Origin of the sequence: Campylobacter sp. CNRCH_2007_0968H, from assembly GCF_025773245.1 — a bacterium.
GTDB classification, from domain to species: Bacteria; Campylobacterota; Campylobacteria; order Campylobacterales; family Campylobacteraceae; genus Campylobacter_D; species Campylobacter_D lari_D.
Genome location: NZ_JAKMTQ010000005.1, coordinates 1 through 57,671, shown reverse-complemented (window position 1 = coordinate 57,671; position 57,671 = coordinate 1). Strand labels below are relative to the sequence as shown.

59 protein-coding genes and 1 tRNA gene (1 of these 60 running past the window's edge) are annotated in these 57,671 nt (G+C 30.0%); 36 read left to right on the top strand and 24 right to left on the bottom strand.

The window, feature by feature from the left end; translation table 11 throughout:
* The 4 genes from L8Y18_RS03985 to mnmA form a co-directional block, all read left to right on the top strand.
* Positions 1–409 carry the 3' portion of a hypothetical protein gene (locus tag L8Y18_RS03985; RefSeq protein ID WP_263676306.1) on the top strand. Its footprint begins 227 nt before the window's first position, so 409 of the gene's 636 nt are visible here — the last part of the coding sequence; its start codon lies beyond the left edge, outside the window; it ends in the stop codon at positions 407–409.
* Positions 410–422: 13 nt separating this feature from the next.
* Complete coding sequence (locus L8Y18_RS03980) at positions 423–1,130, top strand: hypothetical protein (protein ID WP_263676305.1); 708 nt, start codon at positions 423–425, stop codon at positions 1,128–1,130.
* A gap of 192 nt (positions 1,131–1,322) precedes the next feature.
* A complete protein-coding gene (locus tag L8Y18_RS03975; RefSeq protein WP_263664779.1) occupies positions 1,323–1,958 on the top strand; it encodes a TIGR00730 family Rossman fold protein in 636 nt (211 codons plus the stop codon).
* Positions 1,921–2,937: a tRNA 2-thiouridine(34) synthase MnmA gene (mnmA, locus tag L8Y18_RS03970; protein WP_133319621.1), complete on the top strand. Its 1,017-nt coding sequence runs from the start codon at positions 1,921–1,923 to the stop codon at positions 2,935–2,937. The genes L8Y18_RS03975 and mnmA overlap by 38 nt, the downstream gene beginning before the upstream one ends.
* 273 nt (positions 2,938–3,210) lie before the next feature.
* Here mnmA and L8Y18_RS03965 read toward each other — a convergent pair whose 3' ends face one another.
* Genes L8Y18_RS03965 through L8Y18_RS03950 form a run of 4 tightly spaced genes read right to left on the bottom strand, consistent with a single transcriptional unit; the run spans position 3,211 to position 6,836 of the window.
* On the bottom strand, positions 3,211–3,702 hold the full coding sequence (locus L8Y18_RS03965) for a phosphatidylglycerophosphatase A (protein WP_133319620.1): 492 nt from the start codon (positions 3,700–3,702) through the stop codon (positions 3,211–3,213).
* Positions 3,703–3,704: 2 nt separating this feature from the next.
* The gene (locus tag L8Y18_RS03960; RefSeq protein WP_263665789.1) at positions 3,705–4,871 is read right to left on the bottom strand and encodes a sulfate adenylyltransferase; all 1,167 of its coding nucleotides are present in this window, start codon (positions 4,869–4,871) and stop codon (positions 3,705–3,707) included.
* Positions 4,849–5,724: a hypothetical protein gene (locus L8Y18_RS03955; RefSeq protein ID WP_220566787.1), complete on the bottom strand. Its 876-nt coding sequence runs from the start codon at positions 5,722–5,724 to the stop codon at positions 4,849–4,851. The genes L8Y18_RS03960 and L8Y18_RS03955 overlap by 23 nt, the downstream gene beginning before the upstream one ends.
* Positions 5,721–6,836: a bifunctional 2-C-methyl-D-erythritol 4-phosphate cytidylyltransferase/2-C-methyl-D-erythritol 2,4-cyclodiphosphate synthase gene (locus L8Y18_RS03950; RefSeq protein WP_263676304.1), complete on the bottom strand. Its 1,116-nt coding sequence runs from the start codon at positions 6,834–6,836 to the stop codon at positions 5,721–5,723. The genes L8Y18_RS03955 and L8Y18_RS03950 overlap by 4 nt, the downstream gene beginning before the upstream one ends.
* 107 nt (positions 6,837–6,943) lie before the next feature.
* On the opposite strand from L8Y18_RS03950, the gene L8Y18_RS03945 reads away from it, so the two are divergent.
* Both L8Y18_RS03945 and L8Y18_RS03940 read left to right on the top strand, forming a co-directional pair.
* Positions 6,944–8,047, top strand: coding sequence for an Mrp/NBP35 family ATP-binding protein (locus L8Y18_RS03945; protein WP_133319616.1), 1,104 nt, complete (start codon positions 6,944–6,946; stop codon positions 8,045–8,047).
* 10 nt (positions 8,048–8,057) lie between these two features.
* A complete protein-coding gene (locus L8Y18_RS03940) occupies positions 8,058–9,221 on the top strand; it encodes a 2,3,4,5-tetrahydropyridine-2,6-carboxylate N-succinyltransferase (RefSeq protein WP_263662886.1) in 1,164 nt (387 codons plus the stop codon).
* Between the two features lie 337 nt (positions 9,222–9,558).
* Here L8Y18_RS03940 and L8Y18_RS03935 read toward each other — a convergent pair whose 3' ends face one another.
* From L8Y18_RS03935 to galU, 3 genes are all read right to left on the bottom strand, one after another.
* Complete coding sequence (locus L8Y18_RS03935; protein WP_133319614.1) at positions 9,559–10,014, bottom strand: Dps family protein; 456 nt, start codon at positions 10,012–10,014, stop codon at positions 9,559–9,561.
* Between the two features lie 129 nt (positions 10,015–10,143).
* Entirely contained in the window at positions 10,144–11,367 is a 1,224-nt protein-coding gene (locus L8Y18_RS03930; RefSeq protein ID WP_263676340.1) for a glucose-6-phosphate isomerase, read from the bottom strand.
* Positions 11,357–12,187, bottom strand: a complete 831-nt coding sequence (galU, locus tag L8Y18_RS03925; protein ID WP_220566791.1) for a UTP--glucose-1-phosphate uridylyltransferase GalU — start codon at positions 12,185–12,187, stop codon at positions 11,357–11,359. Before galU ends, L8Y18_RS03930 begins: the two co-directional genes overlap by 11 nt.
* A gap of 74 nt (positions 12,188–12,261) precedes the next feature.
* Between galU and L8Y18_RS03920 the strand changes: the two genes are divergently transcribed.
* Positions 12,262–12,843 carry an IMPACT family protein gene (locus tag L8Y18_RS03920; RefSeq protein WP_263664781.1) on the top strand — a complete coding sequence of 194 codons (582 nt, stop codon included), beginning with the start codon at positions 12,262–12,264 and terminating at the stop codon, positions 12,841–12,843.
* 18 nt (positions 12,844–12,861) lie between these two features.
* On the opposite strand, the gene L8Y18_RS03915 is transcribed toward L8Y18_RS03920, so the two are convergent.
* The 6 genes from L8Y18_RS03915 to L8Y18_RS03890 all read right to left on the bottom strand — a co-directional run bounded on the left by L8Y18_RS03915 (position 12,862) and on the right by L8Y18_RS03890 (position 16,605).
* Positions 12,862–13,194, bottom strand: a complete 333-nt coding sequence (locus L8Y18_RS03915) for a hypothetical protein (RefSeq protein ID WP_039627883.1) — start codon at positions 13,192–13,194, stop codon at positions 12,862–12,864.
* A gap of 50 nt (positions 13,195–13,244) precedes the next feature.
* A complete protein-coding gene (locus L8Y18_RS03910; RefSeq protein ID WP_039617462.1) occupies positions 13,245–13,577 on the bottom strand; it encodes a hypothetical protein in 333 nt (110 codons plus the stop codon).
* A complete protein-coding gene (locus L8Y18_RS03905) occupies positions 13,574–15,148 on the bottom strand; it encodes an ABC-F family ATP-binding cassette domain-containing protein (protein WP_263676302.1) in 1,575 nt (524 codons plus the stop codon). Before L8Y18_RS03905 ends, L8Y18_RS03910 begins: the two co-directional genes overlap by 4 nt.
* A gap of 137 nt (positions 15,149–15,285) precedes the next feature.
* Complete coding sequence (locus L8Y18_RS03900) at positions 15,286–15,801, bottom strand: hypothetical protein (protein ID WP_263676300.1); 516 nt, start codon at positions 15,799–15,801, stop codon at positions 15,286–15,288.
* 3 nt (positions 15,802–15,804) lie between these two features.
* The gene (locus L8Y18_RS03895; protein WP_263665781.1) at positions 15,805–16,062 is read right to left on the bottom strand and encodes a hypothetical protein; all 258 of its coding nucleotides are present in this window, start codon (positions 16,060–16,062) and stop codon (positions 15,805–15,807) included.
* 51 nt (positions 16,063–16,113) lie between these two features.
* Positions 16,114–16,605: a TM2 domain-containing protein gene (locus L8Y18_RS03890; RefSeq protein WP_263665780.1), complete on the bottom strand. Its 492-nt coding sequence runs from the start codon at positions 16,603–16,605 to the stop codon at positions 16,114–16,116.
* Between the two features lie 168 nt (positions 16,606–16,773).
* Here L8Y18_RS03890 and L8Y18_RS03885 point away from each other — a divergent pair, with 168 nt between their 5' ends.
* From L8Y18_RS03885 to L8Y18_RS03875, 3 genes are all read left to right on the top strand, one after another.
* Positions 16,774–16,983: a hypothetical protein gene (locus tag L8Y18_RS03885; protein ID WP_039662706.1), complete on the top strand. Its 210-nt coding sequence runs from the start codon at positions 16,774–16,776 to the stop codon at positions 16,981–16,983.
* Between the two features lie 253 nt (positions 16,984–17,236).
* Positions 17,237–18,235, top strand: a complete 999-nt coding sequence (locus tag L8Y18_RS03880) for a GGDEF domain-containing protein (protein ID WP_263676298.1) — start codon at positions 17,237–17,239, stop codon at positions 18,233–18,235.
* Between the two features lies 1 nt (position 18,236).
* Positions 18,237–19,604: a phosphomannomutase/phosphoglucomutase gene (locus tag L8Y18_RS03875; RefSeq protein ID WP_263676297.1), complete on the top strand. Its 1,368-nt coding sequence runs from the start codon at positions 18,237–18,239 to the stop codon at positions 19,602–19,604.
* Here the strand turns inward: L8Y18_RS03875 and tilS are convergent.
* Together tilS and rimO are read right to left on the bottom strand one after the other, a co-directional pair.
* Positions 19,585–20,547 carry a tRNA lysidine(34) synthetase TilS gene (gene tilS, locus L8Y18_RS03870; RefSeq protein ID WP_263676295.1) on the bottom strand — a complete coding sequence of 321 codons (963 nt, stop codon included), beginning with the start codon at positions 20,545–20,547 and terminating at the stop codon, positions 19,585–19,587. The genes L8Y18_RS03875 and tilS overlap by 20 nt on opposite strands.
* Entirely contained in the window at positions 20,537–21,853 is a 1,317-nt protein-coding gene (rimO, locus tag L8Y18_RS03865; protein ID WP_263676293.1) for a 30S ribosomal protein S12 methylthiotransferase RimO, read from the bottom strand. Before rimO ends, tilS begins: the two co-directional genes overlap by 11 nt.
* Before the next feature lie 76 nt (positions 21,854–21,929).
* Here rimO and prfB point away from each other — a divergent pair, with 76 nt between their 5' ends.
* The gene (prfB, locus tag L8Y18_RS03860) at positions 21,930–23,030 is read left to right on the top strand and encodes a peptide chain release factor 2 (RefSeq protein ID WP_039642502.1); all 1,101 of its coding nucleotides are present in this window, start codon (positions 21,930–21,932) and stop codon (positions 23,028–23,030) included.
* Between the two features lie 19 nt (positions 23,031–23,049).
* A complete protein-coding gene (locus L8Y18_RS03855; protein WP_263673038.1) occupies positions 23,050–23,886 on the top strand; it encodes a universal stress protein in 837 nt (278 codons plus the stop codon).
* 57 nt (positions 23,887–23,943) lie between these two features.
* Here the strand turns inward: L8Y18_RS03855 and L8Y18_RS03850 are convergent, their stop codons facing one another.
* Positions 23,944–24,981: a YeiH family protein gene (locus tag L8Y18_RS03850; RefSeq protein ID WP_263676292.1), complete on the bottom strand. Its 1,038-nt coding sequence runs from the start codon at positions 24,979–24,981 to the stop codon at positions 23,944–23,946.
* Positions 24,982–25,087: 106 nt separating this feature from the next.
* Here L8Y18_RS03850 and L8Y18_RS03845 point away from each other — a divergent pair, with 106 nt between their 5' ends.
* Positions 25,088–25,951 carry a LysR family transcriptional regulator gene (locus L8Y18_RS03845; RefSeq protein ID WP_263669732.1) on the top strand — a complete coding sequence of 288 codons (864 nt, stop codon included), beginning with the start codon at positions 25,088–25,090 and terminating at the stop codon, positions 25,949–25,951.
* Here the strand turns inward: L8Y18_RS03845 and murD are convergent.
* Both murD and mraY read right to left on the bottom strand, forming a co-directional pair.
* Complete coding sequence (gene murD, locus L8Y18_RS03840) at positions 25,943–27,142, bottom strand: UDP-N-acetylmuramoyl-L-alanine--D-glutamate ligase (protein WP_263676291.1); 1,200 nt, start codon at positions 27,140–27,142, stop codon at positions 25,943–25,945. The genes L8Y18_RS03845 and murD overlap by 9 nt on opposite strands.
* Positions 27,142–28,200, bottom strand: coding sequence for a phospho-N-acetylmuramoyl-pentapeptide-transferase (gene mraY / locus L8Y18_RS03835; RefSeq protein ID WP_263676290.1), 1,059 nt, complete (start codon positions 28,198–28,200; stop codon positions 27,142–27,144). Before mraY ends, murD begins: the two co-directional genes overlap by 1 nt.
* Before the next feature lie 78 nt (positions 28,201–28,278).
* Here mraY and gpmI point away from each other — a divergent pair, with 78 nt between their 5' ends.
* A complete protein-coding gene (gpmI, locus tag L8Y18_RS03830; RefSeq protein WP_263669730.1) occupies positions 28,279–29,757 on the top strand; it encodes a 2,3-bisphosphoglycerate-independent phosphoglycerate mutase in 1,479 nt (492 codons plus the stop codon).
* A gap of 14 nt (positions 29,758–29,771) precedes the next feature.
* Positions 29,772–30,515 (top strand): 3-oxoacyl-ACP reductase FabG, encoded by a 744-nt coding sequence (gene fabG / locus L8Y18_RS03825; RefSeq protein ID WP_220566803.1) that lies wholly within the window; start codon positions 29,772–29,774, stop codon positions 30,513–30,515.
* Positions 30,516–30,523: 8 nt separating this feature from the next.
* On the opposite strand, the gene acpS is transcribed toward fabG, so the two are convergent.
* The 3 genes from acpS to L8Y18_RS03810 all read right to left on the bottom strand — a co-directional run bounded on the left by acpS (position 30,524) and on the right by L8Y18_RS03810 (position 32,129).
* Positions 30,524–30,880, bottom strand: a complete 357-nt coding sequence (gene acpS, locus L8Y18_RS03820; RefSeq protein WP_133319595.1) for a holo-ACP synthase — start codon at positions 30,878–30,880, stop codon at positions 30,524–30,526.
* A complete protein-coding gene (gene fliL, locus L8Y18_RS03815) occupies positions 30,880–31,425 on the bottom strand; it encodes a flagellar basal body-associated protein FliL (protein WP_133319594.1) in 546 nt (181 codons plus the stop codon). Before fliL ends, acpS begins: the two co-directional genes overlap by 1 nt.
* Positions 31,426–31,490: 65 nt before the next feature.
* Positions 31,491–32,129, bottom strand: a complete 639-nt coding sequence (locus L8Y18_RS03810; protein WP_220566805.1) for a transcriptional regulator — start codon at positions 32,127–32,129, stop codon at positions 31,491–31,493.
* Positions 32,130–32,347: 218 nt separating this feature from the next.
* Here L8Y18_RS03810 and L8Y18_RS03805 point away from each other — a divergent pair, with 218 nt between their 5' ends.
* From L8Y18_RS03805 to L8Y18_RS03790, 4 genes are all read left to right on the top strand, one after another.
* Positions 32,348–33,772, top strand: a complete 1,425-nt coding sequence (locus L8Y18_RS03805; protein ID WP_263676288.1) for a catalase — start codon at positions 32,348–32,350, stop codon at positions 33,770–33,772.
* Between the two features lie 51 nt (positions 33,773–33,823).
* The gene (locus tag L8Y18_RS03800) at positions 33,824–34,285 is read left to right on the top strand and encodes an ankyrin repeat domain-containing protein (RefSeq protein ID WP_263676286.1); all 462 of its coding nucleotides are present in this window, start codon (positions 33,824–33,826) and stop codon (positions 34,283–34,285) included.
* Positions 34,286–34,457: 172 nt separating this feature from the next.
* The gene (gene argH / locus L8Y18_RS03795) at positions 34,458–35,855 is read left to right on the top strand and encodes an argininosuccinate lyase (RefSeq protein WP_263676285.1); all 1,398 of its coding nucleotides are present in this window, start codon (positions 34,458–34,460) and stop codon (positions 35,853–35,855) included.
* Positions 35,856–35,875: 20 nt separating this feature from the next.
* Entirely contained in the window at positions 35,876–37,207 is a 1,332-nt protein-coding gene (locus L8Y18_RS03790; RefSeq protein WP_263676284.1) for an anaerobic C4-dicarboxylate transporter family protein, read from the top strand.
* A 3-nt stretch (positions 37,208–37,210) separates the two neighbouring features.
* Here the strand turns inward: L8Y18_RS03790 and L8Y18_RS03785 are convergent, their stop codons facing one another.
* Complete coding sequence (locus L8Y18_RS03785; RefSeq protein ID WP_133319588.1) at positions 37,211–37,885, bottom strand: transcriptional regulator; 675 nt, start codon at positions 37,883–37,885, stop codon at positions 37,211–37,213.
* 167 nt (positions 37,886–38,052) lie between these two features.
* Between L8Y18_RS03785 and L8Y18_RS03780 the strand changes: the two genes are divergently transcribed.
* From L8Y18_RS03780 to feoB, 7 genes are all read left to right on the top strand, one after another.
* The gene (locus tag L8Y18_RS03780; protein ID WP_044598311.1) at positions 38,053–38,415 is read left to right on the top strand and encodes a Rid family detoxifying hydrolase; all 363 of its coding nucleotides are present in this window, start codon (positions 38,053–38,055) and stop codon (positions 38,413–38,415) included.
* 3 nt (positions 38,416–38,418) lie between these two features.
* A complete protein-coding gene (gene dcuC / locus L8Y18_RS03775) occupies positions 38,419–39,858 on the top strand; it encodes a C4-dicarboxylate transporter DcuC (RefSeq protein WP_220566810.1) in 1,440 nt (479 codons plus the stop codon).
* Between the two features lie 13 nt (positions 39,859–39,871).
* Positions 39,872–41,041, top strand: a complete 1,170-nt coding sequence (locus L8Y18_RS03770) for a trans-sulfuration enzyme family protein (protein ID WP_263676283.1) — start codon at positions 39,872–39,874, stop codon at positions 41,039–41,041.
* Positions 41,042–41,044: 3 nt separating this feature from the next.
* Complete coding sequence (gene purB / locus L8Y18_RS03765) at positions 41,045–42,409, top strand: adenylosuccinate lyase (protein ID WP_263676282.1); 1,365 nt, start codon at positions 41,045–41,047, stop codon at positions 42,407–42,409.
* Between the two features lie 6 nt (positions 42,410–42,415).
* Entirely contained in the window at positions 42,416–43,756 is a 1,341-nt protein-coding gene (locus L8Y18_RS03760) for an MmgE/PrpD family protein (protein ID WP_263664796.1), read from the top strand.
* Between the two features lie 90 nt (positions 43,757–43,846).
* Positions 43,847–44,074 (top strand): FeoA family protein, encoded by a 228-nt coding sequence (locus tag L8Y18_RS03755; RefSeq protein WP_039627920.1) that lies wholly within the window; start codon positions 43,847–43,849, stop codon positions 44,072–44,074.
* Positions 44,074–46,098, top strand: a complete 2,025-nt coding sequence (gene feoB, locus L8Y18_RS03750; RefSeq protein WP_263676281.1) for a ferrous iron transport protein B — start codon at positions 44,074–44,076, stop codon at positions 46,096–46,098. Before L8Y18_RS03755 ends, feoB begins: the two co-directional genes overlap by 1 nt.
* A 15-nt stretch (positions 46,099–46,113) precedes the next feature.
* On the opposite strand, the gene tenA is transcribed toward feoB, so the two are convergent.
* On the bottom strand, positions 46,114–46,779 hold the full coding sequence (gene tenA / locus L8Y18_RS03745; RefSeq protein WP_263676280.1) for a thiaminase II: 666 nt from the start codon (positions 46,777–46,779) through the stop codon (positions 46,114–46,116).
* Between the two features lie 145 nt (positions 46,780–46,924).
* Here tenA and acpP point away from each other — a divergent pair, with 145 nt between their 5' ends.
* The 4 genes from acpP to L8Y18_RS03725 all read left to right on the top strand — a co-directional run bounded on the left by acpP (position 46,925) and on the right by L8Y18_RS03725 (position 49,480).
* Positions 46,925–47,158, top strand: coding sequence for an acyl carrier protein (acpP, locus tag L8Y18_RS03740; RefSeq protein WP_039617517.1), 234 nt, complete (start codon positions 46,925–46,927; stop codon positions 47,156–47,158).
* A 26-nt stretch (positions 47,159–47,184) separates the two neighbouring features.
* Positions 47,185–48,399 (top strand): beta-ketoacyl-ACP synthase II, encoded by a 1,215-nt coding sequence (locus tag L8Y18_RS03735; RefSeq protein ID WP_263676279.1) that lies wholly within the window; start codon positions 47,185–47,187, stop codon positions 48,397–48,399.
* 1 nt (position 48,400) lies between these two features.
* The gene (locus tag L8Y18_RS03730; RefSeq protein WP_263676278.1) at positions 48,401–49,336 is read left to right on the top strand and encodes an acetyl-CoA carboxylase carboxyltransferase subunit alpha; all 936 of its coding nucleotides are present in this window, start codon (positions 48,401–48,403) and stop codon (positions 49,334–49,336) included.
* 68 nt (positions 49,337–49,404) lie between these two features.
* Positions 49,405–49,480: transfer RNA gene (locus L8Y18_RS03725), tRNA-Phe, on the top strand.
* Between the two features lie 3 nt (positions 49,481–49,483).
* On the opposite strand, the gene L8Y18_RS03720 is transcribed toward L8Y18_RS03725, so the two are convergent.
* Complete coding sequence (locus L8Y18_RS03720; RefSeq protein WP_263676277.1) at positions 49,484–50,281, bottom strand: ferritin-like domain-containing protein; 798 nt, start codon at positions 50,279–50,281, stop codon at positions 49,484–49,486.
* Between the two features lie 81 nt (positions 50,282–50,362).
* On the opposite strand from L8Y18_RS03720, the gene L8Y18_RS03715 reads away from it, so the two are divergent.
* The 6 genes from L8Y18_RS03715 to L8Y18_RS03690 all read left to right on the top strand — a co-directional run.
* On the top strand, positions 50,363–51,139 hold the full coding sequence (locus L8Y18_RS03715; protein WP_263666309.1) for an ABC transporter permease: 777 nt from the start codon (positions 50,363–50,365) through the stop codon (positions 51,137–51,139).
* Entirely contained in the window at positions 51,136–51,807 is a 672-nt protein-coding gene (locus L8Y18_RS03710) for an ABC transporter ATP-binding protein (protein WP_257928499.1), read from the top strand. Before L8Y18_RS03715 ends, L8Y18_RS03710 begins: the two co-directional genes overlap by 4 nt.
* Positions 51,797–52,912 carry a capsule biosynthesis protein gene (locus L8Y18_RS03705; RefSeq protein ID WP_263676276.1) on the top strand — a complete coding sequence of 372 codons (1,116 nt, stop codon included), beginning with the start codon at positions 51,797–51,799 and terminating at the stop codon, positions 52,910–52,912. Before L8Y18_RS03710 ends, L8Y18_RS03705 begins: the two co-directional genes overlap by 11 nt.
* On the top strand, positions 52,912–54,570 hold the full coding sequence (locus tag L8Y18_RS03700; protein WP_263676275.1) for a polysaccharide biosynthesis/export family protein: 1,659 nt from the start codon (positions 52,912–52,914) through the stop codon (positions 54,568–54,570). The genes L8Y18_RS03705 and L8Y18_RS03700 overlap by 1 nt, the downstream gene beginning before the upstream one ends.
* A gap of 8 nt (positions 54,571–54,578) precedes the next feature.
* A complete protein-coding gene (locus tag L8Y18_RS03695; RefSeq protein ID WP_412175790.1) occupies positions 54,579–55,535 on the top strand; it encodes a KpsF/GutQ family sugar-phosphate isomerase in 957 nt (318 codons plus the stop codon).
* Positions 55,532–57,671, top strand: a 2,140-nt coding sequence (locus L8Y18_RS03690) for a galactosyltransferase-related protein (protein WP_263676273.1), incomplete at its 3' end; no start/stop codon positions are given. The genes L8Y18_RS03695 and L8Y18_RS03690, both read left to right, overlap by 4 nt.

Below are 57,671 nucleotides of genomic sequence, written 5' to 3'. Positions count from 1 at the left end.
TTCAGAATTAACCTTATTTCAAGATAGTAACGGAGATCAATATTATTGGAATAGAGAAGGGCTTGTCCGATTTGGTGGAATGTGCGGTATAGATACCACAAATTGCTTAGTTAATGGAAAACATACATACACAAATCAACAAAGACTTTTGGAAACTATGAGTATAGTAGGAAATGATCCTTATCACAATTTTATTGGATATACTGTAAAAAGAAATATTGGTGTTTCTAATTTAGGAAAAAGATTTGTATATTTCTCCTATGGTGTAGCTGTTATTAACGAACAATTAGGTAGTTGGTATAGAGTAAAATCGAGCACTGTTTTAAACAATTACAAAGTAATTAAAGAAATAAGTTCAAAATATAAGAATGATATGGAATTAGCTCTTGGTGGTTATTCTATAAAATAAAAAGGATAAGTTAATGATAAACGGTATAAATTTCAATTTAAATCATCATCACACTATCTTAAATTTAAATAATAAGAAAGAAGATGAAAAATTTTCAAATAATACAATGACTGAAAATTCCATTTATCGTGGGGAAAAATTTGAATTTAATTCTAAAATATTCGGACTTGATAAAAGTATTAGCAAAAAAGATATGAAAAAATTTAATAACTTTATGAAGTCAAATGCTTTAAAAGATCCAAATAAAATAGAAAAATCTTCACTTAAAAATCTTGGTAAAGATTATAATAGTTGGGATATAAAAGATGAAGATATTAAATTGATGAACTTTTCCTCTTACTCTCAAATGTTTAATCTTGGATCTGATATTACTAAAAAAGCATCTAATTTTAGAAAAGAATTTAATAATCTTATGCAAGAAGATTTAACTCTAGAGGAATTTAAAACTAAATATCTTGATTTTAAACAAAGACACGATGAGTTTGTAAAAGAATTTGAAATAGCTATGGGCGATAAAATGTTACTTAATGATAATAATGATACTAGCATACAAGAAAACAAAGAAACTTTTAAACCTATACAAGCAGAAAGTAAAAACAAAGAAACTTACAAAGATGATAATATAAGAAACGAGCTTGTAAAAAAACTATTAGAAGGTAAATTTAGTACAAGCGATGAGTTGAAAATTCTTTTTGGTGTTAAAATAGATGTAAAGATTTAAATAATAACGAATTTACTAAAATCTTTTCATAATTAAGTGTGTATAATATATAAAAGTGTGAATTGGAAAGTTTAGAAATTTAAAAAAATCTAATTTAATGCAGTTTGCAAAAGAAAATTATTTAAAAATTACATAAAAGATTATTATAAAAATTTAGCTAGAATGGAATTTATTTTAACTAAAGGTTATAAAATGAATGAAAAAATAATCCAAGATTTAGAAAAATTTGCTAACATGCCAAACCTAAAAAATGCTATAACTTTTTTTGGTTCTGCAAGATTAAAAGAAGACAATGAGTATTGTATTTTGGCTTCAAAATTAGCTCAAAAGTTAGCTGATGAGGGTTATAGCATCATCAGTGGCGGTGGCGGTGGTATTATGCAAGCTGCAAATTACGGGGCTATGCAAAGTCAAGCTTCGCACTTGAAATCTTTTGGATTTAATATACATTTACCATTTGAACAAAAAGCAAATGACTTTTTAGAGTATAATATCACTTTTAAGAGCTTAGCCATTCGCAAAATGGCTCTTATCCAAAAGAGTCTAGCTTTTGTGATTTTCCCAGGCGGCTTTGGAACATTAGATGAATTTTTTGAAATTCTTACTCTTAAGCAACTTAGTTTTAAAAAAGATGTTCCTATTATTTTAGTTGGGCAAAAATTTTGGCAACCTCTTGATGAATTTATCAAAACTTCTTTACTAGAACTTGGAACTATATCTAAAAATGATGAGTTAAAGTATAGTATAAGTGATGATTTAGATGAAATTATAAGAATGATAAAGGAAAAAGATGAAAATTCTTGTTGCAATGAGTGGGGGTGTAGATAGCACTGTAACTGCTTATAAGTTAAAGCAAGCAGGACATGAGATTATAGGTTGTTATATGAAGCTTCATGGAAAAGCTAATTATCATGAAGAAAATATACAAAAAGTTGAAAAAGTTGCTAAATTTTTAGACATCAAATATCATATTTTAGACTTACAAGAAGATTTTAAAAATCAAGTTTATATGCCTTTTGTTAATACCTACAAAGAAGGAAAGACGCCAAATCCTTGTGCTTTGTGTAATCGCTTTATTAAGCTTGGCAAGCTTTTAGAATTTGCTAAGAGTTTGGGTTGTGAGAAATTAGCCACAGGTCATTATGCAAGGATAGAAAATGGTTTGATTAAAATTGCAGTTGATGAGAGTAAGGATCAAAGCTATTTTTTAGCAAATGCAGAGAAAGAGGCTTTGGAATATTTGATTTTCCCTCTTGGAGAGATGAGAAAAGAAGATGTGAAAAAATTTGCTTCTACAATTGATGTTTTAAAATCTTTTGCAACACAAAAGGAAAGTTCTGAAATTTGTTTTGTGGAAGATACTTATGTGCAAGTTTTAGATCAGTTTATGGATACTAAAATTCCAGGTATTGTAAGAGATAGTAGTGGTAAAGAAGTAGGAAAACACGAAGGTTATATGCACTATACCATAGGTAAAAGAAGAGGTTTTGAGGTACGCGGGGCTCATGAGCCACATTTTGTGTTAAAAATTGATCCTAAAAAAAATGAAATCATAGTAGGTAAAAAAGAAGAACTTAAGATAAGTGAATTTAATCTTGATAATATTAATTTATTTGTTGATGCTAAAGAGCTAGATTGTGAAGTAAAAATACGCTATAGATCAAGATCGACCCCATGTAAAGTTTTGATTAATGAAGATAAAAGTGCAAAAATCATCTTACAAGAACCTGTTTATGGACTTGCTAGCGGGCAAATGGCAGTATTTTACGATAAAGATTTGGTTCTTGCAAGCGGATTTATTAAATAAAAAAGCTAAAGGGTTGCACCCCTTTGGCGTTGCACCCTTTATACTAACTTCTTTTAAAAAAACTAAAATTATTCTTTTGCAATAAAAAATAAGAAAATTGCGGTTGAGGTTTTTCTAAGATAGATTAAGCAAATCTTGTCTTAGAAAAATTATATTGCATTTGATAAGTTGATCTTATTCAGTCATATCAACAATTGCTCCACAATCTTCACATCTTTCTTGTTTTACCTATTTTCGGTATGTTTATAGTTACTTTAGACTGTGTTTTTAAAGCTAAAATATCTCCATAATGCTTATATCAAACCATAAAAGATCAAATTTAAGTAAAATTCCATAAATCACTGCACTAAATAATCCTGCGAAAATTCCTGCTAAAACATCATCTAGCATTACACCCAAACCACCTTTAGTTTTTTTGTCAATTTTACCTATGATAGAAGGTTTTGTGATATCAAAAAATCTAAATAAAACAAAAGAAAGCAAAAAAGTAAAAACACTCTGTCCGCAAATTGCCAAGGCTAAAAATACCCCAACAACTTCATCTATTACAATATGCTTATCATCGTGTATGCCTGTTTGTTTTTCATATTGATCGATGATTTTTATAGAGATTAAAAAAAGTAAAATTGCAAGCAAGATTAAAGTTCCTATGCCCAAATACCTTAAAATAAAAAAAGCAGGGATTAGCGCTGCTATTGTACCAAAGGTTCCTGGAGCTTTATTAACACTACCTGAATAAAAAAAAGTTAAAAATAATTTTTGCATGATTACACCATATATGACATTTGATGAAGTTTTATAAGTTGCTCATAAAATTCTTTATCGCTTCGATACTCTAAAATACCATGTGTAGGGAAAAGATTACTATAGATATTTTGTTTATTATGAAAGCGATTTGGGAAAAGCTCAGATAAAATCAAAGCTGAAATTTCTCTTCTTATAAAAACTGCTGGTGGAATGATACCAAGTCTAAGTAAATTTTTTAAAGAATCACCATGGTATTTCATATGATGATGAGCTCCATGGGGACATGATTTGGTACTTACTACCATTTTACATTCATCACAAAATACAAATTCAGGAAGTATGGTAACTTCTATATTATAATCTTTTGCAAAATCATCAAGCACGGTAAAGGTTCTGTTTTGATTAAAATACATCCCAAGTCCTGCATGATTTTGTCCTACAAAAAGTTTATTACAATCAAAACTTTTAGCCAAAGCACACTCAAGCACAGGGTTTAAATGCGAGGCAAAAATTTTGATATTATGTAAAGGTATAAGTAAAACTCTAGAAGATGGTAAGTAATTTTGCGCAAAAACATCAAAACAACGCTTTTTGAGTTTTAAGCTCAATCCGTTGTTTTCATAGGATTCTATAAGGAAAATAATCACTAAATCAGATTGTTCTATAGCCCATCTTAAAATTCTCTCATGTGCTCTATGAAAAGGATCAAAACTTGAAACAATGGCTGTGATATTAGAAGGATTTAATCTTTTTTTGATTTTTTCAAAATCTTCTTTAATGGCTTTGATATTATTGTGATAAATTTCAAATTCGCCACTTATACAAATTTTTCCAAAATCTTGGATCAAGCAAGCATTAGGTCTAAAAATATCATTGCTATTTTTATCATTTTCAAATTTGCTTTCTAAAATGATATGTCCTATGGGTTTATCATTGCAAATAAAGTCTATTTTATCGCCAACTTTTGCATTTTCTAAAGTAGTATTATTTTCTTTTGTACTTGCAGGTGCAAAGGTGAGAGTATAAGGAATTTTTTGTTTATGTATCATTCCTGTGGCTATAACTTCATCTCTTTCTTTTTGATTCATTAATTTTGTAAAAGAACCAAAAACTCCTTCTTTGATAAAACATAAAACTTCGTATTCTTCTTCTGAGATTGTAATACTATTTTTTCTTTGTAATGCCATATTTTTTCCTTTTTTCCCATAAAGATTTTCTAGAAATTCCTAATTTTTTTGACAAATCTGTATCAGGAAAGACATTTTGATAACTAATGATAATATGTTTAACATAATCATCAATAGTTAAAATTCCATTACTTTCGAAGTTTTTCTCATCCTCGCCTAGTTCTAAAATTTGAAAATCACTATGTTCAACATTTGTACTTGTATGTATAATAACAGCTTTTTTTAAAGCAAGGTTTAACACTTTTTCTTTGTCTGATGATTTTAGAGTTTGGAAATTTACAAGATAGTATAAACAATTATCTTTAAAGATTTTATCTAAATTTTGTTGATGTGAAAGATCTATGTAAATATTTGCGACATTATGCTCATTGGTATAGTTAAATACAAAATGATCTGCAAAATTTTGATTATTAGTTTTTAAAATTAAAGGTAATTTGAATTTTTTATAATCAAAAGTTGGTAATTTGGCTGTCTCAAATTTATGTTTTAAATAAGACTGATAAGTATGATTTAAAATATTTATTTTCTTAAATTCTTGAAAATGTTTGATTTTTCGCGTTAATTCTTCTATCATAAAAGGCTTTTGTATATAATCACTCGCACCGGCTTTTAGTGGCGCTAAAACTGTATCTGAGCTTATATAAGATATAAGTAAAATAATAATTTTATGCTTAAAAATTTCTACAATATGTTCAAAATTAGCCATACTAGTAGAAAGCAAAATGATTTCATAATCATGATGAGCAAGCTCATTAACATTTGCAATAATATCACAATCATAACCTATAGAATTAAGTTTTGAACCTATGCTTTGGGCTAAATAAAATTCATTTTCTACTATTAAAACTTTCATAATTTCATCCAATCAAAATATTTTAAATTCGCACTTACTAAAACAGCAATTCCTTCTTTTCTTCCTACAAAACCTAAATGCTCTGTGGTGGTGGCTTTGATATTGATTTTATTTGGTGTTACTTTTAATATTTTGGCTATATTAAAAGCAATATCTTCTTTAAAATCTTTCATCTTGGGCGTTTGTGCAATGATTGTAATATCAGCATTCACAAGCTCAAATCCATAATTTTGCACCAAAGTATAAGCATTTTGCAATAAAAGCATAGAATCTGCGTTTTTATATTGTATATCATTATCTGGAAAAAGTTCTCCAATATCTCCAAGTCCTGCTGCACCTAAAAGCGCATCAATTAGTGCATGAGCTAGCACATCTCCATCAGAATGAGCTTTCAAGCCCATATTTTCATGTACTTTTACTCCGCCTAAAAGTAAGGCTCTTTGCTCTCCAAATTCATGTACATCAAAGCCATTTCCATTAAAAATTTCCCAAGATGGTTTTGGTAAATTTAAGCTTTTTAAATCTTCTTTAAAGGTAATTTTTTTAGCTAACTCATCACCTTGTACATACCAAATCTTACCACCAATAGCTTGTATTGCTGTGCTATCATCGGTAAAATTTGCATTTTGCTCTAAAGCTTTTTTGAGCATACTTGTGCGCGAAAGTTGAGGGGTTTGTATGAGTTTTATTTTATCTCTGTTGATAACTTCTTGAGCATAAATTGCTGTATCGCTTACTTTTAAAACAGGTGTAATACAATCTGCTTTATCGTAATTTTCTATAATATTATTAAAAAGGTTTTTAGAGATCAAAACCCTTGCAACATCGCTAACTAAAACATATTCACTTTGTACTAAATTTAAAGCATTAAGTAATGATTGTGCTCTTGTATTACCGCCTTTAACAAAATGATACTCAGGTGCAAATCTTTTCATATAAGAAATATTACCAGAAGTAACAATTACTTGTTTAAAAGGGTAAAAAGAACTTAAATTTTTAGTTGCATAAAGCCATAATGGATGTTCACCTAGTCTTAAAAACTGCTTTTTTACTGGAGCATTAAATCTTGATGACTCCCCTGCTGATAGCATAACCAAGGAAATATCTAACATTTGTTACACCTTAATTTTTTATTAATGTTACGATATTATACACCATAAAAGCCAAAATTTATATTTAAGTTAGTAGAATTAATCATTTTAAACAACAAGGAGAAAAATTGAAGGAAAAAATCGAAGAAAGACTAAAACAAGTTATATATCCGGGATTTAAAAAAGATATAGTAAGTTTTGGTTTTGTAAAAAAGATTGATTTGAATGAAAAACAAGCTCATATTGTAGTTGAAATCGTTTCGGCTAATGCTCAAATTGCACAAGAACTTAGACTAAACATTGCAAATGTTTTAAAAGATTTAAATTTAGAGCTTAATTTAGAAATCATACAGCCAAAAATTCCTGAAGAAAAAAGCAATTCAAGAAGTGGTAAAAATATCGCTCCGCAAATTAAAAATTTCCTTATGATTTCAAGTGGAAAAGGTGGGGTAGGTAAAAGTACTACAACTTTAAATTTAGCGATTTCTTTGGCTAAAATGGGTAAAAGGGTAGGGCTTTTGGACGCAGATATTTATGGACCAAATATACCAAGAATGCTAGGTGAGAGTAAAAGCAAACCTGAAATTGTAGGTCAAAAAATTCGTCCTATTTTATCTCATGGAGTTTATATGATGAGTATGGGTGTGTTGATAGAAGAAGGTAAGGGTTTAATGTGGCGTGGCTCTATGATCATGAAAGCGATTGAACAACTTTTAGCTGATGTGCTTTGGCCTGAACTTGATGTATTATTGCTTGATATGCCTCCAGGAACAGGTGATGCACAAATTACCCTAGCTCAAAGCGTGCCAGTGAGTGCGGGTGTGTGTGTAAGTACTCCTCAAGTAGTGTCTTTAGATGATAGCAAAAGAGCGCTAGATATGTTTGAAAAATTGCACATTCCTGTTGCAGGTATTATAGAAAATATGAGTGGCTTTTTATGTCCTGATAATGGTAAAGAATATGATATCTTTGGTAAAGGCACCACAGAAGAAATGGCAAAAGCTTATAAGTGCGAAGTTTTAGCTCAAATTCCTATCGAAATGAGTGTAAGAGAAGGTGGAGATAGCGGTAAGCCTGTAAGTTTTTATATGCCTGAGAGTGTAAGTTCAAAAAGATATTTACAAGCTGCTGAAAAAATTTGGGAATTTATAGAAAAGGTTAATCAAGAAGGTAAAGTAGATAATTCAGCTATTCAACCTATAATGAATGGCAAAAGCGCGTGCTCGCAATAAGGAGGAAAATATGCCAATAGAAAGTAAAGAAGAATTTTTAAATTTAATCAAGCAAATCGAACAAAGGATTAATTATAAAAAGCCTAAAGCTTTTGCTATAGCAAGACTTGATCTAAGTCAAGTTGATCCTAGTAAAAAACTTCAAGCTAATTTTGGTGTGATTAATTTTGAGCAAAATTATGCCGCTGCAGCTGTTATGTTTGAAGCTTTTTTTAGAAGAGGGGTTGATGTTGATTTTAATGAAAGTGAGTTTGTAGCTACTTTGATTAAAGAAGATTTGGACTTTGCACTTGAATGCTTTGCGCCATTTTTACAAGAGCAAGGTCATAAAAATATAGAAGCAATCAAAGCAGCAAAGGAAAATTTTAGAGAAAATGCTTTTTCTTTTGTTTGTATTTTTGAAGATGAAGCGCCAAAAAGCTTAGAAAGTGTGTATTTAAAACTTTATTTGCTTTCAAATAAAAAAGTACCTTTGAGAAGTTTAAATTTAACAGGTGCTTTTGGGATTTTACCAAATGTTGCATGGAGTGACAATAAGCCTATTGATTTGGACTTTTTAAGAGAAAATGAGATTGATTTAAAAATGAGTGGAAGGTATCCAAGGATTGATTATGTAGATAAATTTCCAAGATTTTTAGCTCATGTTGTTCCTGAGGATAATACTAGAATTTTAGAAAGTTCTAAAGTAAGAATGGGGGCGGTTTTAGCTGCAGGTACTACTATCATGCCAGGGGCTGCTTATGTGAATTTTAATGCAGGTACAACTGGAGCTTGTATGGTAGAAGGGCGTATTAGTTCATCAGCTGTTGTGGGTGAAGGTAGCGATGTAGGAGGCGGTGCTTCTATACTTGGTGTTTTAAGTGGTACAAGTGGTAATGCTATTAGCATTGGTAAAGCTTGTCTTTTGGGTGCAAATTCGGTTACGGGAATTCCTTTAGGGGATAATTGTATCGTTGATGCAGGCATTGCTGTTTTAGAAGGGACTAAATTTGCTTTAAAAAATAAAGAAGAACTTCAAAAAATCAATCCTGATTTTAAATTTGACAAAGATATATACAAAGGTTTAGAATTAGCAGGGCTAAATGGCTTGCATTTTAGACAAGACTCTCAAAGTGGAGTGATGATAGCAGCTTTAAATAAAAAAGCTGTAAAACTTAATGAAGATCTACATTAAATTCTTAGCCCTTATGGGTTAAGAATTTTAAAACTCATGTTGTAGATTTTAAATTAAACTATAGATATTGTAAAAATGATTTTTAGTATTTAGCTTTTTTAGTGAAAATTCCTACATAAAAGCTTGAGCTGAATACTTATCTAAATAATATTTTGTGATGATCATTTTTCAATGATATATTTTTGTTTAAAAATACATTGAGTTGCTATAAACTATAATTATAAAACAGTACTTAAGCGAACTTGGAATTTTATAAGAGTAGTTTCTCTTGGGAAGTTAAATTTGTTTTTTGACTTAAAGCAATAAAGCTTTGTAAGTCAAAAAACATTATAAATTCTTACATAGAGCAAGTATTTTGGATAGTTGAATTAAGCATCCAAAGAACTTTTTCATATTTTGCGATATTTTCTTGAGCAAATGCTGCAGTTGTAGTATCGCTTGCTTTTTCAGCTTCTTCATTTAATTTTTTAAATTCAGCTAAAAGATATTTATAATCTTCTCTAATAAATTCTAAAACTTCTACAGGAGTAAAGCAATCTTTACCATTTTCTAGTTTTGGGCTTTTTGCATTTTCCATTAAAACTTTTTGGCAAGTAATAGCTTTTTCTCCAAGTTGTAAAACTCTTTCAGCACAATCATCAAAAAGTTCTGCCATTTCTTCATAAGCTTTTTCTGTATATTCATGAATTGAAAAAAACTGTAAACCTTTTACATTCCAATGATAATTATGAAATTTAACCCATAAATGATGAGCATCTGCTTGTAATTGTAATAATTGTTTTGTTACTGACATGTTATCTCCTTTTTTTATTTTTAAAATTATAACATAAAATTCTTAAATAATAATTATTATTATCTAATAAATTTTAATGTTAATAATTATTATATTTTCATTATACTCTTTTTTTACAATAAAGCAAATTTATTTACTTAATATATTTTTGAGTATTAATTTTCCCACCTCTACGCCAGGTTGATCATAAGTGTTAATTCCAAGCATAATGCCACATGCAGAAGTAAATAACTCATAATAATACATCAAATACCCACAGTGATAAGCATCTAATTTCTCAAGTTCTATTACATCAACACTTAAATTTTCAGCAATTAATGCATGCATAGTTGCATCGCATTGCGCGTTTAAAAGATTATGTAAATTAACTTCATTAGTAAAATCACAATTTTGTAAATGATTAAAGCTTATATTTGGGATACTAGGAGATTTTTGACTATCTTTGATTTTTAAAAAAGTAACAGTTTTATCTTTGGGTCCATCCATGATAAGTTGTAAAAAGCTATGCTGATCTCTAGCACCAATTAAAGCAATAGGAGTTAAACCTATGCGTTTAAAGCCTTGTTTTTTACCTAGACTTTCAGCAATTAGTTGAATATACCATTCATTAAAACCTTTAAAAGCATCCCCATAAGAAAAAAGCACATTAATATGCGCACTTTTATGTGTGCAGTAATGATAAGCCTTTTGTAAAATTTGATCACATTTTTTCTCAAAAAAATCTACATAACAAGCTTTTGCACCTTCTAATAAGGCTTTAGTATCATAGCCACAAAAGCTCAAAGGAACAATACCAATAGCAGATAAAACACTAAATCTACCACCGACATTTTTAGGTATAAAAAAACATTTTATATTTAATTCTTCTCCTAGTTTGTGAAGTTTTGACTCAAAATCAGTAATAAACACAAAATTTTTGTGTAAATTTTCATTTTTAAAATCAAAATGAGCAATGATGAGTTTAAATAAAGAAATCACTTCTATAGTTGTGCCTGATTTGCTTGCTATGATGAAAAGTGTTTTTTGGGGATTTATTTTTTGCATAGTTTGGATAAAAGTATGTGAGGAAGTATTATCTATAATGAAAAGTTTTTTTTCTTCTACTTGATCAAATAAAAGCTCTTTTAAAGCTTTAACCCCACAACTTGATCCACCCATGCCTACTAAAACGATATTTTCTATATGAGTTTTAGTTGCGATAAATTCTTTACTTTCTTTGATTAAATCAAAGCTTGTATCTACTAAATGATAATACCCTATATCGCCACTTTCTAACTCATCATTCATTCTATTTGCATAAGCGGTAATTTTTTTAAAATCTTGGGTTTTAAAAAATAAAGTATTATTTAGCATTTTTACTTTTCTCATAAAAATAATTTGTCGCCTCAACAAAGCCTTCTACGCTTCCACAATCAAACCTTTTTCCTTTAAATTTATAAGCTAAAACCATATTATTAGTTGCTTGTGAAAGTAATGCATCAGTTAGTTGAATTTCTCCGTTTTTACCTGCTTTAGTATTTTCTAAAATACCAAAAATATCAGGCGTTAGAATGTATCTTCCTATGATAGCTAAGTTGCTTGGAGCATCTTTTGGATCAGGTTTTTCTACCATAGAATTTACCATGATCAAATCCTCTTCCACAGCATTTCCTGCTATAACCCCATAGTTTGAAACTTGATCAGCTTCAACTTCCATCACAGCTATAACAGAGCAGCGGTATTTTTCATAAATTTTTACCATTTGAGCTAAGACATTTACTCCATCTTCATTTACACATAAATCATCTGCTAAAATAACTCCAAAAGCTTCATCTTGCACTAAAGGCTTTGATTTTAAAACTGCATCTCCTAAGCCTTTCATTTCATTTTGTCTTGTAAAAGTAAAAGTGCAGCGATCTATGAGTGTTCTTATTTCACTTAAAAGATATTCTTTTTTAGTACCTGCGATTTGGTGTTCAAGTTCATAAGAAATATCAAAATAATCCTCTAAAGCCCTTTTTCCACGCCCTGTAACAAAGCCCATGGTTTCCATACCAGCTTCTAAAGCCTCATCTACACCATAATGAATTAAAGGCTTAGTTAGTATAGGTAGCATTTCTTTAGGTAGGGTTTTTGTAGCAGGTAAAAATCTAGTACCATAACCTGCTGCAGGAAAAATACAAGTTTGAAGCATAGTTTATCCTTAAATTTTTATAAGTTGTTTTGATTATAATTTTATTTAAATATTATAACTAATTTAAGGAAAAAATGAAAACTATTGATCAAATTTATCAAGCAAAAATAGAAATCAAAAAATCAACTTTTTTGTCTTTTTTATGTCCTTTTGAAGATTTTCAAACTTTAATGCAAAAGCTAAGAAATGAGCATTTAAAAGCCGTGCATTTTGTATATGCTTATAGGTATTTAAATGAATTTGATCAAATCATAGAAGATAAAAGCGATGATGGTGAGCCAAAAGGAACTTCTGCTATGCCTTGTTTGAATGTCTTAAGAGGGGCTTTGCTTATTAATTGCGCAGTGATTGTGGTGCGTTATTTTGGAGGGATTAAACTTGGTACAGGTGGTCTTGTAAGAGCTTATAGTGAAGCTACAAATGAAGCTATTTTAAATGCAATGCTTTTAGAATTTGAAGCTAAAAATATTTTAAGTTTAAACATTCCTTTTTATCTTTATGCAAGATTTGAGCATTTTTTAAATAAAAATAACATTTCATATGAAAAAAAATTTCAAGAAAATGTTGAATTGATTTTAAGTGTTAATACAAAAGAAGAAGAGGAATTTAAAAAATTTGCAAAAGAGTTTGAATTTAGCGGACTTGTTTGGAAGTAAGCGTTTGCTTACTTCTTTTCATAAAGAATTTAAAAGATCTTTTACCATATCTTTTTGGGGCTCTTGTTTTTCTTCTATATTAGCTTGCATAGGAGTTTCGTTTTGTCCTCTAAAACGATAATTATAAATATTTGACATATTTGAGCTAAAAATTCCTGTGCTAAATTGATCTTGACTCATGGCTTTTGAAAAAAGCTCATCAAGTTTTATACTTTGCTCGTTTAAATTTTCGCTATTGTTTTGACTAAGTAAAGACATAAAGTCTTCATTAGCTCCTTGAGTGCTTTTATAGGCACTACTTTGACCATATCCATACTCTTTAACCGATAAATTATCATGGTTAACTTGCATGTTTTCTCCTTTCAAAATATTACAAGGAAAAAACAAGCAAAAATCATTCCTTAATCACCATGAGTTGGGTAGTATTCAGCTTCTATTTCATTGTTTTTGATAAACTCTTCTCTAGCTTTGTTACAGCGCTCATCTCTTAGTTTTCTATAAGCATTTCTACTTTCTAATTCTTGAGAAGTTAAAGGGCGATCTTCTAAAAATGAAATGTGAAAATAAGTATCATCTTCTTTGCTGAATTTTTCATAAAATTCAACATAGTCAAAATAATCTTTTTCACTTTGAAAATCAATACTTTCTTCTACATAAATAGTTGGGCCAAAACCTCTGTGATTTTGAGTAAAATGTCCAAAACCAGCTGCATATTTTATCTTAAACGAATTCATTCTAAACCTCCTAAAAATTCGTCATAATTTCCTTTAAAGTCTGTTAATTTCCCATCTTCTAAAAACCATATACGATTAGCAAAAGCACTAATTAGCTCTCTATCGTGGCTTATGCATATCACACAACCTTTGAAATTATACAAGGCTTCACCTAATGCAATGATACTTTCAAGATCTAAATGATTATCCGGTTCATCTAAAAGCAAGAAATTTCCGCGTTCTAACATTAATCTTGAAAGCATTAAGCGGTGTTTTTCACCTCCACTTAAGCTAGAAGCCATTTTTTCTTGATCACTTCCGCTAAAGAGCATTCTACCAAGACATTTGCGAATTTCATCTAAATCTTTGAATTTTTCACTCATTAACCATTCATAAAGTTTCAAATTTTCATTGATTAAATTTGTCGTATCTTGTGAAAAATATCCCATTTCTATGGTAGCGCCAAGGTGGATGTGGCCACTATCAGGTTCTAATTTTGATGCAATGATTTTAGCTAAAGTGCTTTTTCCAACACCATTTGCTCCGATTAAGGCTATTTTATCACCTTTTTCTAATTTTAATTCTAAATTCTCAAATAAAGTTTTATCATAAGCTTTGCTAATACCTTTTAATTCTAAAACTTCATTTCCTATTTCTCTATTTGTTCTAAAAATTATACTAGGATCACGCCTACTTGAAGTTTTAATCTCTTCAAGCTCAAGTTTTTCTAAAGCTTTAGCTCTACTTGTAGCTTGTTTGGCTTTTGAAGCATTAGCACTAAAACGGCGTATGAAATTTTCTAATTCTTCTCTTTCTTTTAAGGTTTTATCGCGTTTGAGTTCAGCCTGTTTAGCAAGCAAGGTTGAAGCCATATACCAATCATCATAATTTCCAGCAAAATCGCGTATTTGTTTAAAATCCACATCTAAAATTCTTGTACAAACTTTATTTAGAAAATGTCTATCATGGCTAATTACTACTAAAGTTCCCTCATGTCTTAAAAGTTCATTTTCAAGCCAAGAAATAGCTTCTAAGTCAAGGTTGTTTGTAGGTTCATCTAAAAATAATACATCAGCACCTAAAAATAATACTTGAGCTAATAAAACTTTAAATTTATCTGCACTTTGTAAAGTGCTCATGAGAGCATTAAAATCTTTAATATTTAAAGAGCTAAGAATTTTTTCACATCTAAGCTCGCAATCATAGTTTGGATCTTCTTCTGCTGTTATGATTTCAAGCTCGCTTAATCTATCATTAATTTCATCGGTAAATTCTTTACTCATATAAAGTTTTTCTTTTTCTTTTAGTGCATCATATAATCTTTTATTTGCACACATTACCGCATCTTTGATAGTGTAGTTTTCAAAAGCAAATTGATCTTGTCCTAACACTGCGATTTTTAAATTTGGATCTATGCAAATTTCTCCACTGCTTGATTCTATTTCACCTGAGAGAATTTTTAAAAAGGTTGATTTTCCTGCGCCATTTGCACCTATAAGTCCATATCTTTCACCACGGTTTAATTTTAAATTTACATCTTCAAATAAAAGTTGATTTGCAAAACGCATAGTGAGATTTTTTATTTCTACCATAATTTTCCTTAGAATTTTTACTTATAAAAATTTTTAAGAAATTGTAACAAAAAAAGACTTGAAATTAATTGAGTATAAATTTTGCTTGGCAATAAAATAAAATTTCATTGCCAAAATAAACTAATAATCCAAAAGTTCTACAAAACTTGTTTTTTATCATCGCTAAATTGAGCACTATATGAAATTTGTACTTCATGCTCTCCCCCATCAAATATAATTCCTTTTAAAGTGCCTCTTGCATAATTTTCTCTCATATCATCTGGCATTTGTGGGTAAGTTAATTTCAAACTAGCTCTACAAAAACTTGTTTTTTTATCATTACTATCTTGAGTTATAAAACTACTAAAAGAAGTATAACCCACTTCATTAGCATAATCTTTTAAGTCAAATATAGGTTTTAAATGAGCTCTTAAAATTCCAATGGTATCGGTAGATAATATAGCCTCTAAATCCCTTATATCCATGCCATTTAAGCTTATTTTTAAGGCCTTTAAAGACTGCTCACTTAGCCCATACTCAATATAAACCCACTCATCATCATCTAAAATACTTTTTAATGTAAGCTGAACAACTTCATCATCGCATTTTGGCTTATTATTAAAACATCCTGTAAATAACAAAACCATTATGAAACTTAATAAAATATTTTTCATTGCTTATTCGGTTATTATTTTAATAAACTTGATAATTTCACTATTATTAGCCCCATCTTGGCTTAAAAGATTTTTTAATAAATCTAAGCTAAGCTGTGGCGGAAATATAAGATAAGAATTTTTAGGAAAATCATTTGATTTTAAACCTATGCAAAATTTTTCATCTTTATTTGTATATGTTTTTCCAGCGACAATTTTAAAAGTATTTTTCTCATAAATCAAAGTGGGTTCTGTTTCAAAAGGTGCATGTTTTTCATTCATTTTATCTCCTTGAATAAGTAAAAATTGAGAATATTTTCTTCCACAAATATACTAAGATTTTATATCGTCTATAATTAAGTTAATTTTTTCAAGATTTTGATTTCTAAGCAATACGCCAACTATAAACAAATCTATAAACCAAATACCAAAATTACCATAATTGATTATATTTGAAGTAGCTATCCAAAATGAATCATATGAGGAATCAGCAATAAAGCCAATTATCATAGCAAGCAAAGTTAAAACTAATCTAAAAATTCCCCATCCAATTTGACCTATATAAAATCTTGCAACACCAAAACCACCTAGTAAAAAATTATAAACCCAAAAGACTAGAGTTGGGTTTTTGAGCTTGGTGTATTGAAGTCTTGTATATACTTTATCCAACTTATCAGAACTTAAAGTTTCAAGTTTCTTTTTTAAATCTTCATTTGACATAATAGGATCAGAATATTTATATCCTCGACTTATTCTTTTTCTAAAAGACCCATATTCTTTTGGTAATTTATTTTTTATTGATAAAAATAAACTCGTAGCATCCATTCTTTCACTCCTTAACTTAATATAACTTGAATTATTCCACAATTTAGCTTAATTAATATTGAAATAATCAATATTAATTAAATAAAACATAGAATATTTCAATTGTTTTTAATAAAGAATTTTTAATGTAAAATCAGCCCATAAGTATTTAAAAATTTAGGGTAGCTTATGGCAAAAAAGAGCAAACGCGATATGGCATATGAATTAGATATTGATGTTAGCACTTTGTATAATTGGAGAAAATACAAACCTAATTTATATCGTATCGTTATGCTTGGCTTTAAATTTGATGAACTTTTGGAAAAAAATAAAAAAAATTATGAAGAGCTACTTGAGATAAATCAAACCATACAAGATGAAATTGCAAAATTTAAATAAAAACAATTTAATGATTTTAATATATTTATTAGCTTTTTAATTTCATAAAGTTTTATTTTAAAAGTTTTTTCGTGTTATCATTTGTTGCTTTGAAATTTAACTATCTAAGATAAATTACATTATTTTTTACTAAGCATATTTCAGGCATATTTATTTTAATTTCTATTTTTATTTTACTTATAATATGTATTAAAAAAATAATTCAAAATTGTTGTATAATTTTTAAAATTATTTTTAAATTAAGGTTATTTGATTGAGTTTAGTTTTATTATCTTTTTTACCTTCTTTTAGTTTTGTTTTGGAATTTTTAGCTTTATTTTTAGCTTATTTTTTTAAGCAAAATAAGATTTTTTTCTTGCTTTTGTTGATTTTATGTGCTAGGGCTTTATCTTTAGTGGCAAGTGAATATCAAGCGCATTTGTTTATCTCGGTATTTTTACCTTTTTCTTTTGTGCTTTTTGTATTTTTACAAGATAGTAAACTTGTTTTTGAAAGAATTAATTTTATTAAATTTGCGTATTTAGCCTTTATGGGTTTTGTAGCGTTAATACTTAGCACAAGTACTAATTTTAATGCAAGCATTACAAGTGAAATTTTAGGCCTTTCAACGCAATTTTTTAAGCCTATTAGTGAGTTAAGCTTTTGTGTATTTTGGGTAGGAATGATATTTTTATTATTTTCATATTTTAAAAATAATGATTTTCATTTTTTGCTAGCTTATATGGGCTTGAGCGTGCAATTTTTATTTTACAATAGTGTTGATTTGGGTTATTATGAATTTGCTTCTTTGGTGTTGATAGGATTTTTAGTGTATAAAGCTTATAAAATAGCCTTTTTTGACACTTTAACCAATTTGCCAAATTTAAAGGCCTTAAGAAGATATGCCCAAGGACTTGAAAATTTTCATTTAGCCTTGATTGAAGTAAAAAATATCAATGAAATTTATCATCAAAAAGACTCAAAAATGGGCGAGTTTATAATGCATGAATTTGCTAGGATTTTAAAAAAAGCTTTACATGCTAGGGTTTTTAAAGATGATAAGGATTATTTTATTATTGTATTTGAAAATGAAAATATAGCCTTTGTGCAAAGCAAGCTTCAAATGCTTGAAAATTTTATGCAAAAATATTGTTTTGAATTTAAAGAACAAAATGTAAAGTTAGAAATTAAACTTTGTTTATCAAGCAAAAATGAAAACATAGAAGAAAGTTTAAAACAAGCAAAATTAGAACTTAGAAGACAAAAGGATTAAAATGTTAGATTTGATTTTTAGAGAGTATGATATAAGAGGGCTTTACCCAAGTGAGTTAAATGAAAAAAGTGTAAAAGCTATAGGCTATGCTTTGGGTTTAGAAATGAAATCAAGGGGTTGTGAGAAAGTAAGCGTAGGCTATGATGCAAGATATAGTGCAAATGAACTTTTTAACTATTTAATCAGCGGTTTAAATAAAGCTAATATGCAAGTTTTCAATATAGGCTTAGCACCAACTCCTATGGGGTATTTTAGTCTATTTTTTGATGAAATTTTTGATGCAAATATCATGATAACAGGTTCGCATAATCCAAAAGAATACAATGGCTTTAAAATAACGATTAATAAAGAAAGTTTTTTTGGTGCTGATTTGAAAAAGCTTTCTTTAAAAGTGCAAGAGTATTTAGAACTTGAAATCAATGATGATTTAAGATATGAAAATTATGATATTAAAAGCTTATACATAGACTTTTTAGCTAAACATTTTTCACATCTTAAGGGCCATAAAGAAAAAATCATTATTGATTGTGCAAATGGAGCTACTGGAGTGATTATAAAGCCTTTGGTGGAAAAATTAAATCTTAATGCGCAAATTTTATTTGAAAATCCTGATGGAAATTTTCCAAATCACGCGCCCGATCCAACAGAGTTTGAAAATTTACACGCATTGCAAGTTGCGCTAAAAGAAAATGAAAATGCAAAAATGGGCTTTGCTTTTGACGGAGATGGGGATCGTTTAGTAGTAGCAAGTAAAGACTATGTATTTAAGGGCGATGAGCTTTGCTATTTATTTGCTAAAAATATAAAAAATCCTAGAGTTTTAGGTGAAGTAAAATGCTCTAAAAACCTTTTTGATGAGGTAGCTAAATTTGGTTTTATCATGATGGGTAAGACTGGACATTCTAATATTAAAAAAATGATGAAAGAGCAAAATATCGACATAGCAGCAGAGCTTAGTGGGCATATTTTCTTTAAAGATAGATATTTTGGTTATGATGATGGAATTTATGCATTTTTAAGAACTTTAGAGCTTTTAGCAAATGGTTTTGATATAGAAAAATTAGTTAAAGAATTACCAAAACTTTATGCAAGTGAAGAGATTAAGCTTAAGGTTAGTGAAGAAAATAAATTTCAAATCATAGAAAAATTTAAAGAAAAAATAAAAGCAAATGCTTTTGAAAATGTGCTTGATTGTAATGAAATTGACGGAGTTAGAATTACCTTTAAAGAAGGTTGGGCGCTTTTGCGTGCTTCTAATACAAGTCCATATCTTATCATGCGTGCTGAAGCTACAAGTGCTGAATTTAAAGACTTTTTAGAAACAAGAGTAAAAGAACTTTTTGAAGAAATCATAAAAGAGCTTGCATAAGTTCTTTTACATCAATATTTTTTGTGTATAAATATGCTCTTAAGAGTTTAGGGATTTTTGCTTTTCTATAAATTTCTTTAAATTCTTTTGACATTTTCTCACAACTTACAAAAGGAAAAATCAAAACTTTTTCTTGTATGTAAACAATGCCTATTTTATGCGAAATTACTCCATCGCCTTTTAAAGCTTCTTGTCTTTGTTTAGCACTTAAAAGTATTCCAAGTTTTTTAAAGCATTTTGCGATTAAACTTTCATCTTTATGAGTAATGTAAATATTTTTAAATTCACAAATATTTTCTTCTTTTAAGTCTTTTTCTAGGTATTTAAAGCTCTTTTTTACTCCATTTGGATAAAGCTTTAAAAACTCATTGGCAAAATTTTTGCGTATGAAATTTCTAAAATATTTTTCATCATCATTACTCTCATCATGAAAATAAGCGATATTGTTGTCATTTAGGTAGTTTGAAATTTCTTCTTTTGGAATTTCAAGCAAGGGTCTTATGATAGTAAAATATTTTCTTTTTTCAATATCTTTAAAACCAAGTAATTCTCTAAGTCCTGCGCCTTTGGAAAATTGCATTAAAAACCATTCTAGTTTATCATTTAAATGATGAGCTAGTAAAAGATTATCATAAGAGTGATTTTTGCAAAGTTCTTCAAAAAATTCATAACGCAAAGCTCTTGCACAAGCTTCGAAATTTTTTGTTATCTTGGGTGCGGTTTTGATGTAAATTTTTTTATGAAAACGCTTGGCTAATTCTTTAGCACTTTGCTCTTCTTTATCGCTATTTTTGCGAGTTTTGTAGTTTATAAAAGCAAGATCAAAATCTATATTTTTTTCTAAAAGCATGAAAAATAAAGCACTAGAATCACTCCCGTGAGAAAATGCTAAAAGATTTTTCCCTTGCTTTAAATGATTTAAATATTTGCTATCAATCATCAAACTTTCTTAAGGCTTTTGCAATGAGTTTTTTATCTAAGCTCTGCGTGATTTCACACTCATAAAGCTCGCCCATTTCTAAATTTCCACAATCACTTTCATTGATGAGAATTTCTCCATCAATATTTCTATCCCAACGCAAATCTTTTGCACCGATGAAAAATTCTCCTTCAGAGCTTTGACCTTCACAAAATGCTAAGGTTTTTTTACCAACTTGTTGATTAAAGCTTTTTTCTATGCAATCATCAACAATTTTTTCTATCACTTTTAATCTTGCATTGATGATTTTACTAGGAATTTGTTCCATTTCAAAAGCTGCGGTATCTTCTTCTTTGGAATAAGCAAAAACACTAATTCTATCAAAACCAAATTCTTTTATAAAAGCGCATAATTCTTCAAAGTCCTCATCACTCTCTCCTGGGTGTCCTACTATAAAACCTGTGCGTAAAAATGAATTTGGGGCTTGTTTCATTAAATTTAAAAGCTCGATTAATTTAGCTTTGTTAGCTCCGCGTTTCATGATTTTAAGCATATTATCACTGATGTGTTGTAAAGGCATATCAAAATAATTTACAAAAACTTTTGATTGAATGATTTTTTCTATCACTTCTTTGCTAATACTTGTTGGATATAGATATAAAATTCTAGCAGCCTTTACACCTTGGATATTTTCTATAGCTTCAATAAGCTTTAAAAGTCCATCTTTTTGACCTTGATCAAACAAATACGAACTTGTATCTTGAGCAATAAAAGAAAAGTCTTTATAGCCTTTTTTAACAAGCTCTTTTACTTCATTTATAATACTTTCTAAGCTTCTTGATTTAAGTTTGCCTTTAAAACTTGGTATAGCGCAAAATGAACATTTTTGATTGCACCCTTCAGCTATTTTGATAAAAGCATGATAGTTTGATCCTGTGATCACACGATTGGTATTTTTATCTTGTAAGTAAGTAGAATTTGAAAATAGATTAGTTTTTTTAAGTATCATTTCATCAATTTTTTCATAATCTCCCACACCGGTAAAAAGATCAACTTCAGGTAGTTCTTTCATTAATTCCTCGCGGTAGCGCTGCATTAAACATCCTGTTACAACTAACAATGAATCCTTTTTTCTTTGCTCGTGTAAATCTAAAATCGCATTTATGCTTTCTTTTTTAGCGCTATCTATAAAACCACAGGTATTTACAATCAAAACATCAGCTAAGCTTGGCTCATCACAAATTTCATAATCACTTAATCTTCCAAGCATGATTTCACTATCGACTAAATTTTTATTACAACCTAAAGACATTAAAAAAAGTTTTGGCATATTTCTCACTTTAAATGTTTTATTTTTTGCTAAAATTATAAGATTAAATTATATCAAAATTAGAAAGAAAATTTTTATGGATAATTACGAATACAGCGAACTTTTAAAAAAATTAAAAAACAAAGTTGGAAATATTGCTTCTATTATTAAACCTGAAGAGATAAAAGCAAGATTAAAAGAAATAGAAAATTTAGAAAACTCCCCTTCTTTTTGGAGTGATGTAAAACAAGCAGGCATTATAGGTAAAGAAAAAACTAAAATTTCAAATTTACTTAAAAATTATGAAAATGCAAATAATGCTTTAAATGATGCAAGTGAGCTTTTTGATCTTGCTAATAGTGAAAATGATTTAGATACCATAGAAGCTTTATTTGAAGATGCAAACAAGCTAGAAGATCTTATTGTAAATCTTGAAATTTCTATGCTTTTAAGCGGAGAAAATGATGGTAAAAATGCTATAGTTTCCATTCACCCAGGTGCAGGCGGAACGGAGAGTAATGACTGGGCTAGTATGCTTTATAGGATGTATTTGAGATTTTGTGAAAGAGAAGGTTTTAAAGTGGAAACACTTGACTTTCAAGAAGGCGAAGAAGCAGGGCTTAAAGATGTTAGCTTTTTAGTAAAAGGTGAAAATGCTTATGGGTATTTAAAAGCTGAAAATGGCATTCATCGTTTAGTAAGAACTTCTCCATTTGATAGTGCAGGGCGTCGCCATACGAGTTTTTCTAGTGTGATGGTTTCACCTGAACTTGATGATGATATTGAAATAGAAATTGAAGAAAAAGATATAAGGATTGATTATTATAGAGCAAGCGGAGCGGGTGGACAGCATGTTAATAAAACTGAATCAGCAGTGCGCATAACTCATATGCCAAGTGGTATAGTAGTGCAATGTCAAAACGATAGAAGCCAACACAAAAACAAAGCCACAGCCTTTAAAATGTTAAAATCACGCCTTTATGAGCTTGAGCTTATGAAACAACAAGATGAAGCAAATTCAAGTGAAAAAAGTGAGATAGGTTGGGGTCATCAAATCCGCTCTTATGTGCTTTTTCCTTATCAACAAGTCAAAGACACACGCTCAAATGAAGCTTTTTCACAGGTTGATAATATCTTAGATGGGGATATTAAAAAAATTATAGAAGGTGTTTTAATAGCACAAAAAGCACAAGATTAATACTACAAAAGGATATTAAATGGAAAAAATTCTAGTTTGTGTGGATGTTTTAGAGCCTTGTAGGGAAAGTTTGCATTATGGGGTGTATTTAGCCAAAAAGCTAGATTTACCTTTAATGTTTTTATACACTATAGAACCAAATTTTACTAATGCTGAATTAGCTTGTAGTTTTGGAATAGGTGCTAGTGGATGTGTGATTGAAGATTTGGTAGAAGAGCAAAGTCAAAAAAATGAAAATCTTTGCAAAAAAGGGCAAAGAATTTTAGAAGAATTTTGTGCTTATGCAAAAGAACAAGGCGTAAAAGAATGCTTTAGTGTGCAAAGAGATGGAGACTTAGAAGAAGTTTTAAAAGAATACAATGATCAAATAAGATTAGCCATAGCAGGTTTAAAAGGCGGAGGTAAGAAAAACAAAATAGGTATTCATACAGAAGAATTAGTAAGAGCTTTAAATGTGCCTATTTTGCTTGTAAATTCTGCTTTTAAAGAGATTAAAAGTGTAATGATGGCTTATGATGGGAGTAATTTAGCTAAAAAGGCCATAGAACAAGCCATTAAAAGACCTATTTTTAAAGAAGCAAAGCGTTATGTAGTAAATGTTTCTAAAGATGAAAAAGCTTCTTGTGAGTTATTAGCTCAAGTAAGTCAAATTTTTAAAGAAGCAAATTTAAATGTGCAAACACAGCATTTAAGTGGAGAGATTACTCAAGCTTTATTTGATTTTGGTGAGCAAAATGATATAGATTTATTGATTATGGGGGCTTACTCACATCACTGGGTAAAAAGTATTTTATTTGGTAGTTTGACAAATGATATTTTAACTAAGGCTAAAAAACCTTTATTGTTAATTCGCTAACATTAATCTATTTTGATTAAAGATTATAAAATAAATACATGAAGAATTTTCATGTATTTATAAATTTAATAATAAAATAAAACTAATTGATATAAAGATTAACCATATAAAAAGAAAAAATGCCATTAAAAATGGTTTAAAACCTGCATTTTTTAAAACATTTTTATGGATATTTACTCCTAAAGCTACCATAGCCATAGAAAGCAAAAGTGTGTCTATAGTTTGCATGCTTGGTTTTATATAGTTAAGCGCAAAATCTGTATTTAATATTTCAAGTGAGCTAATACCGCATGCAAATAAAAACCACAAAGCAAAATAAGGAATATTTGCTTTAATGGAGATTTTTTCATTATTTTTACTTAGAAATTTCAATGAAAAAAGACTTAAGAAAATCAAAAAAGGCACTAGCATTAAAACACGCATCATTTTTTCTATGACAGCACCATCTCCTGCTTTTACAGCTTCACCTGCTGCAACAGCATGTGCAACTTCATGCAAGCTTGCTCCCATGAAATACCCCATTTGCTTTAAATTAAAAAAATCAAACCAACCTAAATTCCAAGCCAAAGGATATAAAAACATCCCTAAAGTTCCAAACACAACCACAGTGCAAACTGCTACGCCAACTTTAGCAGAGCCACCTTTAACAATGCTTTCACTAGCCATCACAGCAGCTGCTCCACAAATGCTTGAGCCACTACTTATAAGTATGCTTTCTTTAAGATCAAGTTTGAATAATTTTCCTAACAAAAGCCCTATAAAAAAGGTAGAAAATACCACTAAAAATGCTAGCAAAATCCCATTTAATCCAACTTTTTCTAAATCATTAAAAGTAATTCTAAAACCATAAAGTATAATTCCAAGTCTTAAAATTTCTTTTGTTGCTATGCCTAAAACTCCTGATTTTTTGAGTAAATTTGCATTTTGATGAGCTAAATTTCCTATTAAAGCTCCTAAAATCACGGCTATGATTAAAGCTGAAATTCCAAGATTTTTAAAAAAATTAAGCTCAGAAATAGCAAAAGCACAAAAAGCAAGAGTAAAAAGCAGTAAAAAAGCTTCAAATTTTCTATGTTTATATATATTTTTATGCATGAATTTTTCCTTTTTTTGTTTTTTGTAATCTTAATGATTTTTTTGTGATAAGTAAAATTAATTTTATTTGATATAATGATTAAAAATATTTATCAAAAGAGTGCTTATGACTTTTAAACAAATAAAATATTTTCAAGCCTTGTGTAGAAATTTAAATTTAAGAGCTTGTGCTAAAGAATTAAATATAACTCAATCTGCTTTGTCTTTAGCTATATTTGAACTTGAAAAAAGTTTAAACACCAAGCTTTTTGATAGAAATGCTAAATTTTTAAGTTTAAATGAAAAAGGAAAAGTGTTTTTAAAACAAATCACTCCTTTGATTTTAGAATTTGAACGCATAGAAAAAGCAATGCAAGATGATCAAAGCTATGAAATAAGTATGAAAGTTAGTCAAAATGTAGGCACTTATTTACTAGGAACTTTTTTAGATCAAAAGGCGGAAAATATCAAGTTAAATTTGTCTTTGGATAATAGTCAAAATATTATCAAAGATATTTTAGATAAAGAAATAGATATAGGTTTGATTGAAGGAATTTGCAAAGATAAGGATATAAAAAAGATTAAAATTTGTGATGATGAGCTTATTGTAGTGAGTAAAAATGACTTGAAAAAAGAATTTTTCATAGATGAATTAAAGGATTTTAAATGGCTAAGTCGCGAGCAAGGTTCAGGTGCAAAAGAAGTGTTTTTAAATGCTTTACCTAAAGATGTAAAGCTTAATTTGGTTTATGAGTTAAACTCAACTGCTATGATAAAAGAGTTGGTTAAAAAAGGTAAATTTTTAGCAGTTTTACCTAAATTTAGTGTTAAAGAAGAGCTTGAAGCTAAAAGTTTATTTGAAGTAAGATTAAAAAATTTTAAAATTTCAAGAGAGCTTTGCTTGATTTATCATAAAAATAAAGAACCAAGCAATAAATTTATAAATTTATGTGAGTTTTTAAAATTTTGCATTCAAAAAGATTTAGCTTAATTCTTGAATACATTTTTTAAAAAGCTCTCCTCTTTCTTCATAAGATTTAAACTGATCTAAGCTTGCACAAGCAGGGCTTAGTAGGGCTACTTCATCATTAGTTAAGTTTTGATTGATTTTTTCTACTGCTTTAGGTAAAAACTCACAAAAATGTGCTTTTAAATTAGCATTTTTAGCATAATCAAGTATTTTATTGGTGCTTTTTCCTATGGCATAAAGCTCTATATCAAGCTCTTTCATAAAAGCAAATAAAGCGCTTAAATCCACTCCCTTGTCATCCCCACCTATGATAAGATGAATTTTTTTATCCTTATAGCGTTTAAGAGCAGCTAAACTAGAATCAAGATTAGTTGCTTTAGTATCATTTACCCAAAGTCTATTTTTATGATCAAATATTTCTTCAAGTTTATTTTTTTCTATTTTAAACTTGTTTAAAAGCTCATAAGAGCAACGATCTAGTATGATTTTTTCTATACTTAAAGCAATAAGTGCATCAAGTAAAAATGGGGTTTTAAAATGAATTTTTTCTAAATCAATTTGCATTTTTTTAGCTAAATCTTGCTCATCTTCATAGCTTATAACATAAGCATGAGTTGGATAAGCCTCGTATTTTTTAGGTAAAATTACCACATCATTTTCATTCATTCTTTCAAGCACACTAAGCTTTGCTCGCTCATAATTTTCAAAGCTTTTGTGCCAAGAAAGATGATCAGGCGTGATAGGTAAAAGTGCATAAATTTCAGGTTTAGCTACTTTGGTGTAAAAAAGCGAAAAAGATGAACTTTCTAAAATCCATAATTTAGCACTAATATCCATTTGTGCTAAAGGAGTTCCTATGTTTGCTCCCATTTGTGCATTGATGTGTTTTAAAAGATGATGTGTCATTTGGGTGGTGGTGGTTTTGCCATTTGTTCCGCTTATCCAAACACTTTTTGGCATGCCATCATAAAAAAAATCATACTCACTGCTTAAATTTTTTGCTTGCTGTATGAGAGAATGATCATTTGGAAAGCCAGGACTTGGAATTTCTAAGTCACTTTTTAAAGGATCAAATTCACAAGGCGGTAAAAGTGTATTGTTAAATTCATCTTTACTTATACTTGCAAAATGATCATCATAAATATCGCAATTTCCAAAACGCTGTGCAAAAGCTTTAGTTGTTTTTCCGTATCCAAAAAGTGAAATTTTCATTATCTTAACTTTATACTAATTAATGCAATGATATTTGCAAGCAAGGCTATCATCCAAAAACGCACGATGATTTTATTTTCCACCCAACCTATTTTTTCAAAATGATGATGAATAGGTGCCATTTTAAATACTCTTTTATTAAAGATTTTAAAACTTCCTACTTGTAAAATCACTGAAATAGTTTCTAAAACAAATACAAAGCCTATAAGCAAAAGCAAAATTTCATTTTTACTTACTATACCAAGATAGCCTAAAAACGCCCCTATGCTTAAACTCCCACTATCTCCCATAAAAACTTGTGCAGGATAGCAGTTATACCACAAAAATCCCATAAGTGCACCAACTAAAGCCGCACTTATTACCACAAGTTCTCCTAGACCTTGAATTTTAGGTAAGAATAAATAAGAACTATAAATAGCATTTCCACTTAAATACAAAAAAGCACCAAGACTTAAAAGAGAAAATATAGAAGGCACGGTTGCAAGACCATCAAGCCCATCGGTTAAATTTACAGCATTAGAGCTTGATATAATAACTAAAATCCATAAAAACAACATAAACATACCACCATCAAAAATAGCATGTTTGTAAAAAGGTAAATAAAATTCAGTATTTATATCAAATAAATATAATAATCCAACACAGATAAAAGCAGCACTAAATTGCCCTAGTAGTTTCATTTTTGGGCTTAATCCTGCGTGATTGTCTTTTTTTAAAATTTTCCCCAAATCATCAACTAAGCCTATAGTACAAAATAGTACTAAACATAATAATCCAACGATTACAAAACTATTATTTAAATCAGCGCTTAAAACACTTGCTATGATAGTAGCAAAGATAAAAACAAGCCCACCCATAGTAGGAGTATGAGATTTAGCTTGGTGTGATTGTGGAGCGTATTCATAAATAGGTTGATTTGCTTTTTTATTTTGAGCCCATTTGATAAATTTTGGCATTAAATACAAACTCAAAAATAAAGCAATAAAAAATGCAAAACCAGCACGCACGCTAATATAAGAAAAAAACATATAATTTGTATATTCTGTAAGATAAAGCAAAATTTTAACCTTGTATTTGTTTTTTAAAAGCATAATTTTAGTAAAATCACATAAATAAATTATAAAAAAGAGTAAAAAATGAGTCAAAAATGTATTTTGATAATCACAGATGGTATAGGACATAATACAAATTCAAACTATAATGCTTTTTTTCATGCTAAAAAGCCAACTTATGATAAGCTTTTTGAAAATACCCCTAATGTTTTGATAAAAACAAGTGGCTTGGCAGTTGGCCTACCTGAAGGTCAAATGGGTAATAGCGAAGTAGGGCATATGTGTATAGGTAGTGGACGCATAATCTATCAAAATTTAGTCAAGATAAATAAAGCCATAGAAAATGACACTTTAAAAGACAATAAGGCTTTAAAAGAATTATTGCAAAAATGCAAAAGAGTGCATATTATAGGGCTTTATAGTGATGGCGGGGTGCATTCTATGCATACACATTTTAATGCACTTTTAAAAATTTGTAGGCAAGAAAATAAAGAAGTTTTTGCGCATGCAATTAGTGATGGTAGAGATTGTCCTCCAAATTCAGGTTTAGAATTTATAAAATCTTTACAGGAATTTTGCGAAAAAGAAGGGGTTAATTTTGCTTCTTTATCGGGAAGATTTTATGCTATGGATAGAGATAAGCGCTATGATAGGGTTAAGTCTTATTATGATACTTTATTTGCTAAGGCACCAAAGTGTGATGATTTTATGCAATTTATACAAAAAAACTATGATGAAAATATCACGGATGAGTTTTTAACCCCAGTTATTAGTCAAAGCTTTGATGGAATTAAGGCTGAAGATGGTGTGATTTTTATCAATTTTAGAAATGATAGAATGCGTCAATTAGTCGCTTCTTTAACCCAAGAAAGTTTTAATGAATTTCCAAAAGAAGTGCTTATAAAAAATGCCATTACTATGAGTTTGTATGATGAGAGTTTTAAACTACCTGTGATGTTTGAAAAAGAAGAGTTAAATAATACTTTAGCTTCTGTGATAGCTAATGCAAATTTAAGCCAACTTCACACAGCTGAAACAGAAAAATATGCTCATGTAACCTTTTTCTTTAATGGGGGAAAAGAAGAATTAGAATGTAATGAAACAAGAATTTTAATTCCAAGTCCTAAAATAAAAACATACGATGAAAAACCTCAAATGAGTGCTAAAGAAGTCACAGATGAGGTGCTTAAGGGTATAGAAAGTGGTATGGATTTTATCGTAGTAAATTTTGCAAATGGTGATATGGTAGGACATACGGGTGATTTTGAAGCTGCGATTAGTGCGGTTGAATGTGTAGATGAGTGTTTAGGTAGGGTTATTGCTAAAGCAAGAGAGCATGATTATGCTTTTATTATTACTTCAGATCATGGAAACTGTGAAGCGATGAGGGATGAAAAAGAAAATATGCTCACTAATCACACAACCTTTGATGTTTTTGCTTTTGTCGAAGCTAAAGGAGTAGAAAAGCTTAAAGAAGGCATGGGGCTTAGTAATATAGCACCAAGTGTGCTTAAAATTTTAAACTTACCTATCCCAAAAGAAATGGATGAGGCTTTATTTTAATTTAAAGGAGAACAATGAAATTTAGTGGAAAAAATGTTTTAATAACAGGTGCAAGTAAAGGTATAGGTGCAGCAATAGCCAAAGAATTAGCAAGTTATGGCTTAAAAGTTTGGATTAATTATAGAAGTAAGCCTGAACTTGCTGATGCACTAAAAGAAGAGATAGAAAAAAGTGGTGGTTGTGCGGCTGTGATTAAATTTGATGCAAGTGTTGAAGAAGAATTTACAAGCGCTATTGCAACTATAGTAGAAAGTGATGGTGAGCTTAGTTATTTAGTTAATAATGCAGGTATTACTAATGATAAATTAGCACTTAGAATGAGTATGGATGATTTTTCTTCAGTGATTAATGCTAATTTAAATTCAAGTTTTTTAGGTTGTAGAGAGGCATTAAAAACTATGAGTAAAAAGCGTTTTGGTGCGGTTGTAAATATCGCTTCTATAGTTGGAGAAATGGGAAATGCAGGCCAAACTAATTATAGTGCTAGTAAAGGCGGTATGATAGCTCTAACAAAATCTTTTGCTAAAGAAGGCGCAGCAAGAAATATAAGATATAACTGCATTACCCCAGGTTTTATAAAAAGTGATATGACTGAAGTTTTAAGTGATGAGATTAAACAAAATTATATTAACAATATCCCTTTAAAGCGTTTTGCAGATGCTAGTGAAGTAGCTCAAGCTGTGGCATTTTTATTAAGTGATCATTCTTCTTATATCACAGGAGAGATTTTAAAAGTCAATGGCGGGCTTTATATGTAAGCAAGGTTTTAACCTTGCTTAGTTTCTATAGCTACTACTGCTATAGCAAAACCCCCATCATGTGCTACGCTTACACTTGCTGATTTAATTTTGAATTCTTGCATGACTTTTTGAGAAAAACTAATGTGTGGAGCATTTTTATCATCCTTAGAGATGATGATGTCAAAAAAAGAACATTCTTTAGAAATTCCAACCCCCAAAGCCTTAGAGGCAGCTTCTTTAATAGCCCAAAATCCGGCTAGAGTGTTGGTATTTTTTATATAACTTTGCTCTTTCTTGGACAAAAATTTATCTAAGAAAAGCATTTTATGTCTTTCATAAATTTTTTCTATGCGAGAGCATACGACTATGTCACAGCCTATCATTAAGATACTACAAAGTCGGTAAAATAAATATTTTTGATAAAACCATCAGTTAAAACTTCATTGATCTTGCCGGTTAATTCATCTTTTAATCTTTCTTTACCCTTTGTAGTGCTTACTTCTTCAAAGGTTTTTGATGTTAAAGTTCTAATGATAATATCTCTAATAATAGCAACTTTTTTATCAAGTTCAGGAGTTAATGTTTCAACATTTTGTTCAAGTTGAATGGTGCATTTTACATATCTTGATCCACCATCACTTAATAAATTTAGCGTAAAAGGTGCTAAAGGATACATCACGCCAATATTTGCATAATCACTCCCTCTAGCTGCTACTGCATTTGTTTTTTTAGGAGCTTGTGCAACTTGTGCGCTTTCTTCGGTTTGCGGGGTAGGATTTTCTTCAGAGCCGCCACTAAACATTAGATAAGCAATTGCTCCTACAATAACAAGTAAAAATACAAATAAAAATACAACGATAATGATTACTAAAGTATTCCCGCCTTTTTTCTTTGATTCACCTTGTTCATCCATCATATCATCAGCCATATTTTTCCTTTTATAAAATTTTAAAATGTTATTGTATCAAAAATTATATTTTTTTTAAATTATGATTATTTAATCTTTTGTAAATGTCTATAAACACTAGGTTCTGAAATATTTAAAAGCTCCGCAACTTTAGGAATAACACCTTTTACATTAAATACGCCTTTTTCATATAAACTAGCTATCATTTTTTGTTTTTCCTTCGGTTTTAAACTTTTATTTTTAAAACTTTCAATATCTATCCCCGTAATATCTTCAACGATTTCTTCTAAATCAAGTTTTATGTATTCTTTATTTTCTTGTTCAGGACTTTCATAAGAATTATCATAAATATTTCCAAGATTTAAAATTTCATCAGAGATTTTTTTAAATGCTGAAGTATCATGATTAATACAAAGCAAACCTTCAAGTTTTTCATCTTTTTTAATAAAAAAAGTAGAGCCTGACATTACTTGTGAGCTTTTAGCTGAAGTTTTATAATGTGTTATATAATCACGCTCTAAATAGATTTTGTTTTTAATCATTTCAATAGCAAAGCCTGTTAGAGGTGAATTTATAGTTCTTTTGCTAATATGATTATTAGCTATTTCTGCTATATTAGTACCATCTTCACTTACATCATGCAAAACTATTTCATAATTTCTTCCCAAAGCATCAGCAAGAAATTTCACTAATTTAATATAGTAAGTTCTTGTTTCTTTATCCATTAAACTCTCCTTGTTTTATTAATTTTGTAGTAAAAATATTTAAAATAAGAGTACTTATTCTTATTTTTCAACAATTTTAATACAAAATAAAAATAATTATGCTTAAAAAAAGATTATTTTTTCAAAAATAATGATTTTTATTGTTTAATTTTATTTTAATAATATAGGGATATAATTTATCAAATAATAAAAATTATTATTTATAAAAAGGAGAAAAGATGAAAAAACTAACCAATGATTTCGGAAATATCATAGCCGATAATCAAAATTCATTAAGCGCAGGTGCTAAGGGTCCACTTTTAATGCAAGATTATATTTTGTTAGAAAAACTTGCCCATCAAAATAGAGAAAGAATTCCAGAAAGAACTGTTCATGCAAAAGGGAGCGGTGCTTATGGGGAGCTTAAAATCACTAAAGATATTTCTCAATACACCAAGGCAAAAGTTTTACAGCTTGGAGAAAATACACCTTTATTTATAAGATTTTCAACCGTTGCAGGCGAAGCAGGTGCAGCTGATGCAGAAAGAGATGTAAGAGGTTTTGCTATTAAATTTTATACTAAAGAAGGAAATTGGGATTTAGTAGGTAATAATACTCCGACATTTTTTATAAGAGATGCATATAAATTTCCTGATTTTATCCACACTCAAAAAAGAGATCCAAGAACTCATTTAAGAAGCAATAATGCTGCATGGGATTTTTGGAGCCTTTGTCCTGAAAGCTTACATCAAGTTACTATTTTAATGAGTGATAGAGGAATTCCTGCAAGCTATCGTCATATGCATGGTTTTGGAAGTCACACTTATAGTTTGATTAATGATAAAAACGAAAGATTTTGGGTGAAATTTCATTTTAAAACCAAGCAAGGTATTAAAAATTTAACCAACGAAGAAGCGGCAAATTTAATAGCAAATGATAGAGAAAGTCATCAAAGAGATTTATATGAAGCTATTGAAAAAGGAGATTTTCCAAAATGGACTTTCCAAATTCAAGTTTTAAAAGAAGATGAAGCAGAAAAATTAGGTTTTAATCCTTTTGATTTAACTAAAGTTTGGCCACATAGTATTGTGCCTTTAATTGAAGTAGGCGAATTAGTACTTAATAAAAATGTACAAAATTACTTTAATGAAGTAGAACAAGCTGCATTTAGTCCAAGCAATATTGTTCCTGGTATTAGTTTTAGTCCTGATAAAATGTTGCAAGCTAGAATTTTTTCTTATCCTGACGCACACAGATATCGCATAGGGACAAATTATCATTTATTACCAGTTAATCGTGCAAAAAGTGAAGTAAATACTTATAATGTAGCAGGTGCTATGAATTTTGACACTTACAAAAATGGCCTTGCTTATTATGGACCAAATAGTTATGATGATAGTCCAAAAGAAGATAAAAATTACCTAGAGCCTGACTTAGCACTTGAAGGTAATGCGCAAAGATATGCTCCACTTGATAATGATTTTTATACCCAACCAAGAGCCTTGTTTGATATAATGAATCAAGATCAAAAAGAGCAGTTATTTAAAAATATCGCTGCTTCTATGAGTGGGGTTGATGAAAAAATTATTGCTAGAGCATTAAGTCATTTTGAAAAAATTTCAAGTGAATATGCAAATGGTGTTAAAAAAGCTTTGAAAATGTAATTTTTACTTGCCACTTTAAAAGTGGCAAACTAAAGATTATAAAGGAAAAATATGTTTAGTAATGAAGAAGAAAAAAGAATTCAAGAGCTTTGCACTATGGCTTTTGATTACGCAAGAAAAAATGATTTACAAAATTTAAAGACTATGATAGAAGCAGGTTTGAGTGTGAATTTAAAAAATCATAAAGGCGATAGTCTTTTAATGCTTGCAAGTTATCATAATGCTTATGAATGTGCTAAGTTTTTACTAGAAAATAATGCTAGGGTAGATGAGAAAAATGATAGAGGGCAAACTCCATTAGCAGGGGTGTGTTTTAAAGGATATTTACCTATGTGTAAGCTTTTGGTAGAACATGGAGCAAATATTGATGAAAACAATGGTCTTGGTATGACACCTTTTACTTTTGCGTTGATGTTTGGGCATAGAGATATAGTAGAGTTTTTAACAAAGAATTCTAAAAAAAGTTTTCTTAAAAAAATAGCTTTTAGTGTATTAAAAATTTTCAAAAAATAGTTAATAATTTATAATATATTAAAAATATATTTTATTTATTTAAAATTATCAAAAAATTTTATTATTAAATTATAAATTTTTAAAATTTTTTATTATAGAAATAAAAAATTTAAGCTAAATTAAAATAAATTCAAATAAAATTACCCCTAATTTTTTAATGAAAGGATAACAAATGTCTAACAAAACAGAAAAATTATGGGGTGGGCGTTTTGATTTACCTACAAATAAATTAGTTGAAGAATATACTGCTTCATTACCAGTTGAGCCAAGACTTGCTCCTTTTGATATACAAGGTAGTATAATTCATTGCACTATGCTTGCAAAACAAGGTATTATAAAAGAAGATGAAGCAAAAACTATCATCAAGGGTTTAGAACAAGTTAGAGAAGAAATTCAAAATGGTACTTTTGTGTTTGATATAGCTGATGAGGATATTCATATGGCTGTAGAAAAAAGAATGACACAAATCGTAGGTCCAGTAGGTGGAAAACTTCACACCGCAAGAAGTAGAAATGACCAAACTACTCTTGATTCAAAAATGCATATGAGAGCAGTTATTAAAGAAGTATTAACTCAAATTACTACTTTGCAAGAAGAAATCGTCCATCAAGCTCAAAAAAATATCAAAGCTATTATGCCAGGTTATACGCATTTGCAAACGGGCCAGCCAGTGCTTTTTTCACATTGGATTATGGCGTATTTTTGGATGTTAAGTAGGGATTATTCTCGTTTTGAGGATTTATATAAAAGAATGAATGAGTGTCCTTTAGGAGCAGCTGCACTTGGTGGAACTACATTTAATATAGACAGACATTTTTGTGCCAAAGAACTAGGCTTTACTAAACCAACAGAAAATAGCATTGATAGTGTAAGTGATAGAGATCACATGGTTGAATTTACTGCTATTGCTGCAATGTGTTTCATGCACCTTAGTCGTTTTTGTGAAGAGCTTATACTTTTTTCAAGTCAAGATTTTAATTTTATAGAATTAAGTGATGATTTTTGTACAGGTTCAAGCATAATGCCTCAAAAGAAAAATCCTGATGTAGCCGAAAAAATGCGTGGTAAGACAGGTAGAATGTATGGTAATATTATGGCAATGCTAACTATTATGAAAGGTATTCCATTAGCTTATAATACTGATATGAGTGAAGATAAGGCTCAAGTTTATGATTCTATGGACACTTTAATGGCAAGTTTAAAAATTATAACTCCTATGATAGAAAAAATGCAAGTAAATGCTAATAATACAAGAGCAGCAGCTGCAAAAGGATTTTCAAATGCTACAGATATGGCTGATTATTTAGTAAGAAAAAATATACCATTTAGAGAAGCTCATAGTATAGTTGGTGGTGCTGTGAATTATTGTATTAAACACGGAAAAATGCTTGAAGAGCTTAGCATGGAAGAATTCCATCAATTTAATGAAAATATCCAAGAAGATATTTATGAAGCAATTGCTTTAGAAACTTGTATAGACGCAAGACTTTCTTATGGTGGTACAGGAACTAAAGTTGTATTAGAGCAAATTGAACATGCAAAAGAATTGTTGGATAAATGTAAAAAATAAACAATAAGGGCGAAGATTAGATGGATATTATTTTTATACTTCAACTTTTTATTATTTTTTCTATGATAGCCATAGGTGGTAGATATGGTGGTATAGGACTTGGGGTTGCAGGTGGGCTTGGTATGTGTATTTTGGTGTTAGTTTTTGGTATGCAACCAGCTTCACTTCCTGTGAGTGTTGTGTTTATTATACTTGCTGTGATTACTTGCGTGAGTGTTTTGCAAAGCGCAGGCGGGCTTGATTTGCTAGTAAAAATAGCTGAAAAAGCATTAAAGAAAAAACCTCAAGCTATTGTTTTTATGGGTCCATTAATCACATCCACATTTACAATATTTTGTGGTACTACTTATGTAGCTTTTTCTATTTATCCAGTGATTGCTGAAGTAGCTGCTCAAGCTAAAATTCGTCCTGAAAGACCACTTTCGGTTTCAGTTATAGCAGCAGGTATTGCAGTGGTAGCTTCTCCTATGAGTGCAGCCACTGCAGGTATGGTAGCCATTTTAGCCATTAGTGGTGTAGGACTTGTTCAAATATTAGCTGTGGTAATGCCAGCATTTTTAATTGGTGTTGTATGTGCTTGTTTGAGTGTTTTTAAAAGAGGAAAAGAGCTTGAGCAAGATGAGGAATTTCAAAGAAGAGTAAGAGCAGGGGAATATCAGTTTTTAACTCAAGATAAACAAGAAGATAAACAAGAAACAGATCCTAAAGTAAAAAGAGCTTTATTGATATTTGCTTTGGGGATTTTAACCATTATTTTCTTTGGGACTTTTACAAATTTGTTACCTCACTATGAGCTTGCAAATGGTAAAATAGAAAGACTTTCTACCCCAAATTTAATTCAAATGATCATGCTTGCAACAGCTTGTTTAATTATGCTTTTTGCTAAAGTTCCTGCTAATAAACTTGGTGAAGCTTCTGTATTTAAATCAGGACTTATAGGCGTTGTAGGGGTTTTTGGTATAGCTTGGATGACAGGGACATTTTTTGAAGCTTACAAGCCTTTATTTAGTGATTCTTTATCACATATTGTAGAAGATTATCCGTATTTATTTGGCGTGGCTTTATTTGCCTTTTCTATGGTGATTTTTTCTCCAGCTGCAACAGTAGCTGCTTTGATGCCCTTGGGTGTGAGTTTGGGAATTCCTCCTCAAATTCTTATCGTGCTTTATCCTTGTGTGAGTGGAGATTTTATAGTTCCAGGAGCTAATCAAATAGCTTGTGTGGCTTTTGATAGAACAGGCACAACAAAAATAGGAAAATTTGTGATCAATCACTCTTATTTAAGACCAGGTTTTGCTTTAATCATTGGTGCTGTTGTGAGTGCTTATTTTATATCGCAAATAGTTTTTTAGCTATTAAAGGCTATTTTTAAATTTTTGCAAATATCTATAGACGCTAGGTTCTGATATATTAAGTGACTTAGCAACTATAGGTATACTTCCTTTAATGTTAAAAATTCCCTTTGAATGAAGCTTTTTAATAATCTCATCTTTTTGTTCAGTGCTTAAGCTATATCCTGAATTTAAATATTTTAAGTCTATGTTTTCAGCTAGAATATCTTCTATAGAATGACTAAGTGTTTCTATATTACTCACATTGTGTAAATTTACGTTGTTTTGATTGTGAATATCTAATAAATCACTAAAATCATTAATTTTTTCTAGTTCTATGATTTTACTAATAGCATTTCTAAGTTCTGTGGTGTCGTGATTTATACATAAAATTCCTACAATTTTATTTTGGTTTTTTATAAAAAAGGTTGATCCGGTAACGATCTTAGACTTTCCAACCTTTGCTTTGTAATCACATAAAAAATCTTTATTTAAATACTCTTTTTCTTGTACAAGCTCACTCGCAAAAGAGGTTAATGGAGAATTGATTGTCCTTCCGCTAATATGATTATTTGCAATGGCTGCTATATATGAACCCTCAGGTGAAATCACATGAAAAACTATTTCATACTGATCTCCAAGAACTTGCCCTAAAAATTGAGTGAGTTTGATAAATAATTCTTTTTGTTGTTCATCCATGATCTAGACCTTTTTGTTGTTTTTTGTTATTTTACAAAATATTTTCATCAAAGTTGTTAATATTTACAACAATAAAAAAAATTATTATTATGATAAAAAAATATTGACAATTTATTATTATGATGATAATATTATATTATGATTTCATTTAAACACAAGGAGTATACATGGCAAATTATCCAAAGGCTATAGGACCATATTCAGCTTATAGAGAAGCTAATGGTTTGTTATTTATTTCAGGACAACTTCCTATTAATCCACAAAGTGGAAACATAGAAAGTGAAGATGTAAAAGAACAAACAAGACAATCATTGTTAAATATCAAGGCTATATTAGAAGAAAATAATCTTTATTTTAATAATGTAGTTAAAACGACTTGCTTTTTAGCAAATATTGATGATTTTTTGGCTTTCAATGAGGTTTATTCTGAATTTTTCGCAGCTCCATATCCTGCAAGAAGTGCTTTTGCGGTAAAAGATCTTCCTAAAGGAGCAAAAGTGGAGATAGAGGTTATTGCTCATAAAGGATAGAGCATGTTGGGTTTATTTTTTGCAGGATGTTCTGTATTTTTACTTGTTTTTATGCTCTATAAAAAAATCAACGCCCACATGGCGTTGCTTTTAAGTGGTTTATTCTTGTTAGCTTTAGCAGGAATTTTTGGACTTTCTCCAATTATTAATGAAAAACAATCTTTACATTTAGGTCTTTTTGATATTTTTCAAGTAGTAAATACTAAAATGTCAAGTACTCTAGCAGGTCTTGGACTTACTTTAATGTGTATAGCAGGATTTTCTGCTTATATGGATCATGTAGGTGCAAGTTATGCTTTATTTAAAGTATTTGAAAGACCTTTAAAAGCTGTGAAATCACCTTATGTTTTATTGTTGGTTTCATATTTTGTGATCCAGTTTTTAGTGCTTTTTATACCTTCACATGCAGGTTTAGCACTTTTGCTTATGGTTACAATGTACCCTATTTTAGTGCGTTCAGGTGTTTCTAAGCTTTCTGCGCTTTCGATTATTGCTATTTGTCAATACATTGACCATGGCCCAGGAAGTGGTAATGTAATTTTAGCTGCAAAAACAGCTGAAATTGATCCTGCGGTATATTTTGTGCATTATCAGCTTCCTACAACTGTGCCTATTATCATAGCAGTGGGTATTGCGATTTATTTTTGCTCAAAATATTTTGATAAAAAAGAAAATTTCACATTTAACCGTGATGATGTTGAAAAAGAATTAGCAGAACATGATGGCAAAAGTGAAGAGCTTAAAAAACCACCTAGAATTTATGCGATTTTACCTATTATACCTTTAGTGTTAATTTTGGGCTTTAGTAGTGTTTTAGATAGCATAATGGTGTTAATGGGATTTACTACCATGGAAGAAGTTAAGGCAGCTTCATCTACTGCAATTAGGATGAATGTGCCAGTTGCTATGATGATTTCAACTTTTATAGCAATTATTTTTGAAATCATTCGTTATAAAAGTTTAATTGATACTTTAAATTCTATCATGGTATTTTTCAAAGGTATGGGGCATTTGTTTGTAATCACAGTTTCTTTGATCGTTTGTGGCCAAGTTTTTGCAAGTGGCCTTTTATCGGTTGGTTTTGTAGATACTTTAATAGACTTTGCAAAAGATGCAGGTTTTGGAGTGCTTGCTATCATCATAGCAGTTTCTATTTTACTTGCTGTGTGTGCATTTTTAATGGGTTCAGGAAATGCAGCATTTTTTTCTTTTGCACCACTCATTCCAAATATAGCAAAATCTTTTGGAGTTGAAACTATAACTATGATAGCACCTATCCAAATCATGACAGGTTTTGGTAGATGTGTTTCACCTATTGCACCAGCTATTTTGGCAATTTCAGCTATGGCTAAAGTAAATCCATTGCAAGTTGTAAAAAGAACAGCTATTCCTATGCTTGTAGCTGCTATTGTTAATGTGATTATGACTTATGTTTATTTGTAAAAAAGGACTTAAAATGAATAATAAAACTAAATTAATCCACCTAGGAAGAGGCGATCAAAGCGCTGAAGCAAGATCAGTTAATCCAACCTTAATGCGTGCATCAACCATACTTTTTAAAGATCATGCTACTTGGCAAAAATACCGCGAGCTAAGAAAAAATGAGCGTGTTTTAAGTTATGGTGCTAGAGGAACAGCTACAAATTTTGAACTTGAAAAACTTATTTGTGAGCTTGAGGGTGGTTATAGAGCACAACTTTTCCCAACAGGGCTTGCAGCATTAGCTATGGTGCTTTTAAATTATGCTAGTAAAGATGCTCATTTTTTAATCACTGATGCTATTTATGGACCTGTTAGAACAATTTGTGATTTATTTTTAACTAAAATGGGTATAGAAATTGACTTTCTAAAAGCTGATGCTTCTGATGTAGAGGAAAAAATCAAACCAAATACAAAATTAATCCTTTGTGAAAGTCCAGGTTCTATACTTTATGAAATTATAGACTTACCAAAACTTTGCGAAATTGCGCACAAACATAACATACCAGTAGCGATTGATAATACTTATTCAAGTGGGTATTTTTTAAATCCGCTTGAGCTTGGAGTAGATATTTCAGTAATTGCAGCGACTAAATATCTAAGTGGGCATTCAGATGTTACTATGGGTATAGTAGTGATTAATGAAAAAGAATGGAAAAATTTTGACAAATTGCCAGAAGCTTTAGGATTTACTACAAGTCCTGATGATGCTTATTTAGTGCTTCGTGGTATGAGAACTTTAGATGTAAGAATGAAAGCTCATGAAAAAAGTGCAGATGAGGTAGTAGGGTTTTTACAAAGTAGAAAAGAAGTTAAAACAATTTTTTATCCAAAATTAAAAACTCATCCAAACTATGAAGTTTTTATGCGCGATCATAAAGGTGCTAATGGTATGGTAACAATTGAATTTGCAGATGGTATTTCTAAAGAACAAGCTATTAAGTTTGTAGATAATTTAGAGTATTTTTCAATCGGTGCAAGCTGGGGTGGATATGAGAGTTTAGCTACTGTTACTACTCCACCAAGAACTGCGACAGATTGGAGTGCTAGAGGGCCTTTTGTGAGATTTCATATAGGTCTTGAAGATAGTAAGGATTTGATTGCTGATTTAAAACAAGCATTTGAAAAAATAAATTTTAAAGGATAAAACATGGGTGTGAGTGTATTTGATATGAGGTTGCTTCAAGATTCTTGGAGCACCCCTGCAATGAGAGCTATTTTTAGTGAAGAAAATAGAATTCAAAAATGGCTTGATGTAGAAGCTGCCTTGGCAAAAGCTCAAGCAAAACTTGGCATTATCCCTAATGAAGCAGCTATAGAAATAGCTAAAAAAGCTCATTATAAATTTATGGATATGGATTTTATTTTTGCTGAGTTTAAAAAGACTAAACACCCTTTAGTGCCTACTGTTAGAGGTTTGGAAAAAGCTTGTGAAAATGGTCTTGGCGAATATGTGCATTTTGGTGTAACAACACAAGATATCATTGACACAGGCATAGTTTTACAATTTAAAGAAGCTATGGCTTTAATCAAACAAGATTTAAAAGATATAGCTAAAAATTTAGCAAAAATCGCAAAAGAGCATAAGAACACTGCAATGATGGGAAGAACTTTAGCTTTACAAGCTTTACCTATAACTTTTGGACACAAAGTTGCAATTTGGCTAAGTGAGCTTAATCGTCACTATGAAAGAATTATCGAACTTGAAAAAAGATTATATGTAGGATTAATCGTAGGTGCAGTGGGAACTAAAGCAAGCTTAAGTGACAAGGCTAATGAAGTAGAAAAACTTACTTTAGAAAGTTTAGGTTTAGAGGTTCCTGACATCTCATGGCAACCAGCAAGAGATCGTTTTATTGAGCTTGGTTATGTTTTAGGTAATATCAACGCAACCTTTAACAAAATTGCACATCAACTTTTAATCTTAGCTCATAATGAAATCGATGAAATTGCTGAGCCTTTTGGAAAAGGTCAAGTAGGAAGTTCTACTATGCCTCATAAAAGAAATCCCGCAGTAAGTGAAAACGCAGTGACTGTAAGTAATGCCCTAAGAGCTAATATTGCAATTTTAAGCGATATAGAAAGACATGAGCATGAAAGAGATGGTCAAGTTTGGAAAATGGAATGGAAGCTTTTACCAGAAGCATTTTTAATGCTTTCAGTGGTATTAGCAAATATGAAATTTGTCTTTGATGATTTAGAAGTTAAAAAAGACAAAATGTTAAAAAATCTTGATACGCTTAATGGCTTTGTGTTAGCAGAACGTGTAATGTTTGCTTTGAGTGATCATTATGGTAAGCAACATGCACATGAAATTGTTTATGAAAATGCTATGAGAGGTATAGAAAATCATAAAACTTTTAAAGTTGTTTTACTTGAAGATGAGCGTGTAAGTAAGGTTTTAAGTGAAAAAGACATTGATGTTTTAATGGATGCTACAACTTATGTAGGTTATGCACCAAAATTAGTTGATGAGTTCTTAGAAAAAATCGCTAATGCACAAATTCTAAAGTAGGAAAAAATGTATTTAAGTGAAAAACTAGCCGAATTTATCGTAAATTTAGACTATGAAGCTATTCCTAGTGAAGTAAAACAAAGAGCAAAAGAGCTTATGCTTGATGCACTAGGAACAGCCCTAGCTGCTAAAAATGAAGCTTGTGTTTTAAATGCAACTAAGGCTTTTGAAGCTTTAAGCGTAAATCCTAGTGAAAAAATTTGGAGTGGGGATAAAAAGCTTGATGTAATTTATACTGCGATGGTAAATGCTATTGCAGCGCATGCCCTTGATTTTGATGATACTCATACTGAAGCTATTTTGCACGCTAGTGCTATTTTAACCCCGCTTTGTTTAACTTATGGATTTAGCGTAAATAAAGATGGAAAGAAAGTTTTAAAAGCCTTTATTATTGGTTGGGAAATTGCTGCTAGAGTGGGTATAGCAAGCAAAGGAAGTTTCCACAAATGCGGCTTTCATACTACAGCTATAGCAGGAATTTTTGGTAGTGTGGCTGCAAGTTGTGTTTTGCTTGATTTAAACAAAGATCAAATCATTAATGCATTAGGTTTAGCAGGAAGTTTTGCAAGTGGGGTAAATGAGTTTTTATCCAATGGTTCTAATTCTAAAGTTTTACACATAGCTAATGCTTTGAAAAATGGAATTTTAGTAGCAAATTTCGCAAAAGCTAATATGAGCGGTCCTTTGAGTATATTTGAAGGAAGGGATAATATCTTTAGAACTTTTGGCTTAGAAGATGAATGTGATAAAAATGAACTTTGTAAGGGGTTGAATGAAATTTGGCAAGTAATGCAAGTTTCGTTAAAACCTTATCCAAGTTGTCATTTTGCACATGGGCTTATTGATTGTGCTATGAGTTTAAGGAACGATGGCTTAAAAGCGCAAGATATCAAAAGTTTGCATTGCTTTGTAGATGAAGTACCAATTTCATTTATTTGTGATCCAATAGAAGCAAAATACACTCCACAAAGTGCTTATGCGGCCAAATTTTCCATGCCTTTTTTAATGGCCTTGGCATTTTTTGATGGCAAAATTACTTTAAAATCTTATGAAAATTTAAATAGAGCTGAACTAATAGAATTTGCTAAAAAAATTAGCTATGAGAAGAAAAAATCTAGCGGTTTCCCTAAATACTTTCCAGGACATTTAGAAGCTGTTTTAAATGATGGAAGAGTAATTAAAAAAGATGTGTTTATAAATAAAGGAAATTTTGATAATCCTTTAAGTTTTGATGAATTAAAAGATAAATTTCTTTCTAATGCTAGCATAGCACTTTCTTTAGAAAAGGCTGAGGAATTAGTTAAAAAGCTTCAAAATTTAGAAAATCTAAATGATTTTGATTTCTAGCAATCTCAAAATGAGATTGCTTATTATTTTAAAAAATAAATAATTGAATTTTTTATATAATGTCTTATCTTAGTTTTTGTAAGGAAAAACATGACTTTAGATACATTAAAAGACAATGAAGAAGCCTTTATAGTAGGCTTTGAAGCAGATAAACAACTCCAAGCAAGACTTTTTAGTTTTGGTTTTGCAAAAAACAAAAAAGTTAAAAAAATTCGCTCTTCTATAGCAAATTCTACTATTATGGTAGAACTTGATACAACTTGCGTGATTTTACGCTCAAGTGAAGCAAAAATAATACAAATTTCAAAAGAGTTTTAATGAAAGAAATCATCGTTGCTTTAGTAGGTCAGCCAAATGTTGGTAAAAGTTTATTAATTAACGCACTTTGCAAGGCTAATATGAAAGTTGGAAATTTTAGTGGTGTTACGGTTGAAAAGGCTGAGGCTAGATTAATTTATAAAAATTATGAGTTTAAATTTATAGATTTACCAGGAACTTATGCATTAGATGGTTATAGCGAAGAAGAAAAAATTACAAAAGATTTTTTAAAAAAGGGTAAATTTGATCTTGTGGTAAATGTGCTTGATTCTACAAATTTAGAGCGTAATTTGATTTTGAGTGCATCTTTAATAGAAGCTAAAATCAAAATGATTATGGCTTTAAATATGCAAGATGAAGCTAAAAATGAAGGTTTTAGTATAGATTTTAAAATTTTATCCCAACTTCTAAATACACCTTGTCTTGGCGTGTGCGCTAAAACTAAAGAAAATCTAAATGCACTTTTGGATTTAATCATTTCAACCCATGAAGCTAAATTTGAAGCTAAAGAGCGTGTTTATAGTGATATCATAGAAGAAGAACTTGCAAAAATAAGTGAATTTTTAAATCAAAATGAAATTACTTATTTAGATTTTTCTACAAAAGATTTGGCGCTTGCTTTACTTAAAAATGAAGCCAATATAGTCATTTCACACGCTTTGAGAAAAATACTTGATGAAGCTTTAGAAAAAATTTATATGGCATATCATAGCAAAGATATGGAAAGTATTTTTAAAGAAGAGCTAATTGCTTTTGCAAATGGTATATGTGTTAAGGTTTTAAGCAAGAGTGTTAAGTATAAAAATCATACTAAAGAAATAGATTCTATTTTAATTAATAAATTTTTAGGAATTCCTATATTTTTGTTTTTTATGTGGGCTTTATTTCAACTAACCTTTACTTTAGGTCAAATCCCTATGGATTATATAGAAATGTTTTTTGCTAATTTAGGTGATATGGTAAAAAATAATATTAGCAATGAATTTATCGCTTCAGCCTTAGCTGATGGTGTTTTAGGTGGGGTTGGTGCGGTTATAACTTTTTTACCAAATATTATGATTTTATTTTTTGGTATAGCCTTGCTTGAAACAACTGGATATATGGCTAGGGTTGCATTTTTATTAGATGGAATTTTATACAAATTTGGCTTACATGGTAAAAGTTTTATCCCTTTAATCACGGGTTTTGGCTGTTCAGTACCTGCATTTATGGCTACAAGAACTTTAAAAAATAAAAAAGATAGACTATTAACTCTTTTTATTATTAATTTTATGAGTTGTGGCGCAAGACTTCCTGTATATGTGCTTTTTGTTGGAGTGTTTTTTCCTACTGATGTGGCGGGAAATTATCTTTTTGGGATTTATCTTTTGGGTGCGTTTTTGGGTTTGATTGCAGCTAAGATTTTAAGAATGAGCGCTTTCAGAGGACAAGATGAACCTTTTGTAATGGAAATGCCAAAATATAGAATGCCAAATTGGAATTTGGTATGGTTTATGGTGTTTAATAAAGCCAAAATGTATTTAAAAAAAGCAGGAACATTTATTTTGATAGCTTCTTTGCTTATTTGGTTTGCGAGTAATTTTCCTGCACAAAAAAATAATACTCAAGATGCTTTAACTCAAGAGCTTCAGATAGAAAATAGTTATCTTGGACAATTTGGCAAAGCAATAGAGCCTATTTTTGCACCACTTGGCTTTGATTGGAAACTTAGTGTATCTTTGGTAAGTGGTTTAGCGGCTAAAGAAGTGATGATTTCTACTATGGGCGTGCTTTATTCTTTAGGCGATGAAGTTGATGAGACAAGTTTAAATTTACAAGAGGCTATAAAAGAAAACATCCCTTTTAGCACAGCAGTAGCTTTTATACTTTTTGTTATGATTTATAATCCTTGCTTTGCAGCAACTATAGTTTTTGCTAAAGAAGCAGGAAATAAAAAGTATGTATGGTATCTTTTTATATTCACATCTTTATGTGCATATTTGATCGCTTTTTTTGGGATTAATATTACTAAATTGATAATTTAATCATCTTTATGATGATTAAATTTCCATTTTTTGCTCTAAAGAGTGTTGCCAAAAGGCCGTTTCAAGTCTTATAGTAGTATAAAAAATTTCGTTTAATTTTTTAAATTTTTCTTCACTAATGCTATTTGTATAAGAATTAAAAAAGTCTTTAAATTCTTTAATTTCATCTTGAAATTCTTTACCTGCATAGGTTAAAATCCACTCTTTGTAAGGATGATTTTCTAAGCTTTTTTCATTAAGTCCTTTATAAATTTCTTCCCCTATATATGCATATCCTATAGCACAAGCACTCAAAGCACACAGCATATCCAAATAATCTCCATTTTGTCCCACACTTAGTAAGTATCTTGTATAAGCAATATTAGTTAAACTTTCATCTTTATAGTCAAGTTTTTCTACATCAATGCCTAGTTTTAAAATACTTCTGTGAAGTTTCAATTCTCCTTCTAAAGTGTAGTTTTGATTTTTAATAGCAAATTGAATTTCTTTAGCATTATTTGCATTTAAAGCAAGCAAAGCATAGCATTTTGCATAATTATTTAAAAAAATATAATCTTGTTTAAGATAAAACAAAAATGTATCTTTTTCTAAAGTACCATTTTGAAGTTTTTTTACAAATTCATGATAGATGTATTGCTCCCAAGTTTTTTTATTTTCTTTTATAAGTTTATCCAAAAGCATAAATTTCCTTTGCTAAAATTTAAGCTTTTATTTAAACACAGATAATTAAATTTTTCGTAATAATCTTTAATTTTTAACTTTTTAAACAAGAAATTTATTTTTTTATTGTAAAATGCGTTTTAATTTTTTAAACTAGGAGATAAAAATGGCAATTTTTGATGATGTAAAAAAAGTAGTTGTTGAGCAACTTAGTGTTGATGAAGATGCAGTTAAAATGGAATCTAAAATCATTGAAGATTTGGGTGCTGACTCTTTGGATGTTGTTGAATTAGTTATGGCTTTAGAAGAAAAATTTGATGTGGAAATTCCAGACAGTGATGCTGAAAAACTAGTAAAAATTGAAGATGTTGTTAATTATATAGAAAATCTTCAAAAATAATTTTAATTTTTAATAAGGAGTGCGGTTTGAAACGCGTTGTAGTAACAGGTATAGGAATGATCAATGCCCTTGGTTTAGACAAAGATAGCTCATTTAAAGCAATTTGTGATGGCAAAAGTGGCGTTGATAAAATCACCCTTTTTGATACCACTGATTTTCCAGTGCAAATTGCTGCTGAAGTAAAAAATTTTGATCCTTTAAGTGTCTGTGATGCTAAAGAGGTTAAGAAGATAGATCGTTTTATACAACTTGGTATTAAAGCAGCAAGAGAAGCTATGGAAGATGCTAAATTTGATGAAACTTTAAACAAAGAAGAATTTGGTGTAGTTTCAGCAGCTGGTATAGGTGGTTTACCAAATATAGAAAAAAATTCCGTTACTTGCGCACAGCGTGGACCACGCAAAATAACTCCTTTTTTCATACCATCAGCTTTAGTTAATATGCTTGGTGGGATTATTTCAATCGAGCATGGATTGCAAGGACCAAATATCTCATGCGTAACTGCTTGTGCAGCAGGAACTCATGCTATAGGCGAAGCTTATAAAAGCATAGCTTTAGGCAATGCAGATAAAATGCTTGTAGTGGGAGCTGAAGCAGCTATTTGTGCTGTAGGTATAGGTGGCTTTGCTGCTATGAAAGCTCTTTCTACTAGAAATGATGATCCAGCTAAGGCTTCAAGACCATTTGATAAAGAAAGAGATGGTTTTGTGATGGGTGAAGGTGCTGGTGCTTTGGTTTTTGAAGAGTATGAGGTTGCTAAAAAGCGTGGAGCTAAAATTTATGCTGAGTTGGTAGGTTTTGGCGAAAGTGCAGATGCACATCATATCACTTCACCTACTTTAGAAGGGCCATTGCGTGCTATGAAAAAAGCCTTAAAAATGGCAGGAAATCCAAAAGTAGATTATATTAATGCACACGGAACTTCTACTCCAGTAAATGATAAAAATGAAACAGCAGCTATTAAAGAACTTTTCAAAGATCAAATTCCTTTAGTTAGTTCTACAAAAGGTCAAACAGGTCATTGCTTGGGTGCTGCTGGTGCTATTGAAGCTGTTATTTCTTTAATGGCGCTTGATCAAGGTGTATTACCGCCAACTATCAATCAAATCGTAGCAGATGAAAATTGTGATCTTGACTATATACCAAATACTGCAAGAAAAAACGAAGTTAATGTAGTAATGAGCAATTCTTTTGGTTTTGGTGGAACAAATGGTTGTGTGATCTTCAAAAAAGTAGATTAATATGGCTTCTTATTTAGATTTTGAAAAAAATATTCAGCAAATTGATGAGGATTTAGCAAATGCTAAAATCAAAGGCGATGATGAAGCAGTAAAAATTTTAGAAAAAAACCTTGAAAAAGAAACTCAAAAAGTTTATAAAAATTTAAGCGATTACCAACGCTTACAGCTTGCAAGACATCCTGATCGTCCTTATGCGCTTGATTATATTCAAGCTATACTAAGTGATGCTTATGAAATTCATGGCGATCGTGCTTTTAGAGATGATCCTGCTATTGTGTGTTATGCAGGTTATATAGGTGGGAAAAAAATTATTGTTATAGGTGAGCAAAAAGGTAGAGGTACTAAAGATAAGCTTCATAGAAATTTTGGTATGCCTCATCCTGAAGGTTATAGAAAAGCTCTAAGAGTGGCAAAAATGGCTGAAAAATTTGACATACCGGTATTGTTTTTAGTAGATACTCCAGGTGCTTACCCAGGAGTGGGTGCTGAAGAGCGTGGTCAAAGTGAGGCTATAGCTAGAAATTTATATGAGTTAAGCGCTCTTAAAACAATCACTATAGCAGTAGTTATAGGCGAAGGTGGAAGTGGTGGTGCTTTAGCTATAGGAGTAGCTGATAAACTTGCTATGATGAAAAATTCAGTTTTTTCTGTGATTTCACCTGAGGGTTGTGCTGCTATTTTATGGAATGATCCATCAAAAAGTGAAGCTGCTACTAAGGCGATGAAAGTAACTGCTGATGATTTAAAAACCCAAGGTTTAATAGATGATGTCATCGAAGAGCCAATGAGTGGAGCTCATAGAGATAAAGAAAAGGCGATAAAAAATTTGAGTGATTATGTCTTAAAGGCTATAGAAGAGTTGGAACAATACGATAAACGCGAATTAGCTGCATTAAGAATGCAAAAAATCTTTAAATTTGGAGCTTTTGCTGAATGATTTGCATTTTTATGCAAATTTCAACTTTTTTTAAAAAAACTATTGTATAATTACAACTTCAATTCAGTGGTTGGATAGCTCAGTCGGTAGAGCAGCAGACTGAAAATCTGCGTGTCGGCAGTTCGATTCTGCCTCTAACCACCATCTTCATTTTCTATTATAAAAATCATCTAATTTTTGAAGTTCATTTTCACTAAATCCTGCTTGTATTCTAGCTGTTTTGTTATATACTTTTCCTAAAAGATTAAATTCTTTATATTTGGCGCAAAGATCAAGGTAATCATCATTTTCATTTTTTGCATAATTCCACCAAAAATCTCCTTTGTTTACATGTTTAATCTCATCATTTAATATAATGGTAAAAATTTCATCAAATAAATTTTTTATAGGATGATTAGTTGTGTTTAATTTTTCTAAGACAAAAGGATTGGCATCAAGTCCTTTTGCTTCAAGTCCTCTATGCACTATGCCCATTCTATGAGCAAGATTATCTTTGGTTAAAAATAAGGCTTTTTCAAGATTATCATGAGCATAGAAATCTCCATATTTAAAACCAAGTTCATTTAAAGTTTTTTCTAAAAGTAAAAAATGCTTAATTTCCTCATCAGCTACTTCAAGCCAATCTTGATAAAATTTCAATGGCAAATTTTTAAATCTATAACTGGCATCTAAGGCCAAATTTATAGCACTATATTCTATATGTGCAACTGAATGTAATATTTTAGCTAAAGATAAAGTACTATTTGCTTCTTTTGGACGCCTTATTTTCATAGGATGAAGGATTTTAACTTGTGAGTTTTCACAAATGATCGCTTCATGGGAATGATTAAAATCATATAAATTAGCTTTAAAATTTTCATAAAATTCATTAAATAATTCAATCTTTTTGAAAATATCTTTATGATATAAAATTTTTTCTAATTCTTCAAAGAAATTTCTTTTCATTTTTAAACCTTGTTAAATATTATATAAGATAAAAAAGTATAATATAAAAATTTTGAAAATTTAAAAAGGTTTGCTAAAAATATGTTTAATGTCATACATGCTCTTTTTTTTAGAGAGTTAAAGACAAGATTTGGTATTAATAAATATTTGGGCTATTTTTGGGTAATCGGAGAGCCTATGATGGTAGTTTTGGTAATCACTTCTATTATAACAGCTATTAGAGAATTTCATCATCAAATCATGCCTGAAGGTGTTTCTATCTTTTTGTTTTTAGCAGTAGGAATTATACCTTTTTTTATGTTTAGAAGTATTATTACTCAGCTTTTAAATGGCATAGGTGCTAATCTAGCTCTTTTTGCTTATAAACCTATTCGTCCCATACATGTTTTTATTGCAAGAGCACTGCTTGAGTTTTGTATTTATTTTACTATTTTTATTTGTGTAATGTTTTTAGCAGGTTGGTTTTTGCATATGCAAGTTATACCTAAGCATTTTTTAGAAGTGATGTTTTCATTCTTTTTGCTTGTAGTATTTGGCTTTGCTATGGGAATGTGTTTTGCTATAGCAGGACATTTTGCAGAGCCTTTAAAAATGGCTTTAAATTATTTGAATATAGTTTTATACTGGACAGCTTTGGTGGTATTTCCTATATGGATAGTTCCAAAACCTATTTTAGACATTTTATATTACAATCCACTTTTACATATTATGGAACTTTTAAAATATAATTTTTTTCAAAATTATCCATTGCTTGATGATTATAATTACTATTATCCTATTGCATGTTTAAGTGTGATTTTGTTTTTGGGATTGTTTTTTTATTATTTTACTAGAGAAAAGTTGATAGCAGTGCGATGATAAAATTAGTTAATTTAACCAAATCTTTTCCTTTACGCAATGGTGGAAGGCATTATGTTTTTAAAAACTTAAGTTTTGAATTCCCTGAAAATTGTAGTATAGGTTTAATGGGGCGCAATGGTGCTGGAAAATCAACCTTAATGAAACTTTTAAGCGGCTCCTTACTTCCTGATAGAGGTAAGATTATAACTAATAAAAAATTATCTTGGCCTCTAGGTTTGGCAGGTGCATTTCAACATAGACTTTCAGCAAGAGATAATGCACGCTTTGTAGCTAGAGTATATGGTTACAAAGGAAAGGCTTTAGAAGAAAAGATTAAATTTGTGGAAGATTTTGCTGAGCTTGGTAAATTTTTTGATGAGCCTATGAATACTTATTCAGCAGGTATGAGTGCTAGAATATCTTTTGGCTTAAGTATGGCTTTTGATTTTGATTATTATTTAATTGATGAAGCAGGTGCTGTGGGAGATCCTAAATTTAGAGAAAAAAGCTCTAAAATCTATAAAGAAAAATTAAGTAGGTCAAAAGTTATCATGGTTTCGCATAATGTAGCTGAAATTAAACAATGGTGTGATAAAATTATATTCATGCAAGATGGACAAGCTACTATATATGATGATGTAGATGAGGGTATAGCGGTGTATCAAGGAAAAATAAATGCAAAATGAGTTATTAAAAAAACTTAAAAATTTAGAAATATTTAATTCTTTTAAAATAGTGTTGATTTTGACAGCATTTGTTGTATTCTATTATGTTTTTATAGCAGCAAATCGCTATGTGAGTGAAAGTGTTTTAAGTGTGAAATCAACGACAGGAGATAGCGGAGCTATTACTGGAATTGCCGCATTTTTGACTAATAATTCTTTTTCAAGCGAGGATATTAATTATTTAAAATCTTATATTCATTCTTTAGATATGTTAAATATCTTAGAAGAAAAAGTTCAAATTCGTGAGTTATATCAAAAACAAAAACTTGATTTTTTTTATAGTATTTCCTCATCAGCCAATCAGGAAGAGTTTTTAAAGTATTATCAAAACCGTGTTAAAATTACTCAAGAAAACTCAGCTAATGGGCTTTTGCGTGTAGAAGTTGAAGGTTTTGATCCACAAAGTGCACATTTGATAGCTTCAACTATAGTTAAAGAAAGTGAAAAATTTATCAATGAAATTTCGCACAAAGCCGCAAGAGATCAAATGCAATTTGCTGAAGAAGAACTTTTGCAGTTTAAAAAAAGATATCAAAAGGCTAAAGATGAGCTTTTAGCTTTTCAAAATAAATATGGGGTATTTGATCCACTCAAACAAGCAGAGGGCACTCTAAAACTCATAGCTGAACTTGAATCAAAAATAGCAGCCAAAGAAGCTGAACTTTTAATGATGCAAAGTTATATAAATGATAATGCACCACAAATTGTTACTATAAAAAGTGAAATCACAGCCTTAAAAAAACAACTTCAAAAAGAAAAATCCAAAGTTTCATCGCCAAAATCCTCTCAAAAACTCAATGATCTTGCAGCTAAATTCCAAGATCTAACCATAGAGGCAGGTTTTGCAGAAAGTGCTTACACAGCTGCATTAAAAGCTTATGAGAGTGCTAGGATAGAGGCCTTAAGAAAGATAAAGCAGGTGGTTATAGTTCAAAGTCCAAGCTTACCTCAAAGTGCTAAATATCCAGAAGCTTTGTATAATATACTCACAGCTTTTGTGATTTTATCTTTGATTTATGGAATTGTTAAATTTATTAAAATGATTATAGAGGAGCATAGATACTAATGAAAAAGATATTTTTATTTTTACTTTTACCTTTGTTTTTATTTTCAGCGGTAGATGTTTCTCAAATTGCAAAAATTCAAAATCAGTCATTAACTCCATCTTTAGAGCCACAAATTATAAATTATGATAACAATCAAAGTGATTTTAACCAAACTCAAGCTCCGATAACTAAAGTTTTTGGTGCGCATTTGTTTAATGGAAACTTTACTAAATTTACCCAACATGTTTATAATCCTGATTATAAACTAGCAGTAGGCGATAGGATTAATGTAAAAATTTGGGGTGCAGTAGAGTTTATACAAACTTTAACAGTAGATTCTCAAGGAAATATTTTCATACCAAAAGTAGGTGCGATTAATCTTTTGGGTGTGAAAAATAGTGCTTTAGTGCAAGTTATTACAAAAGCTATTAATAAAATTTATAAAAGCAATGTCTATGTATATGCAGATATGGATATTTATCAAAATGTATCAGTTTTTGTTACAGGAAATGTGAATCAACCAGGTCTTTATCAAGGATTAAGTTCAGATTCTATTATACAGTATTTAGATAAAGCAAGTGGAATTAATTTAGAATATGGTAGCTTTAGAGATATTCAAATTTTAAGAGATAATAAAGTCATTAAAAAAGTAGACTTGTATGATTTTTTACTTAAGGGTCAGCTTGATCTTTTTCCTTTTAGAATGGGCGATGTGATTTTAGTAGGTAGCGTGCAAAAGTATGTTTTTGTTGAAGGAGATGTGCAAAAGCCATTTAGATTTGAGTTAAGTAATGATATTTTAAATTTAGAAGATATAGCTAGAGTTGCAGGTGCTAAGCCTATAGTAACTAATGCAGTGGTAAAAAGCTATAGAGATGATCATAAATTACACATAGATGCGTATAGTAAAAAGCAGTTTTTAGGCGTGAAATTATATAATGGTGATGAGATAGAATTTAGACCCGATTATACTGCGCAAAATATTAGTATTAGCATAGAAGGTGAGCATAGTGGTTTGCATTCTATGGTGATAAAAAAAGGCACAACTTTGGCTGAACTTGCTAAAATGATTACAGTTAATGATCAATCAAACATTAACGCTTTACAGGTTTTTAGAAAAAGTGTAGCGACTACTCAAAAACAACTTATTGAAGCCCAACTTAAAGAGCTTGAAACACTAGCTCTAACAAGTTCTTCAGTTAATGCTGAGCAAGCTAGCATTAGAGCTACTCAAGCTAAAACGATTTTAGAATTTATTGCGCGTGCAAAACAAGCTCAACCAAAAGGACAAATCGTTATAGACAATGTCAAAGCGTATAATTCTATAGTATTAGAAGAAGGTGATGTAGTGAATGTACCTAGTAAAAATAATCTTGTTTTAGTTCAAGGTGAAGTTTCTATACCAGGTGCGTTTGTATATATGGATAAAGAAAAATTAAGATATTATATCAACCTAGCAGGTGGTTTTAGCGATAGAGCAGATATATCAAGAGTTTTAGTAATCAATGCTAATGGCAAAGCAACTAAATACAGCGGTAGAAGCTCAGCAGATATCAAAGCAGGAGATTCTATTTTAGTTTTACCAAAAGTAGATAGTCAAAATCTCCAAATTTTTAGCATGCTAACGCAAATTTTATATCAAATAGCTATTGCAACTAATGTAGTGTTAAATATATAGGAATTCAGATGAACCAAATAGATGCAATTAAAATAGCCAAAGAAGTTTTTAAAATCGAATCAAAAACGATTTTAGATTTATGTGATAACTTAGATGAAGATTTTAATAAAGCCATTGAGTTGATTTTATCCATCAAAGGTAGATGTGTAATAAGTGGTATGGGTAAATCAGGCCATATAGGGGCTAAGATAGCTGCAACCTTAGCTAGCACAGGTACCCCGAGCTTTTTTATGCATCCGGGCGAAGCATTGCATGGAGATCTTGGTATGCTTACAAGCGAGGATGTGCTTTTGGCTATTTCAAATTCAGGAGAAACTGAAGAGGTTTTAAAACTCATACCAGTGATTAAAAAAAGAAAAATTCCTTTAATTGTCATGGTGGGAAATCAAAACTCTACTTTAGCTAAACAAGCAGATATTTTTATAAATATAGCAGTAAAAAAAGAAGCTTGTCCGCTTCAACTTGCTCCAACTTCTTCTACTACAGCTACTTTAGCTATGGGTGATGCTATAGCAGTAGCTTTGATGAGAGCAAGGAATTTTAGACCTGATGATTTTGCTTTATTTCACCCAGGAGGAAGTTTAGGTAGAAAGCTTTTAACTAGGGTGGGTGATTTGATGGTGTCAAATAATCTACCTATGGTAAACCCTGAGAGTGAATTTAATGAGTTAGTTGATGTGATGACTAGTGGCAAGTTAGGACTTTGCATAGTACTTGAGAATGAAAAGCTAGTTGGAATCATCACAGATGGGGACTTAAGAAGAGCTTTAAGGGCAAACGGTAAGCCAAGATTTGATTTTAAAGCTAAAGAAATCATGAGCGAGAGTCCAAAAACTATAGAAGCAAGTGCTATGGCAAGTGAGGCAGAAGAGCTTATGCTAAAACATAAAATCAAAGAAATAGTTGTCACTCAAGATGAAAAAATAGTGGGTATTATACAACTTTATGCGATAGGAAATGTGTGAAACTTTCTATTATTATTCCTTTTGGTTTAAGTAAAGAAAGAATTTATATAAAAGATCGTGTTAGTCAAAAATCATGCGAGTTTAAAAGTGATGATAGAGTTGAATATATTTTTGTTGAAGGATATTCTTCTTTAGAAAATGATTTAAAGTGTATCATCGAAGAAAATGGGCATATTTATCTTAAAGATGAAAGTCAAAAGGAATTTTTCTCACAAGGAAAATGTCGTAATCTCGGTGCATCTTTTGCAAATTCAGATGTAGTGATGTTTTTAGATGTGGATTGTTATTTTTCCACAAAATCTCTTGGATTAATTTTACAGCTTATAGATATAAAAAATATCTCTCAAAACATTAATGAGTTTTTAGTACTTCCTGTTGTTTATCTTAGTAAAGTGGGCAGTGAGTTTATTGACACACAAGAAAAAGATTTATGGGATGGTTTGATTAAGAATGATTTAATCAGCGGAAAAAGAGAGTGGATTAAGTATTTTTCTTTAAGCTCTAGTTCTTTAGTTCTGAACAGACATAAATTTCTATCTTTAGGTGGAAATAATGAAGCATTTATAGGTCATAGTTACGAAGATCATGATTTTTACGCAAGATTGTTATTTGAAACAACTTCTTTTGAGAAAATGCCAAAAAAGTTATGTTATGATGAGGGAAGTTGGAATATAAAAGAATTTAAAGGTTTTAGAACTTGGTTTTCATTACTTGGCTATGAGATGAGTTTTTATGGTGTTTATATGTACCATTTTTATCATGATGAGCCAAATCAAAATAACTACATGGGGAATAGATTTCAAAATCACAGAAAATTTTATAATAATTTAAAAAATTTAAAAGACTATAGCATACCACCACTTCAAGATAAGATAGCAATAAATAAAAATATTTTATTACTATGCAATAATGATAAATTGATACTTAATTCAATAAAAGATGTGAGTGTTTATCTTGGTAAAATACAAAGCAAAAGTGAAAATTTTTTCTTCAATGAAGACGAATTTAATAGCAATAAATTTTTAAACTTCATTCAAGAAAATCATATTAAATGCGTATTATTTCCAAACCCATATGGCAATGAAAAGAGATTAATTATTTATGAATTTGTGAAAAATAATGATCTTAAATTTATTTGTTATGATAGAGGTGCTTTACCTGATAGTTGGTTTTTTGATGCCAAAGGATTTAATTATGATTCTTCTATCTATAAAGAGGAAAATTGGAATAAAAAATTAACCATAGAAGAAATTAATGAATGTAAAAAGTATATAAATAAAACCTTAAATGAAGATAATTTTTTAGAAAAACAAGGAAAAAGAAACCCTGAAAAGCTAAAAAGCAAATTAAATGCAAAAGGTAAAAAAATAGTTTTTGTTCCCTTGCAGGTTGAAAACGATACAGTGGTAAAATATTTTACTTATACACCTTTTGAATATAGTAATTTTTTAGAAATTATCAACGAAGTAGCAAAGCAGCTGCAAGATAGCCATCTTTTTATAGTTAAAAAACATCCTTTAACTTGTAAAATCAGCAAAGTATCTTATAAATTACTAACTTTTATAGAAAATGATACAAATATTATTGATTTGCTTGATATATGTGATGTAGTATTGACTTTAAATTCTGGTGTGGGGGTTTATGCTATGATGATGAATAAACCTTGTATTAATTGTGCATTTGCTTTTTATGCTATTAATGGAGTTAATTATCAAGCATTAAATAAAGATGAGTTATTAAAGTATTTGAAAAGTGATTTAAGTGTTGATTATGAAAAAGTTATAAGGTTTATATATTATCTTAAAAACAATGTGTATAGTTTTGGAAAATCCAAGTATAAAGTAGTTCAAAAAAATAACAGAATTTATTCTAAGGTATATGAAACGAAATATTATTGTATTAATATAGGTTTAAAGAATTATTTAAATGTTAAAAATATAAATAAAACTCATTATAATCTAAAGTCCTTGATTTATAAACCATATATTAGTGAAATTAATCGTACGGGTATCATGGTAAAAGCATTTAATTTGATTTTCCCAGATTTTATAAAATTAAGAATTATGCATACTAGGTTTTATAAGCTTTTTAGAAAGTTAGTGTATAATCCAAGAATATTTTTTCAAGATATGTTTT

Coding starts and splice junctions, on each gene's coding strand:
- L8Y18_RS03980 (WP_263676305.1), top strand. CDS start 423: ATGATAAACGGTATAAATTTCAATTTAAATCATCATCACACTATCTTA.
- L8Y18_RS03975 (WP_263664779.1), top strand. CDS start 1,323: ATGAATGAAAAAATAATCCAAGATTTAGAAAAATTTGCTAACATGCCA.
- mnmA (WP_133319621.1), top strand. CDS start 1,921: ATGAAAATTCTTGTTGCAATGAGTGGGGGTGTAGATAGCACTGTAACT.
- L8Y18_RS03965 (WP_133319620.1), bottom strand. CDS start 3,702: ATGCAAAAATTATTTTTAACTTTTTTTTATTCAGGTAGTGTTAATAAA.
- L8Y18_RS03960 (WP_263665789.1), bottom strand. CDS start 4,871: ATGGCATTACAAAGAAAAAATAGTATTACAATCTCAGAAGAAGAATAC.
- L8Y18_RS03955 (WP_220566787.1), bottom strand. CDS start 5,724: ATGAAAGTTTTAATAGTAGAAAATGAATTTTATTTAGCCCAAAGCATA.
- L8Y18_RS03950 (WP_263676304.1), bottom strand. CDS start 6,836: ATGTTAGATATTTCCTTGGTTATGCTATCAGCAGGGGAGTCATCAAGA.
- L8Y18_RS03940 (WP_263662886.1), top strand. CDS start 8,058: ATGCCAATAGAAAGTAAAGAAGAATTTTTAAATTTAATCAAGCAAATC.
- L8Y18_RS03935 (WP_133319614.1), bottom strand. CDS start 10,014: ATGTCAGTAACAAAACAATTATTACAATTACAAGCAGATGCTCATCAT.
- L8Y18_RS03930 (WP_263676340.1), bottom strand. CDS start 11,367: ATGCTAAATAATACTTTATTTTTTAAAACCCAAGATTTTAAAAAAATT.
- galU (WP_220566791.1), bottom strand. CDS start 12,187: ATGCTTCAAACTTGTATTTTTCCTGCAGCAGGTTATGGTACTAGATTT.
- L8Y18_RS03920 (WP_263664781.1), top strand. CDS start 12,262: ATGAAAACTATTGATCAAATTTATCAAGCAAAAATAGAAATCAAAAAA.
- L8Y18_RS03915 (WP_039627883.1), bottom strand. CDS start 13,194: ATGCAAGTTAACCATGATAATTTATCGGTTAAAGAGTATGGATATGGT.
- L8Y18_RS03910 (WP_039617462.1), bottom strand. CDS start 13,577: ATGAATTCGTTTAAGATAAAATATGCAGCTGGTTTTGGACATTTTACT.
- L8Y18_RS03905 (WP_263676302.1), bottom strand. CDS start 15,148: ATGGTAGAAATAAAAAATCTCACTATGCGTTTTGCAAATCAACTTTTA.
- L8Y18_RS03900 (WP_263676300.1), bottom strand. CDS start 15,801: ATGAAAAATATTTTATTAAGTTTCATAATGGTTTTGTTATTTACAGGA.
- L8Y18_RS03895 (WP_263665781.1), bottom strand. CDS start 16,062: ATGAATGAAAAACATGCACCTTTTGAAACAGAACCCACTTTGATTTAT.
- L8Y18_RS03890 (WP_263665780.1), bottom strand. CDS start 16,605: ATGGATGCTACGAGTTTATTTTTATCAATAAAAAATAAATTACCAAAA.
- L8Y18_RS03885 (WP_039662706.1), top strand. CDS start 16,774: ATGGCAAAAAAGAGCAAACGCGATATGGCATATGAATTAGATATTGAT.
- L8Y18_RS03875 (WP_263676297.1), top strand. CDS start 18,237: ATGTTAGATTTGATTTTTAGAGAGTATGATATAAGAGGGCTTTACCCA.
- rimO (WP_263676293.1), bottom strand. CDS start 21,853: ATGCCAAAACTTTTTTTAATGTCTTTAGGTTGTAATAAAAATTTAGTC.
- prfB (WP_039642502.1), top strand. CDS start 21,930: ATGGATAATTACGAATACAGCGAACTTTTAAAAAAATTAAAAAACAAA.
- L8Y18_RS03855 (WP_263673038.1), top strand. CDS start 23,050: ATGGAAAAAATTCTAGTTTGTGTGGATGTTTTAGAGCCTTGTAGGGAA.
- L8Y18_RS03850 (WP_263676292.1), bottom strand. CDS start 24,981: ATGCATAAAAATATATATAAACATAGAAAATTTGAAGCTTTTTTACTG.
- L8Y18_RS03845 (WP_263669732.1), top strand. CDS start 25,088: ATGACTTTTAAACAAATAAAATATTTTCAAGCCTTGTGTAGAAATTTA.
- murD (WP_263676291.1), bottom strand. CDS start 27,142: ATGAAAATTTCACTTTTTGGATACGGAAAAACAACTAAAGCTTTTGCA.
- gpmI (WP_263669730.1), top strand. CDS start 28,279: ATGAGTCAAAAATGTATTTTGATAATCACAGATGGTATAGGACATAAT.
- fabG (WP_220566803.1), top strand. CDS start 29,772: ATGAAATTTAGTGGAAAAAATGTTTTAATAACAGGTGCAAGTAAAGGT.
- acpS (WP_133319595.1), bottom strand. CDS start 30,880: ATGATAGGCTGTGACATAGTCGTATGCTCTCGCATAGAAAAAATTTAT.
- fliL (WP_133319594.1), bottom strand. CDS start 31,425: ATGGCTGATGATATGATGGATGAACAAGGTGAATCAAAGAAAAAAGGC.
- L8Y18_RS03810 (WP_220566805.1), bottom strand. CDS start 32,129: ATGGATAAAGAAACAAGAACTTACTATATTAAATTAGTGAAATTTCTT.
- L8Y18_RS03805 (WP_263676288.1), top strand. CDS start 32,348: ATGAAAAAACTAACCAATGATTTCGGAAATATCATAGCCGATAATCAA.
- L8Y18_RS03800 (WP_263676286.1), top strand. CDS start 33,824: ATGTTTAGTAATGAAGAAGAAAAAAGAATTCAAGAGCTTTGCACTATG.
- argH (WP_263676285.1), top strand. CDS start 34,458: ATGTCTAACAAAACAGAAAAATTATGGGGTGGGCGTTTTGATTTACCT.
- L8Y18_RS03790 (WP_263676284.1), top strand. CDS start 35,876: ATGGATATTATTTTTATACTTCAACTTTTTATTATTTTTTCTATGATA.
- L8Y18_RS03785 (WP_133319588.1), bottom strand. CDS start 37,885: ATGGATGAACAACAAAAAGAATTATTTATCAAACTCACTCAATTTTTA.
- L8Y18_RS03780 (WP_044598311.1), top strand. CDS start 38,053: ATGGCAAATTATCCAAAGGCTATAGGACCATATTCAGCTTATAGAGAA.
- dcuC (WP_220566810.1), top strand. CDS start 38,419: ATGTTGGGTTTATTTTTTGCAGGATGTTCTGTATTTTTACTTGTTTTT.
- L8Y18_RS03770 (WP_263676283.1), top strand. CDS start 39,872: ATGAATAATAAAACTAAATTAATCCACCTAGGAAGAGGCGATCAAAGC.
- purB (WP_263676282.1), top strand. CDS start 41,045: ATGGGTGTGAGTGTATTTGATATGAGGTTGCTTCAAGATTCTTGGAGC.
- L8Y18_RS03760 (WP_263664796.1), top strand. CDS start 42,416: ATGTATTTAAGTGAAAAACTAGCCGAATTTATCGTAAATTTAGACTAT.
- L8Y18_RS03755 (WP_039627920.1), top strand. CDS start 43,847: ATGACTTTAGATACATTAAAAGACAATGAAGAAGCCTTTATAGTAGGC.
- feoB (WP_263676281.1), top strand. CDS start 44,074: ATGAAAGAAATCATCGTTGCTTTAGTAGGTCAGCCAAATGTTGGTAAA.
- tenA (WP_263676280.1), bottom strand. CDS start 46,779: ATGCTTTTGGATAAACTTATAAAAGAAAATAAAAAAACTTGGGAGCAA.
- acpP (WP_039617517.1), top strand. CDS start 46,925: ATGGCAATTTTTGATGATGTAAAAAAAGTAGTTGTTGAGCAACTTAGT.
- L8Y18_RS03730 (WP_263676278.1), top strand. CDS start 48,401: ATGGCTTCTTATTTAGATTTTGAAAAAAATATTCAGCAAATTGATGAG.
- L8Y18_RS03720 (WP_263676277.1), bottom strand. CDS start 50,281: ATGAAAAGAAATTTCTTTGAAGAATTAGAAAAAATTTTATATCATAAA.
- L8Y18_RS03715 (WP_263666309.1), top strand. CDS start 50,363: ATGTTTAATGTCATACATGCTCTTTTTTTTAGAGAGTTAAAGACAAGA.
- L8Y18_RS03710 (WP_257928499.1), top strand. CDS start 51,136: ATGATAAAATTAGTTAATTTAACCAAATCTTTTCCTTTACGCAATGGT.
- L8Y18_RS03705 (WP_263676276.1), top strand. CDS start 51,797: ATGCAAAATGAGTTATTAAAAAAACTTAAAAATTTAGAAATATTTAAT.
- L8Y18_RS03700 (WP_263676275.1), top strand. CDS start 52,912: ATGAAAAAGATATTTTTATTTTTACTTTTACCTTTGTTTTTATTTTCA.
- L8Y18_RS03695 (WP_412175790.1), top strand. CDS start 54,579: ATGAACCAAATAGATGCAATTAAAATAGCCAAAGAAGTTTTTAAAATC.